The organism is Idiomarina sp. D18, from assembly GCF_057748155.1.
Genome location: NZ_CM173240.1, coordinates 173,015 through 230,685, shown reverse-complemented (window position 1 = coordinate 230,685; position 57,671 = coordinate 173,015). Strand labels below are relative to the sequence as shown.

The 57,671-nt window shown below is 48.9% G+C and carries 51 protein-coding genes and 1 other RNA gene (2 of these 52 running past the window's edge); 21 read left to right on the top strand and 31 right to left on the bottom strand.

From position 1 onward, the window contains the following. The 6 genes from AC3AP5_RS01030 to argC all read right to left on the bottom strand — a co-directional run. Positions 1-256: the start of a hypothetical protein gene (locus tag AC3AP5_RS01030; protein WP_006956272.1), read on the bottom strand. 2,501 nt of this gene lie to the left of the window's left edge; 256 of the gene's 2,757 nt are visible here — the first part of the coding sequence; its start codon is at positions 254-256; its stop codon lies beyond the left edge, outside the window. Positions 257-412: 156 nt separating this feature from the next. Next, complete coding sequence (argH, locus tag AC3AP5_RS01025) at positions 413-2,242, bottom strand: argininosuccinate lyase (RefSeq protein WP_487326913.1); 1,830 nt, start codon at positions 2,240-2,242, stop codon at positions 413-415. A 9-nt stretch (positions 2,243-2,251) separates the two neighbouring features. Continuing rightward, positions 2,252-3,454: an argininosuccinate synthase gene (locus AC3AP5_RS01020; RefSeq protein WP_487326912.1), complete on the bottom strand. Its 1,203-nt coding sequence runs from the start codon at positions 3,452-3,454 to the stop codon at positions 2,252-2,254. 10 nt (positions 3,455-3,464) lie between these two features. After that, entirely contained in the window at positions 3,465-4,397 is a 933-nt protein-coding gene (locus AC3AP5_RS01015; protein WP_272978046.1) for an ornithine carbamoyltransferase, read from the bottom strand. A gap of 22 nt (positions 4,398-4,419) precedes the next feature. After that, the gene (gene argB, locus AC3AP5_RS01010; RefSeq protein ID WP_487326911.1) at positions 4,420-5,163 is read right to left on the bottom strand and encodes an acetylglutamate kinase; all 744 of its coding nucleotides are present in this window, start codon (positions 5,161-5,163) and stop codon (positions 4,420-4,422) included. Beyond that, the gene (gene argC / locus AC3AP5_RS01005; RefSeq protein WP_272978045.1) at positions 5,160-6,197 is read right to left on the bottom strand and encodes an N-acetyl-gamma-glutamyl-phosphate reductase; all 1,038 of its coding nucleotides are present in this window, start codon (positions 6,195-6,197) and stop codon (positions 5,160-5,162) included. The genes argB and argC overlap by 4 nt, the downstream gene beginning before the upstream one ends. Before the next feature lie 92 nt (positions 6,198-6,289). On the opposite strand from argC, the gene argE reads away from it, so the two are divergent. The 4 genes from argE to aceA all read left to right on the top strand — a co-directional run bounded on the left by argE (position 6,290) and on the right by aceA (position 12,228). Then, positions 6,290-7,435 (top strand): acetylornithine deacetylase, encoded by a 1,146-nt coding sequence (gene argE, locus AC3AP5_RS01000; RefSeq protein ID WP_487326910.1) that lies wholly within the window; start codon positions 6,290-6,292, stop codon positions 7,433-7,435. 56 nt (positions 7,436-7,491) lie between these two features. Continuing rightward, positions 7,492-9,117 (top strand): methyl-accepting chemotaxis protein, encoded by a 1,626-nt coding sequence (locus tag AC3AP5_RS00995; protein WP_348660732.1) that lies wholly within the window; start codon positions 7,492-7,494, stop codon positions 9,115-9,117. A gap of 168 nt (positions 9,118-9,285) precedes the next feature. Continuing rightward, positions 9,286-10,869: a malate synthase A gene (gene aceB, locus AC3AP5_RS00990; RefSeq protein WP_290615139.1), complete on the top strand. Its 1,584-nt coding sequence runs from the start codon at positions 9,286-9,288 to the stop codon at positions 10,867-10,869. 24 nt (positions 10,870-10,893) lie between these two features. Beyond that, entirely contained in the window at positions 10,894-12,228 is a 1,335-nt protein-coding gene (gene aceA, locus AC3AP5_RS00985; protein ID WP_487326909.1) for an isocitrate lyase, read from the top strand. Here aceA and aceK read toward each other — a convergent pair. Further along, on the bottom strand, positions 12,212-13,912 hold the full coding sequence (gene aceK, locus AC3AP5_RS00980; RefSeq protein WP_487326908.1) for a bifunctional isocitrate dehydrogenase kinase/phosphatase: 1,701 nt from the start codon (positions 13,910-13,912) through the stop codon (positions 12,212-12,214). The two genes, aceA and aceK, sit on opposite strands and share 17 nt — an antisense overlap. Before the next feature lie 111 nt (positions 13,913-14,023). Here aceK and AC3AP5_RS00975 point away from each other — a divergent pair, with 111 nt between their 5' ends. The 8 genes from AC3AP5_RS00975 to AC3AP5_RS00940 all read left to right on the top strand — a co-directional run bounded on the left by AC3AP5_RS00975 (position 14,024) and on the right by AC3AP5_RS00940 (position 22,232). Beyond that, positions 14,024-15,295 carry an efflux RND transporter periplasmic adaptor subunit gene (locus AC3AP5_RS00975; protein WP_290486020.1) on the top strand — a complete coding sequence of 424 codons (1,272 nt, stop codon included), beginning with the start codon at positions 14,024-14,026 and terminating at the stop codon, positions 15,293-15,295. 10 nt (positions 15,296-15,305) lie between these two features. Then, positions 15,306-16,007, top strand: a complete 702-nt coding sequence (locus tag AC3AP5_RS00970; protein ID WP_006956284.1) for an ABC transporter ATP-binding protein — start codon at positions 15,306-15,308, stop codon at positions 16,005-16,007. Positions 16,008-16,016: 9 nt separating this feature from the next. Continuing rightward, positions 16,017-17,330, top strand: coding sequence for an ABC transporter permease (locus tag AC3AP5_RS00965; protein WP_272978040.1), 1,314 nt, complete (start codon positions 16,017-16,019; stop codon positions 17,328-17,330). A gap of 14 nt (positions 17,331-17,344) precedes the next feature. Next, positions 17,345-18,568, top strand: coding sequence for an ABC transporter permease (locus AC3AP5_RS00960; protein ID WP_272978039.1), 1,224 nt, complete (start codon positions 17,345-17,347; stop codon positions 18,566-18,568). 62 nt (positions 18,569-18,630) lie between these two features. After that, positions 18,631-19,572 (top strand): LysR family transcriptional regulator, encoded by a 942-nt coding sequence (locus tag AC3AP5_RS00955; RefSeq protein ID WP_071464094.1) that lies wholly within the window; start codon positions 18,631-18,633, stop codon positions 19,570-19,572. A 65-nt stretch (positions 19,573-19,637) separates the two neighbouring features. Next, positions 19,638-21,002, top strand: coding sequence for a GAF domain-containing sensor histidine kinase (locus AC3AP5_RS00950; protein WP_272978038.1), 1,365 nt, complete (start codon positions 19,638-19,640; stop codon positions 21,000-21,002). Positions 21,003-21,024: 22 nt separating this feature from the next. Continuing rightward, on the top strand, positions 21,025-21,486 hold the full coding sequence (locus AC3AP5_RS00945) for a tellurite resistance TerB family protein (RefSeq protein ID WP_006956289.1): 462 nt from the start codon (positions 21,025-21,027) through the stop codon (positions 21,484-21,486). After that, positions 21,483-22,232, top strand: coding sequence for a substrate-binding periplasmic protein (locus AC3AP5_RS00940; protein ID WP_487326907.1), 750 nt, complete (start codon positions 21,483-21,485; stop codon positions 22,230-22,232). The genes AC3AP5_RS00945 and AC3AP5_RS00940 overlap by 4 nt, the downstream gene beginning before the upstream one ends. On the opposite strand, the gene AC3AP5_RS00935 is transcribed toward AC3AP5_RS00940, so the two are convergent. From AC3AP5_RS00935 to azu, 3 genes are all read right to left on the bottom strand, one after another. Continuing rightward, positions 22,213-25,326: an efflux RND transporter permease subunit gene (locus AC3AP5_RS00935; protein WP_487326906.1), complete on the bottom strand. Its 3,114-nt coding sequence runs from the start codon at positions 25,324-25,326 to the stop codon at positions 22,213-22,215. The two genes, AC3AP5_RS00940 and AC3AP5_RS00935, sit on opposite strands and share 20 nt — an antisense overlap. Then, positions 25,326-26,387: an efflux RND transporter periplasmic adaptor subunit gene (locus AC3AP5_RS00930; protein WP_006956292.1), complete on the bottom strand. Its 1,062-nt coding sequence runs from the start codon at positions 26,385-26,387 to the stop codon at positions 25,326-25,328. The genes AC3AP5_RS00935 and AC3AP5_RS00930 overlap by 1 nt, the downstream gene beginning before the upstream one ends. A 65-nt stretch (positions 26,388-26,452) precedes the next feature. Then, positions 26,453-26,902 (bottom strand): azurin, encoded by a 450-nt coding sequence (azu, locus tag AC3AP5_RS00925; protein ID WP_006956293.1) that lies wholly within the window; start codon positions 26,900-26,902, stop codon positions 26,453-26,455. An 82-nt stretch (positions 26,903-26,984) separates the two neighbouring features. Here azu and AC3AP5_RS00920 point away from each other — a divergent pair, with 82 nt between their 5' ends. Continuing rightward, a complete protein-coding gene (locus AC3AP5_RS00920) occupies positions 26,985-28,136 on the top strand; it encodes a trans-sulfuration enzyme family protein (protein WP_006956296.1) in 1,152 nt (383 codons plus the stop codon). Here AC3AP5_RS00920 and AC3AP5_RS00915 read toward each other — a convergent pair. Then, positions 28,133-29,824, bottom strand: a complete 1,692-nt coding sequence (locus tag AC3AP5_RS00915) for an NAD-dependent malic enzyme (protein ID WP_287831374.1) — start codon at positions 29,822-29,824, stop codon at positions 28,133-28,135. The two genes, AC3AP5_RS00920 and AC3AP5_RS00915, sit on opposite strands and share 4 nt — an antisense overlap. A 198-nt stretch (positions 29,825-30,022) precedes the next feature. Between AC3AP5_RS00915 and AC3AP5_RS00910 the strand changes: the two genes are divergently transcribed. Continuing rightward, positions 30,023-30,430, top strand: coding sequence for a hypothetical protein (locus AC3AP5_RS00910; RefSeq protein WP_487326905.1), 408 nt, complete (start codon positions 30,023-30,025; stop codon positions 30,428-30,430). Between the two features lie 2 nt (positions 30,431-30,432). Here AC3AP5_RS00910 and AC3AP5_RS00905 read toward each other — a convergent pair whose 3' ends face one another. From AC3AP5_RS00905 to AC3AP5_RS00885, 5 genes are read right to left on the bottom strand one after another with little or no spacing between them, the layout of a single operon-like run. Continuing rightward, positions 30,433-30,855, bottom strand: a complete 423-nt coding sequence (locus AC3AP5_RS00905) for an MAPEG family protein (RefSeq protein WP_006956302.1) — start codon at positions 30,853-30,855, stop codon at positions 30,433-30,435. 9 nt (positions 30,856-30,864) lie between these two features. Beyond that, positions 30,865-31,611 carry a glutamate racemase gene (gene murI, locus AC3AP5_RS00900; RefSeq protein WP_006956304.1) on the bottom strand — a complete coding sequence of 249 codons (747 nt, stop codon included), beginning with the start codon at positions 31,609-31,611 and terminating at the stop codon, positions 30,865-30,867. 9 nt (positions 31,612-31,620) lie between these two features. Then, the gene (locus tag AC3AP5_RS00895) at positions 31,621-33,861 is read right to left on the bottom strand and encodes a heavy metal translocating P-type ATPase (protein WP_272978034.1); all 2,241 of its coding nucleotides are present in this window, start codon (positions 33,859-33,861) and stop codon (positions 31,621-31,623) included. Positions 33,862-33,869: 8 nt separating this feature from the next. Further along, positions 33,870-34,505, bottom strand: coding sequence for a DUF998 domain-containing protein (locus AC3AP5_RS00890; protein ID WP_006956308.1), 636 nt, complete (start codon positions 34,503-34,505; stop codon positions 33,870-33,872). A 9-nt stretch (positions 34,506-34,514) separates the two neighbouring features. Further along, positions 34,515-34,838, bottom strand: coding sequence for a heavy metal-binding domain-containing protein (locus tag AC3AP5_RS00885; protein ID WP_006956310.1), 324 nt, complete (start codon positions 34,836-34,838; stop codon positions 34,515-34,517). A gap of 114 nt (positions 34,839-34,952) precedes the next feature. On the opposite strand from AC3AP5_RS00885, the gene AC3AP5_RS00880 reads away from it, so the two are divergent. Beyond that, entirely contained in the window at positions 34,953-35,699 is a 747-nt protein-coding gene (locus tag AC3AP5_RS00880) for a 3',5'-cyclic-nucleotide phosphodiesterase (RefSeq protein WP_272978033.1), read from the top strand. On the opposite strand, the gene AC3AP5_RS00875 is transcribed toward AC3AP5_RS00880, so the two are convergent. The 4 genes from AC3AP5_RS00875 to gcvT form a co-directional block, all read right to left on the bottom strand. Beyond that, entirely contained in the window at positions 35,700-36,080 is a 381-nt protein-coding gene (locus tag AC3AP5_RS00875; protein WP_272978032.1) for a septal ring lytic transglycosylase RlpA family protein, read from the bottom strand. A gap of 159 nt (positions 36,081-36,239) precedes the next feature. After that, on the bottom strand, positions 36,240-39,128 hold the full coding sequence (gene gcvP, locus AC3AP5_RS00870) for an aminomethyl-transferring glycine dehydrogenase (protein WP_487326904.1): 2,889 nt from the start codon (positions 39,126-39,128) through the stop codon (positions 36,240-36,242). A gap of 103 nt (positions 39,129-39,231) precedes the next feature. Beyond that, complete coding sequence (gcvH, locus tag AC3AP5_RS00865) at positions 39,232-39,621, bottom strand: glycine cleavage system protein GcvH (RefSeq protein WP_006956317.1); 390 nt, start codon at positions 39,619-39,621, stop codon at positions 39,232-39,234. 68 nt (positions 39,622-39,689) lie between these two features. Continuing rightward, positions 39,690-40,769 carry a glycine cleavage system aminomethyltransferase GcvT gene (gene gcvT, locus AC3AP5_RS00860; protein WP_487326903.1) on the bottom strand — a complete coding sequence of 360 codons (1,080 nt, stop codon included), beginning with the start codon at positions 40,767-40,769 and terminating at the stop codon, positions 39,690-39,692. A gap of 142 nt (positions 40,770-40,911) precedes the next feature. Here gcvT and AC3AP5_RS00855 point away from each other — a divergent pair, with 142 nt between their 5' ends. Further along, positions 40,912-41,754: a LysR family transcriptional regulator gene (locus AC3AP5_RS00855; protein ID WP_006956322.1), complete on the top strand. Its 843-nt coding sequence runs from the start codon at positions 40,912-40,914 to the stop codon at positions 41,752-41,754. 8 nt (positions 41,755-41,762) lie between these two features. Here AC3AP5_RS00855 and AC3AP5_RS00850 read toward each other — a convergent pair whose 3' ends face one another. From AC3AP5_RS00850 to AC3AP5_RS00835, 4 genes are read right to left on the bottom strand one after another with little or no spacing between them, the layout of a single operon-like run. Continuing rightward, the gene (locus AC3AP5_RS00850) at positions 41,763-42,929 is read right to left on the bottom strand and encodes an FAD-dependent oxidoreductase (protein WP_487326902.1); all 1,167 of its coding nucleotides are present in this window, start codon (positions 42,927-42,929) and stop codon (positions 41,763-41,765) included. Next, positions 42,926-44,092: a 2-octaprenyl-6-methoxyphenyl hydroxylase gene (ubiH, locus tag AC3AP5_RS00845; protein ID WP_487326901.1), complete on the bottom strand. Its 1,167-nt coding sequence runs from the start codon at positions 44,090-44,092 to the stop codon at positions 42,926-42,928. Before ubiH ends, AC3AP5_RS00850 begins: the two co-directional genes overlap by 4 nt. Further along, entirely contained in the window at positions 44,074-45,396 is a 1,323-nt protein-coding gene (gene pepP / locus AC3AP5_RS00840; protein ID WP_272978352.1) for a Xaa-Pro aminopeptidase, read from the bottom strand. The genes ubiH and pepP overlap by 19 nt, the downstream gene beginning before the upstream one ends. Positions 45,397-45,419: 23 nt before the next feature. Next, positions 45,420-45,989, bottom strand: a complete 570-nt coding sequence (locus AC3AP5_RS00835; protein WP_006956328.1) for a UPF0149 family protein — start codon at positions 45,987-45,989, stop codon at positions 45,420-45,422. Positions 45,990-46,141: 152 nt separating this feature from the next. Here AC3AP5_RS00835 and zapA point away from each other — a divergent pair, with 152 nt between their 5' ends. Beyond that, positions 46,142-46,459, top strand: a complete 318-nt coding sequence (zapA, locus tag AC3AP5_RS00830) for a cell division protein ZapA (protein WP_006956329.1) — start codon at positions 46,142-46,144, stop codon at positions 46,457-46,459. Positions 46,460-46,467: 8 nt separating this feature from the next. Further along, a non-coding RNA gene (gene ssrS / locus AC3AP5_RS00825) (6S RNA) lies at positions 46,468-46,653 on the top strand. Between the two features lie 21 nt (positions 46,654-46,674). Here the strand turns inward: ssrS and AC3AP5_RS00820 are convergent. Beyond that, the gene (locus AC3AP5_RS00820) at positions 46,675-48,243 is read right to left on the bottom strand and encodes an amidohydrolase family protein (protein ID WP_286681663.1); all 1,569 of its coding nucleotides are present in this window, start codon (positions 48,241-48,243) and stop codon (positions 46,675-46,677) included. A 40-nt stretch (positions 48,244-48,283) separates the two neighbouring features. Between AC3AP5_RS00820 and AC3AP5_RS00815 the strand changes: the two genes are divergently transcribed. From AC3AP5_RS00815 to serA, 3 genes are all read left to right on the top strand, one after another. Continuing rightward, positions 48,284-48,883, top strand: a complete 600-nt coding sequence (locus AC3AP5_RS00815; protein WP_286681662.1) for a 5-formyltetrahydrofolate cyclo-ligase — start codon at positions 48,284-48,286, stop codon at positions 48,881-48,883. 70 nt (positions 48,884-48,953) lie between these two features. Continuing rightward, on the top strand, positions 48,954-49,622 hold the full coding sequence (gene rpiA, locus AC3AP5_RS00810; RefSeq protein ID WP_286681661.1) for a ribose-5-phosphate isomerase RpiA: 669 nt from the start codon (positions 48,954-48,956) through the stop codon (positions 49,620-49,622). Continuing rightward, entirely contained in the window at positions 49,623-50,852 is a 1,230-nt protein-coding gene (gene serA, locus AC3AP5_RS00805) for a phosphoglycerate dehydrogenase (RefSeq protein WP_487326900.1), read from the top strand. On the opposite strand, the gene phoU is transcribed toward serA, so the two are convergent. The 6 genes from phoU to phoR form a co-directional block, all read right to left on the bottom strand. After that, positions 50,849-51,571, bottom strand: a complete 723-nt coding sequence (gene phoU, locus AC3AP5_RS00800) for a phosphate signaling complex protein PhoU (protein ID WP_006956334.1) — start codon at positions 51,569-51,571, stop codon at positions 50,849-50,851. The genes serA and phoU overlap by 4 nt on opposite strands. Before the next feature lie 11 nt (positions 51,572-51,582). Continuing rightward, the gene (gene pstB, locus AC3AP5_RS00795; protein WP_286681659.1) at positions 51,583-52,398 is read right to left on the bottom strand and encodes a phosphate ABC transporter ATP-binding protein PstB; all 816 of its coding nucleotides are present in this window, start codon (positions 52,396-52,398) and stop codon (positions 51,583-51,585) included. A gap of 27 nt (positions 52,399-52,425) precedes the next feature. Beyond that, positions 52,426-54,087 (bottom strand): phosphate ABC transporter permease PstA, encoded by a 1,662-nt coding sequence (gene pstA, locus AC3AP5_RS00790; RefSeq protein ID WP_006956336.1) that lies wholly within the window; start codon positions 54,085-54,087, stop codon positions 52,426-52,428. A gap of 22 nt (positions 54,088-54,109) precedes the next feature. Next, a complete protein-coding gene (locus AC3AP5_RS00785; RefSeq protein WP_272978361.1) occupies positions 54,110-56,383 on the bottom strand; it encodes an ABC transporter permease subunit in 2,274 nt (757 codons plus the stop codon). A gap of 63 nt (positions 56,384-56,446) precedes the next feature. Then, positions 56,447-57,430, bottom strand: coding sequence for a PstS family phosphate ABC transporter substrate-binding protein (locus AC3AP5_RS00780; protein ID WP_006956338.1), 984 nt, complete (start codon positions 57,428-57,430; stop codon positions 56,447-56,449). 106 nt (positions 57,431-57,536) lie between these two features. Next, positions 57,537-57,671, bottom strand: partial view of a phosphate regulon sensor histidine kinase PhoR gene (gene phoR / locus AC3AP5_RS00775; protein ID WP_006956339.1) — the 3' portion only. Its footprint extends 1,173 nt past the window's final position; 135 of the gene's 1,308 nt are visible here — the last part of the coding sequence; its start codon lies beyond the right edge, outside the window — the gene reads right to left on this strand; it ends in the stop codon at positions 57,537-57,539.

The window sequence follows — 57,671 nt, the reverse complement described above, 5'->3', positions numbered from 1 at the left end:
CAGCGGTAATGCGTCCTGAGATGACTTGAACTTGTACTTCTTCGCCGAGCGCTTCTGACGCTGCTAACGATAGTGAACCACTGGCTGTACCTGGCAAGTCAGCGCCCGTATCACCGCCGTTGTTACCACCATTGTCACCACCATTATCTGGCTGCTGTACTTCAGCACCCGAATTGATATTGATGTCGCCACCGCAACCAGCAAGCGCTAACGCTGCTGCGATCGCAGATGCTTTGAACAAAGAATTCAGATTCATTGGGTTCTCCCGACTTGGATGTTATCCATAGGTTAAAAGTCGAGGAGAATGGTAGGGAGCTAGCGTGACAAATTTGTGACAATTGCAAGCTGTCATCAAATCTTCATATTAGAGTAACTCAACTGCAATGTACGAAGTTAAGTTAATGGGCTGCTTTTACAGCCCATATTCCATCGCAATTTCATCGCAACAGTGTTTCTTAGGGCACAACTCACAGTCTTTCATTACCTTTTCTGGTAACTGTGCTTTATCGCACAGCGTAAAGCCTTGCTGCTTAAAAAAGTCAGGCACACGGGTCAACACAATCACGCGCTTTAATCGGATCTGACGCGCTTTCTGACACAAATGCTCAACCAACATACGACCTTGACCTCGCACCTGGCTTTGTGGATTGACTCCCAACGAACGTATCTCAGCTAAGCCCGTGGTATAGATATAGAGCGAAGCACACCCAGTGACTTTGCCATCGACTTCAGACACGGCAAATTCATTGATTGAGTGCACAATATCATCTTTGGCTCGTGGCAGGTTTTCGCCGGCACCCGCCCAATGACCGACCAAGCCGACAATCGCATCAATATCATCCAGCGTAGCATCACGAACCTTAATACGCAGACCTTGCTGAAGCTTCTTAAGCGCAGCTTGTGTCTGTTCGATGCTGGTGCCCCCGAGTGCATTACGTTTTGCCAATAACGCCTCAATGCTCAACCATTCATAAACGTCAGGCTCAATCACCGAATGCACTGCTTGCAACGTACTAAGAGGCAAATCTTCGAGCGGTTGCTGGTGCTTAAGCGCTAACTGCACGCATTCCCCTACCACTTCATGCGCGGTACGAAATGGAACGCCTTTGCTAACCAAATAATCAGCAAGCTCAGTCGCATTTGAATAGCCGCCCTTCGCTGCTTGCAGCGCCCGCGACTGATTTACAGTGAGACCGTTTACGCATTGCTGCGCAATATCGATAGAGGCGCCCCATTGAGTGTAGCTGGCAAATATGCCCTCTTTGTCTTCTTGCATATCTTTGTTGTATGCCAACGGTAGTGCTTTCAATGTCATCAGCAGGCCCACTTGCGCGCCTACCACACGTCCCGACTTACCGCGAATAAGCTCAAGCGCATCGGGGTTCTTTTTCTGCGGCATCAGTGAAGAGCCGCTACTCACATCATCGGCTAATTCAACAACCCCCGCTTCACCACTGGCATAAAAAATTAAATCTTCAGCCATGCGAGAGAGATGAATCATCGACAGCGAAGCCACCGATAGCAGTTCGACAATAAAATCGCGATCGGATACGGCATCTAAACTGTTCGCCGCCGGCGTGCTAAAACCCAAACGATGCGCCAAATCTGTTCTATCGACCGGATAAGCCGTACCGGCTAGAGCGCCCGATCCGAGTGGACACACGTTGATACGCGCTAACGCATCTTTTAACCGTGCCTGGTCGCGCTTAAACATCTCGACATAGGCTAAGCACCAGTGCGAAAATAGTACCGGTTGTGCGCGTTGCAAATGCGTATATCCAGGAATCACCGTTGTTGCCTCGCGCTCGGCTAAATTAGCCAGCGCTGCAATCAGTTGCTCAAGTCGCTGCCATTGGGTCTCGACCTGCGCTCGGCACCACAGTCGAATATCGGTGGCGACTTGGTCATTACGGCTACGACCTGTATGCAGTTTTTTACCCAGATCGCCAATGCGTTCGATCAGCTGACGTTCAATAAAGGCGTGAATGTCCTCATCACCCGCCACCGCGACATCACCTAAGCACCCACTCCAGTGTTGTAAAATGTCATGCAATGCATGCTGTATATGGCTGTACTCATCGGTCGTTAACACGCCCACCTGTTGCAGCGATTGCGCCCAGGCAATACTGCCCCGAATATCAAACTCAAGTAGTACACAGTCAAATGGCAGGGAGTCATTAAACTGCTGAAAGGCTTGGCTGGGAGGCGCACTAAACCGGCCTCCCCAAAGTCCCTTGGTCATATTCGCCTCCTACACTTTTGCCGTTTGTTTTAACGCGCGGATACGGCTCGATAATGAATAGAGGCGAATAAAGCCTGCGGCATGCTTTTGGTCATAAACATTATCGGCACCGAAGGTGGCAAACGCCTCGCTGTAAAGAGAATAAGGAGAACACTTTTGCGTGACAGTAACATTACCTTTATAGAGCTTAATCACGACTTCACCGGTTGCCACTTGGTTCAGACTTTCGGCGGCGGCTAACACCGATGCTTGGTTAGGGGTAAACCAACGCCCATCGTAAAGCAACTGCGCAAATTGCTCGCTTAACTGTGTTTTCCATGAGCGCGTCATTTTATCGAGCACCAACTCATCAATGCCACGTAAAGCGTGCATCATGATGGTCCCCCCCGGCGTTTCATAGCAGCCACGGCTTTTCATACCCACTAGACGATTCTCGACAATATCAACGCGACCAATACCATGTTTCGCACCCAGTTTGTTCAGTTGTTCAAGGCATTTCAGAGGCGACAACGCTTCACCATTAACACTCACCACAGCGCCTTGCTCAATCGCTAGACTGATATACTCAGGTTCATCGGGTGCTTGTTCAGGTGAGCAAGTCAATGTCCAGACTTCATCACTCGGTTCACACCAAGGATCTTCAAGCTCACCTCCCTCATGTGAGATATGCCACGCGTTGGCATCGCGACTATAGATTTTCTTGAGTGACGCAGAGCAGGGAATATTACGCTCTGCAAGATAAGCAAGTAAGCTCTCCCGACTACTTAAGTCCCACTCTCGCCAAGGCGCAATCACCGTCAGTTCAGGCGCCAGCGCGGCGTAGCAAGACTCAAAGCGGATCTGGTCATTACCTTTGCCAGTACAACCATGCGCTAAGGCATCCGCATTGACTTTACGTGCCAATTCTACTTGCGCTTTGGCGATTACCGGACGAGCCATCGCCGTGCCAAGTAAATAGCTCTGCTCGTAGACGGCACCGGTTTTCAGGCTTGGATAAATGTAATCGGCTGCAAACTCATCTTTAAGATCAACAATATGACACTCGCTAGCGCCGGAGGCTTTTGCTTTTGCTTCCACGCCTTCGAGTTCTTCTGCCCCCTGCCCTACGTCTGCGACAAACGCCACCACCTCACAGCCGTAGTTTTCACGCAACCAAGGCACAATGACAGATGTATCTAAACCACCAGAATAAGCCAATACTACTTTGTTCATTGTTTGCTCCTTAGCTCGCGTGTTGCAGGGTCAGTGTGTTTTTAGGGTTAAGTAAAAGATGAAGCAGCGCATTTTGTGCAAATAGCCGATTTTCTGCCTGCTTAAGACACAGTGAATCGTCGCTATCCATCACTTCAGAAGTGATTTCGTAATCACGATGGGCGGGTTGGCAATGCATCACGGCATTCGCTCCGAGCCGTTTAATGAGGGCGGCGTTCACCTGATAAGGCATAAAGGTGGCTTTAACCTCATCAAGGCTTTGCTGTTGTCCCATCGAAACCCACGTATCGGTATAAACAACATCGCTCTGCGCGCAGGCCTCAGGATCATGAATTTGTTTGACCGAGCCAACCCCTGCTTGGTTGAGTTGGTCGATATCGGCCGCACTGAGACCATGTTCAACAGGGGTTACTAACGTGACATGCATGCCGAGTAGACAACCATAAAGTGCCAGCGAACGCGCCACGTTGTTACCGTCTCCCCAGTAACTCAGCGCTTTACCACTCACATCGCCATAGTGCTCAACCAATGTAAGACAGTCAGCCAAGGCTTGGCACGGATGAAACTGGTCGCATAGGCTATTAATCACAGGCACAGAGGCATGCTTAGCCAACTCTTGTAAAGTTGCATGGTGATTCACGCGTGCCACAATAGCATCGCACCAACATGAGAGGTTTTTTGCGTAATCCGCGATGGTTTCGCGTTGCCCGAGTTGGCCGTTTTGCTCGTCGAGGTAAACGCAATGGCCACCTAAGCGTTGGATACCCACATCAAGCGATAGTCGTGTGCGCAAACTAGGCTTCTCAAACAACGTCACGATGCTTTTTCCAGCTAGACTCTGAGTAAATTTTTGCGGCTGTGACTTTTGCTCAATAGCCGTATCTATCAACTGTATTAGTTGGCTTTGGGTAAGCTCATTACCCGTTAAAAAATGTGTGTTCATACGAATCTCAAATATTAAAAAACTAAGGATTAATCAATGTGCCGGAGTGATGACGGGTGTCGCACGAACACCCGCAGATTCGCACTTGTTTTTGTAGGAATTGAGCAACGTTTAGCGCCTGCTCAACTTTGAGTCGCATGCCACCCATGAGAGTGCCCGACTGGATAAGCTGTTCGATACTGTCACTATCGAGTTGCGCGATAGGTTGTTGTTGGTCGTCAAGCACCGCAGGTACATCGCTGACAAAGGTAAGGGTCGCGGAAAGCGCTTTAGCGAGTCCCGCTGCCGCCTCATCAGCGTTTACATTAAGCCACTGGCCTCGGCTATCAAATCCGACACAGCTCACGATAGGTAGGTGCTTCTGCTCTAATAACGTCAGTAATAACTCACTCACGTCAAAGGGCTCAATACAATGACCCGTCATACCCAATTCGGGCTGCCCTTGTTGGACGCGCAAACCCGTTTCAAATAACGTTAGCCCGACCGGCTTGAGTGTTTGTTTAATTGCCATGCCCAGTAGCTGCTTATTAACGGTGCCGGCGAGTGCCCCCACAATCAGCGGCATTTGCTCTGCCATACTCACACGTAAACCGTGATACTTAACAACTGACAGATTCAACTTGGCAAACAAGTCGTCAACCTGCTGGCCACCGCCATGAACGATAAGCGTGGGCTCTAAGTTTTGTTGCTGAGCAATATGTTGAAACAGCGTCGTTAAACCTTGCGGATCATCAAGTACACGCCCACCGAGTTTGATGACATTCATAGCGGTACGCCCTCCTCACTCGGTAAACCCAACTTTAAGTTGAAGCATTGCAGAGCCTGACTAGCAGCGCCTTTGAGTAAGTTATCAATGGCACTGAAGATCACCAACGCGTTGCCATTCAAATGCCAGCCGATATGACACCGGCCGCTATTAACCACATCGTTCAGTGCCGGGTATTCACCCTCGGCTATGTGAACGAGGGCGCTGGCTTGATACACGTCGAAAACTGATTTTAATTGCGCCTGAGAAGGCGCCTCATTGAAGTAGATAGTAATAGTCGCAAGTATGCCCCGCTTAAAGTCACCTAAGTGAGGCAAAAACAGCGTATTCAGTCCACTGTAGTAATCAATTTCTGGCTGATGACGGTGAACACCGGCCTTGTAGCCTTGTAGCGATAGCTCCGCGGCTTGGGTTTTGAGGCTTACGGAACGACCCGCGCCGGTCACGCCTGACACCGCGTTAATGACGGTATGATTTATTTGGTGGTTAAACACTGCAAGCGGTTTGAGCGCCAGCAGACTAGCGGTGGGATAGCAACCCGGCACAGCTATCCAGCGGGCATTATCAAACCCTTCATCTAGCCATTCCGCTAATCCATAGACAGCTTTAGCTAATGCCTCAGTTGCTGGGTGTTCAAAGCCATAAAAGCGCGGATATAAATCTGCAGTGGGCAACCGGAAGCCGCCTGACAAGTCAAACACTGTTGCCGTTAACTGACTCAGTTGGGCATACCATTGGCAACTCACTTCGTGCGAAGTACATAAGAACACGGCATCGGCATTTGCCAAAGCATCCGTAACCGTGCCTACGGGCAAACCGAGTAAAGGTAGATCAACACGCCCCTTAAAACGCGGGTAAAGCTGAGCAATAAACTTATCACGATCATGACTTTGCTCAGATACATATAGCGTCAGCTCACCGACAAGCGGGTGATCATTTAACAATGACACCAATTCGGCGCCCGCGTAACCACTGGCACCGATGACCACCACATTCTGGAGTGAATATTTTTTTGCTGACTGCTTTCTTTCCATCTCAAAGTCTGCTTACTTATTTGCATCTGGCTGAATTTGTATGCAGACTAACTGAATAAATATATTTATGCAACTTTTATGGATAATTATCTATGTCGATTCCATCCTTTTTTAAAATGTATCAAGCGCTGATAGCTCGCCCATCGATCAGCTCCCTCGACGCAAGCTGGGATCATTCCAATAAAGCAGTTATCGAGTTACTGGCGGATTGGTTGGAACAATTGGATTTCAATATCGAAATTCAGCCGTTAAAAAATAAGCCCAATAAGTTTAACCTCTTGGCCACTAGGGGTGTTGGCTCAGGCGGACTATTGCTCTCTGGACACACAGACACGGTGCCCTATGATCAGAAACGTTGGAATTTTGACCCTTTCAAACTGACTGAACAGGACAACCGCTGGTATGGCTTAGGTGCTATTGATATGAAAGGCTTTTTCGCCTTTATCATCGAAGCACTGCGTGACTTACCGGCTAACCAGCAAACCAAGCCGATTCAGATTCTCGCCACGGCCGACGAGGAGACAACCATGGACGGTGCGCGTCAGCTCAATCATTTTAGTCAGCTCAAGCCCGATCACTGTATCATCGGAGAACCCACTGAAATGCGCCCCATTCGAGCGCATAAAGGCCATTTAACTGAGTCAATACGAGTTACGGGTCGCTCTGGACACAGCTCAAACCCAACCTTAGGCATTAACGCAATTGAGATCATGCATCAGGTTATCAGTCAGCTATTGGAATTCCGCAATGGCATTTCGCATAAATATTCAAATAAGTTATTTGAAATTCCATACCCTACTTTGAACCTCGGAGCCATTCATGGTGGCGATAACGCTAACCGCATTTGCGGTTGTTGTGAGTTGCATATCGATATTCGTCCATTACCTGGGATGTCACTCGCCGATCTGTACAGCGAGCTCAATACTGCACTCAAGCAACTGATGCTCTCATCACCGGGAACAATAGAGCTGACTTCGATGCATCCACCTATTCCGGGATTTGAGCAAGCGGAAAACTCAAAATTTGTGCAGTTAACAGAACAAATTTCTGGTGTTCAAGCAGAAGCGGTCAATTACTGCACCGAAGCTCCATTTATTCAACAACTAGGCTGCGACACGCTGGTGCTCGGGCCCGGGTCAATTAAACAAGCGCATCAGCCCGATGAGTTCTTAGATTTAAGCACCATTAATCAAAGCCAGCAGGCCATAAATAATCTCATTCGACGCTTATGTTTTTAGCATTTGCAGCCGATACAACTGTATTAATTTTTGATTAGGTTTTGAGAGGTTATTTCATGATTCGACAATATTCGGTGGGGGTGCGTGCCGCAGGTGCGTTTGGCTTAATCGGTCTACTTCTGCTTGCACTCGGTTTATTCGCACTCGACCGCTTGTCGAGCGTCGTTGAGCAAATGGATTTCATTACTGATGAGCAAGTCCCTGCTATTGATAACGTCAATGATCTCGACCGCGAGTTCTTGCGCGTGCGCGTACATTCAGCCAACGTCGCGGCGTATATCAATGACGAACAGCGGAAGCAGGCCTATGTAGAACGGTTAGACGATGCGAACCAAAGTTTAGAACGTAACCTTGATGAATATGAGGCTTTACTCAACGATGCTGAGAGCAAAAAGCTTTTCAAGGAACTCAAAGCCAACTTAAACGAATATTGGCAACTCAACGATCAGTTTATGCAACTGGTTAATGCCAAGTTAGTCGAGCCTATTGCGTCCCTACGTGAATCGACGATTCTGCCATTGACCAATAAAATATCGACCAACTTAGATAAGCTACTTGCTCATGAAATGGAGCTCATTAATACAGCAACTGATACCGCGGGTGACGTATCAAGTGCCGCATTCACAGGTATTGTTGTCGCTTTGGTGGTGGTATTGGTATTGACTGTACTGTTCGCTTGGGTGTTGACTCAAAGTATCGTCAAACCGATACAACAAGCCGTCGATTTCTCAAAAACAATTGCCGAGCGTGACCTCACTCATAGTATTGAAATTGATGGTAAAGACGAGCCTGCGCAGCTGCTCAAACAATTGCGTAAAACCCAAGAAGAGCTGCGCCAATCCATCGGTCACATTGCTCAGTCTTCGCAACAACTCGCTTCGACTTCGGAGGAACTCAGTTCCGTTACCGAAGATTCGACACGCACAATCCAGCAACAAACCGAAGAACTCGAGCAAGCGGCGACTGCAGTCAATGAGCTCACCACAGCGGTTGAAAACGTAGCGCAAGATGCGCAAAGCGCGTCTGAAGCTTCAGAGGCAGCCGATGAGCAAGCCCAATTTGGTAACGACCGAGTGGCCAAGACGGTCACCGCTATCGAAGAGTTATCACAAGAAATTGGTGATTCATCAAGTAATGTTACAGAACTGGCTGACAAAGTTACTGGGATCACCAAAGTACTTGAAGTTATTCGAGGCATTGCCGAGCAAACTAACTTACTCGCACTCAATGCAGCTATCGAGGCTGCTCGCGCCGGTGAGTCGGGCCGTGGTTTTGCGGTAGTCGCTGATGAAGTGCGGTCATTGGCCCACAAGACTCAACAGTCAACGGTCGAAATTGAAGAAATGGTTTCAGCCATAAACGAATCCAGTGACCGTTCAGTTTCTACTATGAAGCAGAGTCTCGAACGCGCTGCCAAAACACTCGATATCGCGCGTGAGGCTGGGACTGCGTTGAAGCAAATAGCGACCGCCGTGAGCGAAATCAATACGCACAATACGTCGATTGCGAGTGCATCAGAAGAACAAGCAAACGTAGCGCGTGATGTTGATAAGAACTTAGTCAGTATTCGCGACTTATCTAATTCCACCGCCTCAGGTGCTGAGCAAACCAGCGCTTCGAGCCAAGAGCTATCGCGGTTAGCGGTTGAGTTGAATAATTTAGTCGAGCGCTTCAAAGTGTAAGACTCAATGTGCGGGGATAGATGTCCCCGCACAATTTTTAATCGCCTAGAGACCATAAGTAAAATAAGTATAGAAAATAGCCACCATCATCCGTATAAATTAGACGAATATCACACCCCACTCTAAGCTGAATCTGTGTTAACAAACTACTAACATCAGGTTCAGGTTATGACATCTCGACTTTCATTTAATGCGAAATCAGTGCCCCATCAAGCGCGCTTATTTACGCCACAATTTATGTCCTATTTTGCCGACTTGTGCGAACGCTTCATGCCACGTCATGCAGAATTGCTAGATACTCGGTCAAAAAGACAACAGCGTATCGATGCAGGCGAACTACCCGACTTTGATCCGAGCACCCAAACCATTCGCGAGGGCGATTGGCATATTCGCCCATTACCCAAAGATCTGACTCGTCGTCGCATTGAAATCACCGGTCCGGTTGATCGTAAAATGGTTATTAACGCTCTCAACGCCAATGTTGACTGCTATATGGCCGACTTCGAGGACTCCCAATCACCGACTTGGGATGGATTGCTCGACGGCCAAGTTAATTTAATTGACGCCAACCGCAACACGCTGAGTTACCAAGACCCTAAGAGCGGCAAAGCATACAACGTGAACCCCAACCCCGCGCTGTTAATTGCGCGGGTACGTGGATTACATCTGCCAGAAAAGCATTTGTGCTTTGAAGATACGCCCGTGCCGGGCGCTCTGCTTGATTTTGCATTGTATTTTTACCACAACTATCGCGTCCGATTAGATGAAGGTACGGGCGTCTATTTCTATTTGCCCAAATTAGAACACAGTAGCGAAGCACTGTGGTGGAGCGACGTGTTTCACTACTCGGAACAGCGTTTTCAGCTCAAGCCGGGTACCATTCGTGCCACTGTACTTATCGAAACACTACCAGCCGTTTTTCAGATGCATGAAATTTTGCATGCACTTCGTGACCATATCGCAGCCCTCAATTGCGGTCGTTGGGATTATATTTTTAGTTATATAAAAACCCTGAAAAACCATCCTGACCGAGTGCTCCCTGATCGCCAGCAAGTCACCATGTCTAAGCCGTTCCTTAACGCTTACTCTCGCTTACTGGTATATACCTGCCACAAACGGGGCGCGCTCGCAATGGGCGGTATGGCGGCGTTTATTCCGAGTAAAGATGCCAGTGAGAATGAACAAATTCTCGCTAAAGTCGCCAAGGACAAGCAGCTCGAGTTTGATAATGGCCATGATGGTACTTGGATTGCGCATCCTGGACTTGCCGACACCGTTAGCGCGATATTTGTAGACCAGCTCAGCGGCGATAATCAACTGCATGTCTTGCGTGAGCAAGATCACGCCATCACTGCATCACAGTTACTCACCCCATGTGACGGTGAGCGCACTGAGGCAGGCATGCGCACCAACATCCGAGTTGCATTGCAATATATCAGCGCGTGGCTCGATGGTCGCGGTTGCGTGCCTATATACGGATTGATGGAAGACGCAGCTACCGCAGAAATTTCGCGGGCATCAATTTGGCAGTGGATAAAGCACGAAAAATCCCTCAGTAACGGGACTTCTGTCACTAAGGCTCTATTCAAACAATTCCTCGCCGAAGAAGCAGCGAAAGTGAAACAAGAAGTGGGCGAATCGATGTGGCAACAGCAGCCTTTTGATAAAGCGGTCGCGTTACTCGAAGCCATTACAACCGCCGATGAGTTAGTGGAGTTTCTCACACTGCCCGGCTACCAACAACTTGATTAATTAACCAGACAACAGGACAACATCATGACTTTATCAACACAACAAGCAGAACAAGCTAAAGCGCTTGAACAAAGCTGGAAAAACGATGCCCGTTGGGCACAGGTTAAACGCCCCTATAGCGCCGAAGAAGTGGTAAAGCTTAGAGGCTCATTGCAAGTGCAACACACATACGCGCAACACGGCGCCGACAAACTATGGCGCTTGATTAACGGTGAAGCTCAGCAAAAGTTTGGCAAAGACTACGTCAATGCACTCGGCGCTTTGACCGGTGGTCAAGCGGTTCAACAAGTCAAAGCGGGATTACAGGCGATTTACCTCTCCGGCTGGCAGGTTGCAGCTGACAATAACTCGTCACGCAATATGTATCCTGATCAGTCGCTCTATCCGGTCGATTCTGTACCAACTGTCGTTGAGCGCATCAACAACTCGTTTGCTCGTGCTGACCAAATTCAATGGTCAAAAGGTATCAGCCCAGATGATGAGCAATACATTGACTATTTTGCGCCTATCGTCGCGGATGCCGAGGCAGGCTTTGGTGGGGTATTAAACGCCTATGAATTGATGAAGCGTATGATTCAATGTGGTGCGGCGGGCGTGCACTTTGAAGATCAGTTAGCGTCAGTTAAAAAGTGCGGCCATATGGGTGGTAAGGTTTTAGTACCTACCCAAGAGGCGGTGCAAAAACTCATAGCAGCGCGTTTTGCGGCCGATGTTGAGGGCGTCCCCACCTTGATCGTAGCACGCACCGACGCCAATGCCGCCGACCTGCTAACGTCGGACTTCGACGATAACGATAAACCATTCGTTACCGGTGAACGCACCGCTGAAGGTTTTTACCGTGTGAAACCCGGTATTGAGCAAGCTATTTCGCGCGGTCTTGCTTATGCGCCTTATGCGGATTTAATTTGGTGTGAAACAGCCAAGCCTGACCTCGACGAGGCACGTCAATTTGCCGAGGCGGTGCATGCTAAGTATCCGGGCAAACTCTTAGCCTACAACTGTTCACCTTCGTTTAACTGGAAGCGCAACCTCGACGATGCCACTATCGCGAAGTTCCAACGCGAACTGGCTGCCATGGGCTATAAGTTCCAGTTCATTACCTTAGCGGGTGTTCACAACATGTGGTATCACATGTTTGAGCTCGCACACGACTATGCTCGTAACGATATGTCAGCGTACGTTCGTCTGCAGCAACAAGAATTTGATGCAGCAGAAAAAGGTTATACGTTCGTGGCTCACCAACAAGAAGTCGGTACTGGCTACTTTGATTCACTCACTAATGCGATTCAAGGTGGTAGCTCATCTGTCACCGCATTAACCGGTTCAACTGAAGAAGACCAGTTTAAAACGACCGCGTAAAGCGTAAATCGGCAGCGTACGGGAAGATATCTTTAATTACCCCCTCCTTGATATCTTGCTGGCGCTGCCGCCAATACATCGGATCAACCAACTCTGGATGAGCACTTAACAGGAGTTCGCGGTAGCGTGGCTGTGGCACCGCGAATATGGCCAACTGTTCGGGAAACACATCGTCCGGCGCAAAAGACACTTCATGATCGGCTTTAGCGAGTGACTTAAAATTCATATCAGTGAGGTAACGCACCTCGTCATAGTCATAAAAAACCACGCGCTTGTGGCGTGTCACACCGAAGTTCTTCAACAGCATATCGCCGGGGAATATATTCGCCGCGATCATATCTTTAATCGCACGACCATAGTCATCGATAGCCGCTGCCTGTTCAGCCTCACTGGCATACTCTAAATACATGTTGAGCGGTATCATACGACGCTCAACAAAACACTGGCTAATCACCAGTAAATCGCCTTCGAAACGAGTACTGCCACCAACGGTCGTTAACAGCTCGTCCATTAAATCATCGGCAATACGGTGCTTAGGAATCGCTACATCAGAGAACTCGAGCGTATCTGCCATACGTCCTACACGGTCGTGCTGTTTAACCATGCGATAGCGTTCGATCACCGTATTCCGGCCGAAGCCTTTGGTATCGCCTAGCTCGTCCTTAATCACTTTAAACACGTAAGGGAACGATGGCATTGTAAATACCGTCATCACCATTCCTTTTACCCCAGGCGCTGCGCTAAGTTGCTCATTGGAGTTGGCAAGTTGCTTTAAAAAGTCACGGTAAAACTCAGTCTTAGCCTGCTTATGAAAGCCAATTGAAGAATAGAGCTCGGAAAACGTCTTGCGCGGCATGAGTTGTTTCAGAAAGCGTACTAATGCCGATGGAGCCTCGGTTTGCACCATAAAATACGAACGCGCAAAACCAAATATCGCCGCCATTCTGTCCGACTGAGTAATAAAGGCATCCACATACAACCGCCCCTCGGGATTAATCAAAATAGGTACAATAAACGGATAGCTGTGTTGTTGCGTTACTATGCGGCCAACTACGTACGCCGCTTTATTTCGATAAAAGGGCGTTTTCAGTACGTCGATACGCACTTCGTGCGGTTCAACTTCATCTTCTATAGCACGTTGCAAAAACGTAGCGCGCAACTGTTCGACATCATGTTTAAGGTTCTCGAAGGTATCCCCTAAGCCTAAATCTAAAAATAACTGTTCTAATGTTTGGGTGAAGCCTTGATAGACAGGGAAATAAGACTGATAAACGTGCTCAATAGGAACCGGGGTGCGTTCCTCTAACGTCGACTCGACAAAAATAAAAGCATTGTGAAAATACTGACGCTCAAACGCACGACAGAACACCGAATTATAAAAAGTTTCGGCTAAATCCGCTTGCGGATGAAACTGCAACAGCGACTGGTAGCGTTGCCGGACGCTCAACCATAAGGCTTCATCAAATTGCGTTTGATACTGCAACAACTCATCGCTGGTTAGCGCCACTTGTTTGTCATAGTAACTTATCCGCTCTGCCGCCGCGCCAATAACGTCCTGCCAACGTTGCGCTAAAAAGCGTTCAGCAGCGCCCTGCGTAAGCAATTGAAAGCGACTAAAGTGGCTGTGAAAGCCCGCTAAGATAAGTCGCGCAAGTTCATCGGCTCGGTTTAAATCAGTGCTCATTCAGCTTTTTCTCGCGGTTGATATATCTGCTTACATTCTTACACACATCAAAATACAACCCTTTTCTCTCTTATAGCGACTTATTAATCAAGTTAAATCAGAGGGAACCTTATGACTAAGATATCAGACACCAGCGGACAAGACGTTGTTCGCGCTCCTAAAAAAACACCTTGGATCAAATGGGGGATGGGCGGTATTGCCGCTGCGGCCCTTATCGCTGTGAGTATTCCGATGCTCACCACCTGGTCTTCAGCCGAGGCGGCTGTAGAGTCAAGTGAGCTGCGCTATGCAACCGTAGAGCAAGGCAACTTTACGCGCGATGTATCGATTCAGGGCAAAGTGGTTGCTGCCGTGAGTCCCACTTTGTATGCGCCAGCTGAAGGGGTGATTACTTATCACGTAGGAGCAGGTGATGCGGTGGAGCAAGGCCAAGCATTGGCGACCATCGAAAGTCCCGAGCTAAAAAGCAAGCTCGAGCAAGAACAGGCGAGTTTAGCCAGCTTAAAAATGGAACTGGACCGCCAGCGCATCAACTCCAAAAAAGCGGCTTTAGAAAATCAAAAGTTGGTTGATTTAGCACACGTCACCCTAACGGCCGCGGATCGCGAAAAGCGCCGTGCTGACAGAGCTTGGGAAAAGCAAGCCATCAGCGAAATCGACTATGAAAAAGCGCAAGACGAATTGGATAACGCCCAAGTCGTATACAAGCACGCGGTGCAGGATGCCAAACTCAATAGCGAGAGCTTGGCTTTCGATATTCAGTCGCTGCAACTTAAAGTGGACCGCCAACAATTACTCGTGAACGAATTGCAACGTCAAGTCGATGGTTTGACTATCGCTTCGCCAGTTAACGGTATTGTGGGTAACTTAGAAGTCGATCAAAAGAATCAAGTCGCCAAAAACCAAGCCGTGTTGGGTGTTGTCGACTTATCCGAGTTTGAGGTAGAGCTCGGTATTCCAGAAAGCTACGCCGATGACCTCGCCATTGGTATGGCGGCTGAAATCAACTACAACGGCCAACTCCATAAAGCCACTCTCGTCGCGGTTTCGCCTGAAATTCGCAATAACGAAGTCATCGGCACATTGCGTTTCAGCGAAGACACACCCGCGGGGCTGCGCCAAAACCAACGTTTAACGAGCCGCATTATTCTCGACCAAAAAGACGACGTGATGACTCTGCAGCGGGGACCTTTCCTGCAGAATCAAGGTGGTCGCGTTGCTTACGTGGTTAGCGACGGTATCGCACTAAAAACGCCTATTCAAACAGGCGCTAGTAGCCTATCAAAAGTGGAAATCATTTCGGGTCTGAAGGTCGGCGATCGCGTCATCATTTCTGATACTCAATCATTCAACGGTGCCGAAAGCGTCGTTATCAATCAATAAGGAATACACCATGCTTGTAATGAACAACATCACTAAAGTATTTCGCACAGAGACTGTCGAAACCCACGCACTTAAACAGTTTAGCCTTACCGTTAATGAGGGCGATTTCGTTGCGGTCACCGGTCCTTCAGGCTCTGGCAAAACCACCTTTTTAAATATCGCGGGTTTACTCGAGTCGTTTGATGACGGCGAGTACACGCTTGACGGACGCTCAGTTAAGAACCTTAACGACAAGCAACTCTCGCAACTGCGGAACGAAAAAATTGGCTTTATCTTTCAAAGCTTCAATCTCATTCCAGATCTCAATTTATTTGATAACGTCGACGTACCACTGCGCTATCGCAAACTGAGTAAAGCTGAGCGCAAAGAACGTATCGAACATAGCTTGGATGTCGTGGGTCTCGCCAACCGTATGCGTCACCTACCATCACAACTCTCGGGCGGACAGCAACAGCGCGTTGCGATCGCTCGCGCGTTAGCGGGTAACCCGTTGTTTCTACTCGCCGATGAACCCACCGGTAACCTCGATAGCAAAATGGCCGACAGTGTCATGAGTTTGCTCGAGGAAATTAATCAGTCCGGAACGACGATTGTCATGGTCACCCATGACTTGTCACAGGCTGAACGAGCCCATCGCCACATTCAAGTGTTAGATGGGCAAGTCACCGAGCAAAAGCGCGGTGCGCCTGAACTCGCCACAGTGAACGCATAGGAGGCGCTTATGTGGTTATATTATACTCGACTTGCTTGGCTCAGCTTAAAACGTCATCCGCTGTTATCACTACTCATGAGCGGTGCTATTGCCTTGGGCATTGGCGCTGCAATGACGACGATTACTATCAATTACTTAATGTCGGCGGATCCTATCCCTGAAAAAAGCGACCGCTTGTTTTATGTACAGTTAGATAATTGGTCACCTAATGAACCCTATGACGAGCCCAATGAGCCACCCGATCAGTTAACGTACACCGACGCGACCGCACTAAAAGCGCAAGCGCCTGCTCAACTGCAAACCGCTTTAGCGCAGTCGGGTGGTGTTATTGAACCACAAGGCTTAGGTAAAGAACCGTTCTTGGCACGCTTGCGCCTCACCCACAACGACTTTTTTACCATGTTCAATGCACCCTTTTTATATGGTCAAGGCTGGAGCGATAGCGCAGATGAGACGGGCGACAGAAGCATCGTGCTGAGCAAAAGCGCCAATGAGGAGATCTTTGCTGGCGAAAATTCAGTGGGTCGCACGGTCAGGTTAGAGGGTAAAGAATTTCGTGTGGTCGGCGTGCTCGATGAATGGGTACTTAAACCTCGTTTTTACGATGTCACGACCGGTGCGTTTAACGAAATGGAAGATGCTTACTTACCGTTTAAGCTAAAAGAAACGATGGAGCTTCCTAACAGCGGCAATACGAACTGCTGGAAGATGCCCGAGGGAGAAGGCTTTAAATCATTTTTGACCTCTGAATGCGTGAACTTTCAGTTCTGGGTACAGCTCGACAGCGCGCAAGAAAAACAAGAGTACATGAGTTTTCTCAACGCGTATGTCGAAGAACAAAAGAAACTTGGTCGTTTCCCGCGTCCTCTGAACAATCGGCTTACCGATGTCATGGGTTGGATGGAGCATGAGAATGTGGTTGATGACGATGCTGAAGTGATGATGTATCTGTCGCTTATGTTCTTAGCCGTATGCTTACTGAATACTATCGGGCTATTACTGACCAAGTTTAGCTTTAAAACCGGCGAAATCGCACTGCGACGTGCGGTAGGCGCAACCCGCATGCAGCTCTATCAGCAACAGTTGGTAGAAACCGTATTCATTGGCGTTGCCGGCGGTATCGGTGGCCTTATTTTGGCCGCATTAGGTCTGCTGGGTATTGAATACTTATACGGTGATCAGGTCAAAGACCTTGCCTCACTCAATCTGCCGCTGCTGGGTATCGGTATTTTGCTCGCCATCATAAGCAGTGTATTGGCCGGTGCCTACCCAACCTGGCGCACTTGTCGTATTCCGCCTGCTTCACAACTTAAATCAGAGTAATTAAGGAGATAATTATGAGTCAGATAGGACCCATTTTCAGAGCTCTGATGCGCAATAAAGTCGGTGCCCTGCTCATCGCGCTACAAGTGGCTGTGACCATGACTATTATCGTCAATGCGATACACCTTATTAATGCCCGCGGCGATCTCATGGGTCGTTCATCAGGCCTTGATGAAGCCAATCAGTTTTACGTGACCAGTGTCGGTTATGCCAATGATTTTGATGCGCCGTACGTGATCGATACCGACTTGGACGGCATCCGCCAACTCCCGAGTGTGGATGATGCGGTACAGATTAATGCGATCCCGATGAGCAACGGTGGCTGGTCGATGGGCTTACAAACCAAAGCCGGTGAAGGCGAAAACTCGGTGCCAACGGCACTCTACATGACCGATGAGCATGGACTGAATACGCTCGATGTTGAGTTGATTGCTGGCGAGAACTTTAAAGCCACCGAAATCAGTTATCGCGACCGCAACACTCGGGATTGGCCGCAGTCAGTAATACTGACCGAAGCGTTAGCAAAGAGTTTATTTCCTGACTTGAGCCCAACAGAAATCGTTGGCCAAACCGTTTACATTCAAAGTAATGAGCCGTTGACCATTATCGGTATTATGGATCATTTACAGGCTCCATGGACGGGCTGGACAACGGTCAATCACTCGATGCTTGTACCGAACAAATTCGACTCGCCGTACTCGCGTTATCTAGTGCGAGCTAAGCCAGGACAACGTGAACAAGCCATCGAGCAAGTTGAACAGTTTATGAAACAGCGCGAAGTGGGGCGTATGGTCAGAGAAACTGAAACCATGACACAGGTGCGTATGGATAGCTATCGCGGTGACTCTGCGTTACAAGCCATTCTGTGGACCATCATTGTAGTGCTCTGCATCATCACAGCTTTGGGTATTGTCGGCTTAGTCAGCTTTTCCATTAACCGTCGCCGCCGCCAAATTGGTACACGTCGGGCACTTGGCGCACAAAAAGCTGACATCATGAGTTATTTCCTCACCGAGAACGTGATGATTACCAGTGTTGGCGTGCTACTGGGCATCGCTGGCAGTATTGCGCTCAACATGTGGCTTGTTTCGAGTTTTAACTTACCAAGACTGAGCTATATCTACTTACCTATCGCCATGATAGCCATGTGGGCAATAGGCTTGTTCGCAGTATGGGGACCTGCCTTGCGTGCTGCGCAAATATCGCCCGCTATCGCAACCCGTAACGTATACCACTAGCGTTACACATTCATAACATTTATAATCCCGATACATGCTTTGTATCGGGATTATTGCGTTTTATGAACACCATCAAGGACATCGACCTTAACCTCTTAGTTTATCTAGACGTGCTGTTGCGAGAACGCAACGTCACCCGCGCAGCAGCACAATTAAATATTACTCAACCCGCCATGAGTAATGGGCTAAAACGTCTACGCAACCTCCTCAACGATCCGATTTTAGTTCGAACATCCGATGGCATGACACCCACTCAAAGGGCTTTAGACATGCAGGAGTCCTTGCGTACAGTGCTTTACTCTGTGGAAGAAATGATCCAGCCCGTACGCGAATTTGATGCGCCAACTAGCAAGCGCGTTTTTCGCATCATGGCATCGGACTACGCGGCGTCAACACTGATGCCGCGATTACTAAGTCAGCTTGAAGAGCAGGCACCTCATGTATCCTTAGATATCATGACACCCAGCGATATCAGTTTTCACGACGTTGAAAATGGTAAAGTCGACTTAGCCATTAATCGCTTTGAAAAACTACCGCAGTCGTTTCATCAAAAAGTACTGTGGCAGGATGAATTCTCTTGTCTCATCCATCGTGAGCATCCGCTACTAAATAGCTACACGTTAGACGAGTATTTAAAAGCCCAGCACGTATGGGTATCAAAAACAGGCTTTGGCGTGGGCGTCGGTATGGACCCTCAAGACGTACAGAAGCTGGGTTGGGTTGACGAAGCTTTAGCAGAGCTGGGTAAACGTCGACAAATTAAAGTATTTACCCGCAACTACCACGTCGCTATGTACCTGGCTCGACAAGGACTGATTGCCACGCTGCCGACCCGAGCAGCCGCTTTATACAAAGATGACGATCACTTGGTCACGAAAGAACCACCGTTTCGCATTCCCGGGCTGACCTTGACCATGATCTGGAGCCCTTTACTCCAGCATGATGCTGGGCATCGTTGGTTCCGCCAACTGGTCGCCGATACAGCAGCAAACGAAGCCTTTTGATGAAGGGTTCGACAATAATTCCCACTATTGTATAGTGGGATTATAAGCAATCGGTAAATAAAGTCATGGTTGAAACACTTGAGAATATACTCTTGCAGGTTTCTAAGTCGCCCATTATCGACGAAGGAAAACTCGAACAAGCAACCCAACTGATTATTAAGTCAGTGATTCAAGGTTTAGCTATTAATCGTGTTGGCATCTGGTTATACGATGATGAAAGCGCCTGCATTACCAGTACTTACTTATTGGATGCAGATGATGGCGAACAATCACCTTCGACTATTTGCGCGAATAATTTCCCCCATTACTTTGCTGCGCTCAAACGCGAGCGAACTATCATCGCTAATCGTGCATCAGATCACCCTGCCACCAATGAGCTTACTGATTACCTGAATAAATTCGGTATTGTCGCGATGCTCGATGTGCCGCTAAGGCATCGAGGTAAAATGATCGGGGTCTTATGTTGCGAGAGCTCTCGCGCTAATCGTTCCTGGACCGAAGACGAAGTGGCTTTTGTCGGCATTCTTGCTGATATCTACGGTCGCGCCGTCAGTGCGGCAGAGCGTGTAAAATACGAACAACTGCTGATTAAACACAACGAGGATCTCGAGCAGCGTGTTGCCGAACGTACACAGTCCTTAGAGGACGCGCTTAATAATTTTAAACAAGCCCAAGATCGTCTCATTGAAACCGAAAAAATGGCGGCTTTAGGTAAGCTTGTCGCGGGGGTTGCACACGAGGTCAATACGCCATTGGGCATTGCCGTAACTGCCACAACACATTGCGAACATCGCCTTAAAAAGCTTAAGCAAAGCTTTGAAGATGGTAAAATATCCCGCAACGCGCTCACGCAGTATATCAACGACACGCTTGATGCATATACATTAATGAACAGTAACCTAGAACGCGCGGCTAGCTTAATTCAAAACTTTAAACGTACCGCTGTAGATCAGTCGAGCTTCGAGCTGGTTGAGTGTTCGTTGGGTGACTACATTAGTTCACTTGTGATCAGCCTACGACCCATGGTGAAGAAGAAGAAAGTCACTATCCAAACGCACTGCCAAGAGGAGCTAACCATAAAAACATACCGCGGTGCACTCGCTCAAGTGATCACTAACTTGATCAGTAACTGTGCTGAGCATGCGTTTAAGACCCCCGATGAAAACCACCACATTGATATTTTCGTAGAAAAACAAAATACCGATGCGGTGGTGCGGATTATCGATAATGGAGCAGGAATCGAGCCCGATATTCAGCATAAAATATTTGAGCCGTTTTATACCACAGCTCGGGACGATGGCGGTTCAGGTTTAGGCTTATCGATTGTCTATAACCTAGTGCAACGTAAGTTAAATGGAACCATTGATGTGCAATCGCAACTAAATAAGGGAACCACCTTTACTGTGCGTTTACCTAATATCATCGACTGAACATAAGAGTGAAAGAAGTATCATGCTACAGAAACTAAAAACTTGGTTAAGTACCCGCGTTGCCGATGACAGCGACACCCGTCCGCACTTTGGCAGCTTAGATGCAAACGAAACGCTGAGTGTTATTTTAATGATGGAAATAGCATTGGCTGATGGCAAGTTTGAACAGAGTGAACACGACTACTTAATCCATGAACTGAAGCGTGATTTTGACCAAGCGCCTGAAGCAGCGGAAGAAGTCATCAACCACGCCAAAATACATGTCCGCGACGCGGCTTCACTACAAGAGTCAACCGCACCGCTGAAAGCACTTGCTTACGCAGACAAGGTTGTACTGCTTGAGTCTCTATGGGAAGTTGCTTATGCCGATGGTGAGCTCGATCCGCTAGAGGAAAGTATGCTACGTAAACTCGCCGACTTGCTGTATATAGACCACTCAGACTATATCCGTTGTAAATTGGCAGCTGAAGAGTCGGTTGGATGAAAAAACCTCACTGGCTCTTACTCATCGGTTTAACGTCCTTTGCATTATCCGCGGCGGATACAAAGGATGCGTTAACCGTCGGGTTGGCCAAGGGCTATGAACCCTATCAGTTTGTTAATGGCAAAGGGGTAGCGAGCGGTTTTGATATTGATGTGGCAAAAGCCGTTTTTGACCAACTAAAAGTCAGTTACCAATTTAATGCGTACAGTTGGGATGATGTGATGAGTCTGCTACGCCACAATGCCTTAGCCATCGCAGTGGGTGCCGAAGTAAGTGCAGCACGAAAACCCTATTTTTTGTTCACCGACGCGTATTATACCCGTCAACCCGCACTACTGACCCTGGCTGAGAATAGACAGATCAGGCGTGTTAAGGATTTAATCGGTCAACATATCACCGGCGACCGCCACTCATCCTTGGAGGCATATCTCAGTCAACTGGGCGTAAAAAGTCAATTTCGCATTGAACAGATGGCGTCGAAGGAAGAGGCAATAAATGCCTTAGCCAAGGGTCATGTGAAAGCTGTGATTATGCCCAAGCGCGTTGCGCTTTACCTTGCCGATAAGGTCGGGATCAAGCTAAAAGTGCTGTGGCAGTCTCCACAACCTACGCAAGTGGCTTTTGGTGTTTCGAACAATAACCCCGAATTGGTCAACCAAATTAATGACGCCCTTGATGCACTGCGTGCCGATGGCACTTTGCAACGCATCAAGGACCACTGGTCGATTAATGACCCTGTTGATTAGCCGCTTCTAACTCATCGTGCAATCGTTGAGCTTCGTCTGCACGCGGCTTAGTAAAGCGCGCTAGCCAAAGGTATAGAACGGGCGTCAGATATAGCGTAAACACCGTCGCCAAACCTAAACCGCCGAAAACGACCCAACCAATTGAGTTGCGCGCTTCCGCACCCGCTCCGGTTGAGAGAATCAACGGCAGCCCACCTAAAATAGTGGAGACCAAGGTCATCATGATAGGACGTAAGCGAATAGATGCCGCTTGCTCTACCGCATCGCGCACCGACAGTCCGCGGTCACGTAATTGGTCCGCGAACTCGACCAACAATACCGAGTTTTTCGCCAGAAGACCTATCAACATCACTAAGCCGATTTGCGAGTAGATATTAAGTGAAATGCCTGTCAGCGCGAGCGCATAAATGGCCGCCGCGATACCGAAGGGCACCGTCAGCATCACTACAAAGGCACTATTTACACTCTCAAACTGAGCAGCAAGTACTAATAACACAATCAAAAATGCCAAAATGTAAGTCATTGCCACTTCGCGATTGGTGTCTTCGAATGTTTGTGCCTCGCCCAAGAAAATAAGTCCCATACTATCGGGCAACACGTCCTGAGCGATGGCACGTAATTCGTCAGTCGCCTCAGATAACGGATATTCTGGCGGAATTTCAACTTCGACCTCAATGGCGCGACGTTGAGCATGTCGCTCGAGCTCTGCTGAGACCCCCTCCTCGACAATTTCTGCGACACTCGAGATAGGCACTAACTCACCGGACGTCGATGACACGTAAAGGTTCTGCATATCTTGTGGCGACTTAATCGAGCTTAAACGGGTCTGTAAAATCACCGGGATCTGTTGGTCACCGACGTTCAAATCCGCCACATCATCGCCGTTGATAGCCGCACGTAACGTCGACGAAACATCATTTAATGATACGCCGAGCTCAGCGGCTCGACGACGATCGATTTTAAAGCGCAGCTGCGGCTGCGTTGGCTGATACGAAATATTTGGGTTGGTGTATGTTTCAGAACGTTCCTGAATCGCCGCGGTGAACTTACGCGCAGCTTGGAAAATATCACCATAACTTTCACCGGTAATCGCCATCTGCACTGCACCGCCACCTTGACCACCGCGGACGTTTAGTGAGTTGCTACCAAACGCACGACCGGGCGCGCCAGGATTTTGTCCAAGCGGTCCACGTATTTCGTTGATCACTTCCTGCTGAGTAATATCGCGTTCTTCCCACGGATACATGTTGGCGGTAATAAACACAATATTCGGGTCCCATTGACCTACCACTGTATACAATGTCTCAAACGCGCCGTTTTGTTGATAAGGAATCAGTACTTCCTCTAACGCGCGTGCTTGGCGATCCATAAAATTAAGACCAACACCGTCGGGACCTCGTGCGAAAATACGGACGACACCTCGGTCCTCATTCGGTAACAGTTCACTCGCTACATTATCGTAAACAAATACCGCCCCAGTTGCCGCAACTATTGAGAATGCCACGATCAGCCAAGAGGTATTGAGCGCCCACTTGAGCGTGCGCTCGTAGCCGGTTTTAAACCAATCGCCGATGGGACCAAAAATATTCTTCTTACCGGCATTTTTGGGGAGTCTTGCGGTAAATGCTGGAACGAGAGATAACGCCACGAATGACGAAATAATCACAGCCGCCGCAAGGACACCACCAAACTCTCGGAATAATCGACCCGCAGTCGAAGGAAGAAACGCGATAGGTACGAAAACGGCTGCTAATACGGCAGTGGTAGCAACAACAGCGAAAAACACTTCGCGTGTCGCCAATACCGCTGCCGCTCTGCTTCCCAAGCCCATTGAACGACGTCGTTGAATATTTTCAGCAACCACGATGGCATCATCAACAATCAGTCCAGTGGCGAGTACGAGAGCAAGCAGGGTCAGTATATTTATCGAGAAACCCATCAACCAAATAGCCGCAATCGCGCCAAATAAGGCAACAGGTATCGACAGCGCCGGCACGATGGTTGCACGAAATGAACCAATAAAGACCCACAACGTTGCGACAACCAACGCGATGGTTATTGCCAAAGTCGTTACCACTTCAGCAACCGACTTGCGAATAAATAATGCGTCGTCGTTAGTGACGGTCATTTCCATATCCGGGAAACGATCACGTAAACGTTCGAGCATCGCCAGCGCTTGATCAGAGATTTCAATCGTATTTGAACCCGCTTGGCGAATAACCCCCACGCCGACCACTGGCTTGCCATTTAGGCGTACAAAACTGTTCGCATCCGCAGGACTAAAATAAGCTTGAGCGACATCGCCAATGCGCGTATCGCCCGAAATTATAATGTTTTCGACTTGCTCGGCATTAATTGAAGTAGCATCGGCACGAATAATAATACGTTGATCCGTTGAGCGTAAGCTCCCTGCAGGCACATCAAAAGGAGCCTGACGCAATGCATCGGCGACATCCGTTACCGATAGCCCGAAACTCGTCAAACGTAGCGGATCAAGTGCAACGCGTAGCACGCGCTCACGGGCACCGTTAAGCCGAACATCCGCTACGCCCTCGATAGACAAAAACTCGGGCGCGAAATCTGTTTCTAACCGGCGTGTTAACTCTTCTAAACTCAACTTATCACTGGAGACGGCAATATCTAGGACTGCGCGCGCATCATCGTCTGCTTTTACAACGTTTACTTGTTCAACATCTTCGGGTAGTTCTCGTCGGACTTGGTTCACTGCTTCACGAACTTCGGCAGCCACAACATCAAGGTCGACACTCGGCTGGAACTCAACCACGGTACGAGCGGAGTTTTCTTCTGACTGCGAACGAATCGATTTAACACCAGAAACACGAGCAGCGGCACCCTCTAAAATACTCGTCACTTCAGCGTCGACAGTCTCGGGAGCACCACCGGGCAATGTTGCGCGAACAGTGACTACGGGTTGGTCGACATCCGGCAATTCACGCACTTCAACACCCATCAGAGCCGCGATGCCTGCAAGCGCAATTAAAATATTAAGTACAACAATGAGGACAGGTCGACGAATCGAGACCGAAGGTAAATCATTACCTTCGTGCGCGGGCAAATTTTGCTTGTCAGACATTACTCGACCACCTCTTCAGTGCTCGCATCTAGTTCGCTCATCTCATACTTAATCGGTTGGCCATCACGTAAGCTCTGCACACCCTCAACAATGAGCGTGTCGTCACGATTAATATTGCCTGATACTAATACGCGTCCCTCGAGTCGCTGTTCAATCTGTACTTCGATGCGTTTCGCTTTACTGTTTTCAGCAATCCAAATGTAGGGATTATCTGCACCCCATGACAGCGCGACTTCGGGAATCGACGCAAACTCCTCGCCTGCGAGTTCTATCGCTGTGCGAAAACTAGTGCCCGGCAGGAAGTCATCATTTTTGTTATCAACTTTCGCACGCGCTCTAAACATCCGCGTCGTAGGATTAATACGGGAATCGAGTTCTACTATTTCAGCATTGACAGGCTGTCCTGAATAACGCCATGGCTCCACCTCTAGAGTGACACCGGGCTTAAGCAAATAAACTGCCGCTTCAGGAATTTGGAAATTGATGAGCAACGTATCGCGGTCATCAATCGTCGCGATTTGCGTCTGCTCATTGATACGATCACCCTCTTCAACATCAGTAATGCCTACAATGCCATCAAAGGGTGCAATAATTTTTCGATCAGCTATCTCGGTTTCTACGCGATCGACTTCCACTTCCGCCAAATCACGCAACAAAATAGCATTATCAAGCTCGGACTGTGGCACCGCTCCTTGTTCGAAGCTTTGCTTCAAACGTTCTACTGTGCGCTCGGCATCTTTTAAACTGATTTGCGCCTGTCGCAAAGCGACTTGCTCACGTCGGTCGTCCAGTTGCACGAGTAAGTCGCCTGCTTGCACACGGTCACCCGGTTCAAAATTAACCTGAGTAACACGCTCACTGACCGGTGAAAACAACGTGACAGCGCGCTGTGCTTCGGCGGTACCTACAGCTTCGACACGGTTCTTTTCATTTTCAAATTGAACCGGCGCAACATTAACAAGCGCTTCACGCGCACCATAGCTCTGAGCCGTTGCTCCAGCCGATGCAACCAATAATGAGACTAACGCAGTAACCTGCAAACACCATGTAAAACGTTTCATAATTCCCTATAAAAACCCGCGGGTGCAAAGCAGCCGCGGGCTTTTTTAACTCGCTTGGATTCAGTTTATTGAGTCAGTTTGAACTGACCTTTCATGATCGCCGAGTGACCTGGGAATGTGCAATAGAACATATAGTCACCGTCTGCACTCATTCCTTCAGTAGAAAAAGTCACACTCGTGGATTCACCACCACCGATAACATCAGTTGCAGCAATCACTTTATCCGAGTCAGGCACATAGTTGTTATCTAAGCCTGCCGACATGCCTTGTTGCACCACTGACTGCATATCGCTTGATTGACTCAAAACCCAGTTGTGGCCCATTACTTTCTTACCCATCTTACCTGAGTGCTTCAAAGTAAGGGTTACTTCAGAACAGCTAGCAGGTACAGAAAGTTCACTTTTATCATAACGCATGTTATCTGAACCAGTGATTGTAAGTTCACATTCGTTAGCAAGTGCAGAGTTTGCGACTAACAACACTGAACCCGCGATTAAAGCTTTTAACAAACGCATTGCAATACCTCTCATTTTGAGACCAAAATACACTCAGATCATACGCAATAGAGCTAAATTAGATTACTGAGTAAACGATTTTATGACAAAAAAGATAAATGACAGTTTCCAGACGTCTCTTGCACAAGGCGGAGAGAACACTACACAACCTTTCAAGCCGATTATCCCGGGTATTTTTACATCAACGACCTATCAAAGAGATGAGGATAATCAATATCGTAGCGGAAGAGTCTATTCTCGCGCCGATAATCCAACTTACGATGCGCCAGAAAAGTTAATCGCTCAACTTGAGCACGCCGTCGACGCGAAACTATTTGCCTCGGGCATGGCAGCCGCGACCGCTGTATTTCAAGCACTCAAGCCCGGCGATGTCGTGTTGGCACCTGACATCATGTATTGGGCGTTACGCAACTGGCTGAAAGGTCTAGCGACCGATGCCGGATTGCACGTTCACTTTGTCGATATGACACAACTCGATCAGGTGGAAAATAAAATCACGCAGCTACAGCCCAAATTGATTTGGCTCGAAACGCCCGGCAACCCGATGTGGACCGTGAGCGACATTCGCGCCATTGCCGATATTGCCAAACATCAAGGCGCGCGCGTTGCAGTCGATTCAACCGTAGCCACACCGATACTAACACGTCCACTCGAGTTGGGTGCCGATATTGTTATGCACTCTGCCACTAAGTACTTGAACGGTCACTCTGACGTTATCGCCGGTGCGCTTGCCACACGAGAAAACGATGATTTCTGGAAACGTATTCTTGCAATACGCGCTCAAGGAGGTGCGGTACCGTCCCCAATGGATGCAGCTCAGCTATTACGCGGCATGCGTACTTTATTTTTGCGCGTGCGCGAAAGCTGTGACTCGGCCATGTTTCTCGCCCAACAACTGGAGCAACACCCCATGGTCAGTGAAGTGCTCTACCCAGGACTCCCCTCTTTTGCCGGTTATGAAATCGCCTGCAAACAAATGGAAGGCGGCTTTGGTGGCATGCTATCAATTAGACTCGTCGGAGGCGAGCAACAAGCCGTCGGCACCGCAGCCAAAACACGTCTATGGCACCGCGCGACTTCGCTCGGTGGTGTTGAGAGCCTCATTGAGCATCGTGCCAGTATTGAAGGAGCGGGCACGCCTGTACCCGACGACTTACTAAGATTGTCCGTCGGCATTGAGCGTAAAGAAGATCTACTCGCCGATTTAGTTCATGCTATCGAGGCGTCAGCTTAAATGCTGACGCGCTTGTAATGACGGTACTCAGGAGACCAGAAGTTTTTCTCAATACGTTGCTTGAGTACCTCATCATCGATTTCGAGCGCAACGCCCTCTTCTTGTGCCACTTTCGCAACGGCAAAGGCAATGTCTTTACTCAATTGAGCCAGCTCGGTGAAACCGGGTAATAAGTTCTTATTCTTACCGTTGGCACTCGGCGAGGCTTTCGCCAGCGTCTTACTTGCCACTCGGAACATCTCGTCACTGACACGCGTCGCCTTCACCGCGATAACACCTAAACCAATGCCCGGAAAGATATAGCTATTATTACATTGCGCTATCGGATACGTGGTCCCTTCCCACTCAACTTCGCCGAATGGGCTGCCTGTTGCGACAATCGCTTTGCCCTGTGTCCACTTAATAACGTCGTGAGGATGCGCTTCGACATGCTTCGACGGGTTCGATAATGGGAAAATAATCGGTTGATCAACGTAGCGTGCCATCGTGGTAATCACTTGTTCAGTGAATAACCCCGCCTGACCCGAAACACCAATCAATACGTCTGGTTCAGCACAATGAATCACATCCAACAGCGACGGATAGTCGCCACTGTATTGCCAGTCTTTTAGGTTATCAATCGGTTGCGCTAACGCCTGTTGAAAGTCACGTAAGTCGCTCATGCTATCAACCACTAAGCCATAGCGATCGACCATGAAAATCTGCTTTTTAGCTTGTTCTTCGCTCAGCCCTTCAGCAACCATCTGAATCATCACTTGTTCAGCGATACCACAACCGGCCGACCCTGCGCCAACAAACACGACTTTCTGCTCACTCAGCTTTTTGCCCTTCTGACGACACGCAGCGAGCAACGTGCCGACTGTGACGGACGCCGTGCCTTGAATATCGTCGTTGAAACAACACACCTCATCACGATAGCGGCGAAGCAACGGCATTGCATTGGGCTGTGCGAAATCCTCAAACTGCAGCATCACACCCGGCCAACGCCGTGTTACCGCTTTGATGAATTTCTCTAAAAACTCATCATACTGCTCTTGATTAATGCGTTTGTGACGCGCGCCCATATACATTGGGTCATTCAGCAGTTTTTCATTATTCGTGCCGACATCAAGCATCACTGGTAGCGTATAGGCTGGACTGATACCGCCGCAGGCCGTGTAAAGCGACAGCTTACCAATGGGGATCCCCATTCCGCCAATGCCTTGGTCACCCAAACCAAGAATACGTTCACCGTCGGTGACGACGATAACTTTAACTTTTTGCTTGGTGGCATTGCGTAAAATGTCATCGAGCTGATCGCGCTCGGAATAGGAGATAAATAAGCCACGTGAACTGCGATAGATATCAGAGAATTTTTCGCACGCATCGCCCACTGTAGGGGTATAAATGATCGGCATCATTTCTTCTAAATGATCGGTCAGCAAGCGATAAAATAAGGTTTCGTTGTTATCTTGAATGGCGCGCAAATAGATATGCTTATTAAGTGGAGTCTCAAAGCTTTTATACTGCATATAGGCACGTTCGGCCTGTTCTTCAATCGATTCATAACGGGGCGGTAGCAAGCCCGTTAGATTAAATGCCGCTCGCTCTTCTTTACTAAACGCGCTGCCTTTATTCAGCAACGGAGTTTCTAACAACGATGGTCCCGCATAGGGAATATACAAAGGACGTTTTTGTTCGTCAGACATGCGCTCGGACTCCTAAACCAAGATAAATTGACTGCCGAGATGATAGCAGAAAATCAAGCGGTTAGGTTGAACGAAACGCACGCTCTAAAAACAGGACTGACCAGATGCGGCTAATCCCCTATAAAAATAGATGAACTTATTCGACAATAAACCAGTATCTGGTGCACAATAGATTAAATTTTTTAGAACTTAAGAGTTATGGATAACCGTACGCTATCAGACGAGGCGTTTCTTAACGCAATTAAACAAGGCGAGTTTTCTCGAGATAGTACCGATCACAGTTGGCACTTGCGTTTGGCATGGATACATTTAAAACGTGCACCCTGGCCGATCGCACTTGCCGAAGTGGTCGCCACGTTGCGTGCCAACCAACATATCATGTCATTGAACGAACGCTATCATCATACCTTAACGGTCGCGACACTACGTATTATGAGCCAACGTTTAAGCGAGAAACCCTGCTCTGACTTCACAGAGTTTAAACAACAGAACGCTGACTTAGTCAACGACTTAAAAGCCGTACTCGCACAGCACTATAAGCCAGAGACACTGGACTCACCAACAGCCAGACGTACGTTCGTGAGCCCGGATAAGAAACCGCTTTAGCCTTACTTCGTCACTAAGTGAACAAGCGTAAACACTAATAGAGCCACGTTAGCTAACCAACCCAACATAAAAAAGTAGCTACGCGGACTCGGATTTTTGTTTGTCGCTATCACATAATAAAGAATCATGTGAAGAATACGCGCGACCGCAAAAAAGCCCGTCAGTAAAGCGGTCCAAAACGGGTTGGCGCCACTTAGTACGGCTAAAAATACCGTGCCTAACATGACACTTAAGTTTTCGATACTGTTTTGGTGCGTGCGCCACGCTCTAAAGGTAAAACTTTCATGGCCTTGTTGCTGAGGCGGCTTACCTGGAATAGCACCGTCTTCTTTTGCTTTTCTACCACTGGCAATCAACCATTGTAGTAGGACCGTTGCCAATATCACTGCAAGGGCAATAAAGGTTCCATTGTACGCTTCAAACATGGCTCTTCCTTATAAGTTAAGTTGCCACCGTTTTGCCACCCGACGCACCGCTTCGACATTTTCTGAAGCGTGGATGGTTATCGGTGTTTCGTCAAACTGACGTTTTAAATCTAAATGCTGACTTAACCACTGTACCATTGCTTCGCCCGAATGGATCGTTTTTGCGCCACTGAAATATTCACTAATCGCATCGCTAATCAGTGGGAAGTGAGTACATCCTAACAGCACAACGTCTGGCCGCTCTAGCGCGCTAAAGTAATGGTCAAAGGTGGCATGTAAAATCGCGCCCTCGTAAAGTTCCTCCTCGACAATCGGCACAAACAACGGCGTCGCCATCGCCGTGGCATGCTCAAAACCAAGCTGCTTTATACGCCGTTGGTATTCCCCGGATTGAATCGTCGAGCGTGTTGCAATCACCAATACCTGGCTGTCATGGTTTACTTCGGTTGCTTGTTCAAGCGCCATCACGCCCGGCTCTAACACGCCATACACGGGTTTATTAGAAAACTTCTGCATGGTTTCCAGCGCCACTACACTAACCGTATTACAGGCAACGATTAAGGCATCGACATCGGTACCGTTAAAAAACTCGACCGCTTCGAGTGCGTAGCGAGTTACCGTATTACTGTCCTTACTGCCGTATGGTACGCGCGCCGTGTCACCAAAATAGAGCAACTCGGAAAAATAACGGCTCCGTTGCAGTGAGCGGGCGACAGTCAGACCGCCCACCCCGCTATCAAAAACGCCTAACTTCACTGAGGCTCCTTACAAAGTAATACGTTTAAGACGTAACGCATTAGAAATAACAAAGACACTTGAGAGCGCCATAGCGCCTGCGGCTAGCATCGGTGACAGAGTAATGCCCCAAAACGGATACAATAAGCCCGCAGCCACGGGAATCAACGCCGTATTGTAGGCGAACGCCCAAAATAAATTTTGGCGGATATTGCGCATGGTCTGACGCGATAGACTGAATGCATTACGCACTCCGTTCAAATCATCAGACATCATCACTACATCGGCACTTTCGATCGCCACGTCTGTACCTGTTCCAACGGCAATACCAATGTCGGCGGCCGCCAGTGCGGGCGCATCATTAATACCGTCGCCAACGAAAATTAACTTACCATACTGAGCTTGCAGCTTTTCTACCGCAGCCACTTTGCCATCGGGCTTAACTCCCGCCACCACGTCACTGATACCGAGTTCTTTTGCCACTTTTTGTGCAGTCGCCTCGGCATCGCCCGTAACCATCGCGGTGCGTATGTTCTGTTCCGCTAAATGCTCAATCAAAGCCTTGGCCGAAGGTCGAATAGGATCAGCGACCGAGAACACCGCGGCTAACTGACCATCAATAGCTACATATAGGGGCGTTTGCCCATTGCGTTCAATGGTTTGAGTTTGTTGCTGGGTACTGTCGAGTGCAACCGATTGCTCATCCATTAAGGTACGTGAGCCGACCAATAACGTACGACCATCAACCTTACCCTCAACGCCAAGCCCCGCTAGAGCATTAAAACTCTCCGGTTGGGTCAACTGCTTGCTTTGTGCTTCAGCGTAATTAACTAACGCCTGAGCCGTTGGGTGCTCTGAGCGTTGCTCTAGACTCGCCGCTAGCATTAACGCATCACTATCGGCTTGTACTGCCTCCCAGCTCACCACCTCGGGGTGACCCGCGGTCAGCGTTCCAGTCTTATCGAATACTACAATACGCGCGTTCTCAATTTGCTGTAACGCACTGCCTTGTCGAAACAATACGCCCTCATCGGCTCCTCGCCCTGTGCCAACCATGATCGAAGTCGGTGTGGCAAGTCCCATGGCACAAGGGCAGGCAATGATGAGTACCGCGACCGCGTTAATTAAGGCAAACGTGAGCGCATTGACGTCTTTAGCAAAGAACCACACCAAAAAGGTTAATGCCGCCGCCGCCATAACCGCTGGGACAAACCACAGCGTGATGCGGTTAACGGTATCTTGAATAGGTAGCTTCGCGCCTTGTGCTTGTTCAACCATGCGGATAATTTGCGCCAGCACCGTGGTTTCACCTATCGCAGTCGCCTTAAAGCGAAAACTTCCCTGCTGATTAATGGTTCCGCCAACCACCTTATCGCCCGTTTCTTTTGCCACCGGCTCGGCCTCGCCGGTAATCATCGACTCATTCACATAACTGTCGCCACTCACGATGGTGCCATCGACAGGCACCTGCTCGCCCGGACGTACTTCGATAATATCGCCTTTACTCAGCGACTTAATATCAACAGTCTCGCTACTGTCGTCGTCACGAACACGACGCGCCGTTTTGCTTTGTAAGTTCAATAAGCGTTTAATCGCATCGGACGTGTGACTTTTCGCTCGCGCTTCTAAAAAGCGCCCAGCCAAAATCAACGTCACTATCACTGCGGAGGCTTCAAAATAGACATTCACCGCATGCGCAGGAAGCCACTGCGGCATTAGCGTGGCAACGACGGAGTAACCCCAGGCAGCCGTCGCACCCAGCACGACAAGTGAATTCATATCAGGGGCTCGACGCAATAGCGCTGGAATACCTATTTGATAAAAGCGACGACCGGGCCATGCCAACACCACCGTTGTCAGCAACATTTGTATCCAAAAATTGGTGGTTTGGCCTAAGCTGGAATCAACCCACTCACCAAATGCTGGGATCAAATGGCTACCCATCGCAATAACAAAAACGGGCAAGGTAAACAGCACAGCAATGATCAGATCGCGTTTTAGTTGTTTAAATTCGTTCGCCTTTTGCTGCTCTTGTCGCGCCATTTCCGCCTCACGATCGACAATCGCATGAGCGTCATAGCCTGCGTCCCTTATCGCCTGAATCGCATCCTCTTGCGACGCTGTGACTAGCGTCATTTCCGCGGCATCAGAGGCTAAGTTAACACTGACATCCTCAATGCCTTTGACACCATTTAACGCCTTATCAACGCGACTCGCACAGGAGCCGCAGTTCATTCCTTCGACCGATAAACGTATTTGTTTGCGTGTCATACTGCCCTCTATTCGTTTGAGGAGTGTTTACGGGTGATTCCAAGTAGTAGCCAGAATACAGCTAACTGGGCAATTTCGAGGTACCGTTGAATTGCGCCTCGAACGGGTTCGAGGTTTTCGGTTGGCATGATGAAAAAGCCTAACCCGATAATGATCGCCAATAACACAAAAACAATTCGCAACGCCCAATGCGCGCGAGGGGTAAAGGCGAGCAACAACGTACCGGCGGCAAAGCCCAAGTAACTTAGAATACCGATCCAATTGTGAATCGTTTGCGATGCCGAACCGTCAATCGGACAACCGGCATCGCAAGGCGCAAGCGCTGCGCCCAAATAAGCAAAGGGGTAAAAGAACAGTAATGCGTAGCCGAGTGCACTGATACCCTCAACACGTACTCGGCTACGCGCAGACACCAAGAAACTTAACACCACAATCGCAAAGGGTACAAAGCCGACCCAGCCCAGCACGCCAGCTGCCGTTGTGCCGGTAGCATTAATTTCGCTGATGTACTGGCTCATGTGGCTGTAATCGGGCTTAACCCAGCTTGCCACCAACAGTAAACCCAGCCAAAAAATCGATACCACCACCAGTTGTGGCGTCATCGCTTGTTTTGCGGACGTGTGATCGGGTGTTGATGTCTGCACTGTTGCTCCTTATTTTTTAAGTTTAACGGCGGTACCGCTGACGCTGACCATCATCATAGCACCTTTTTGACCAACCACTTCATAGTCGATATCAATGCCAATCACCGCATCAGCGCCTAATAACTTGGCTTTTTCTTCAACCTCTGCAAACGCAATTTCGCGCGCCCGAGTCATCTCACGTTCATAAGCGCCAGCGCGGCCGCCGACGATATCGCGTACCGCACCAAAAATATCTTTGAATACATTGGCACCTAAGATCGCCTCACCTACCACAATATCGAGATACTGTTCTACTTCATGACCTTGGATAGTTGCGGTTGTTGTTTTTATCATGTCATTCTCCTTCGAGTTGTCTGGAATAATCCTAACGAATCCTATTTCGAACTGACAATTAAATCGATACTATAGTTGTAACGATAAGTGTCCTCTTTTTATAACAGGTGTGCAATGTTTCGAGTGCTAGGCAGTAGCGGTGGGCTCAGCGGTAACCCGCAAAAAGGCTCAACCTGCATCCAATTAAACGGTGAAACGCTCATCGATGCCGGAACTGGCTTATCGTCGTTACAACTCAGCGAGATGAAAGCCATTCGCCATATCTTTTTGACCCATGCCCACATGGATCATATAGCGGCGCTACCCACCTTCGTCAGTAACCTGTTTGACCAAAGTCGTTTACCGCTCAAAGTGTATGGCCTCGCCCACAGCTTAGAGCGCCTTAAACAGCATATTTTTAATAATGATATTTGGCCCGACTTTACTCAGGTGCAAGATAACGGAACGCCCATGCTCGAGTTAGTTGAGATTAATCCAGGCCAAGTCATTGAGCATCAAGGCATGACGCTCACCGCGTTCGAAGTGCCACACGCCATACCCACCATTGGTTACGCAGTGCAACAACCCAAAGTCAGTGAACACTCACATTTTGTGTTTTGTGCCGATTGCATCGTGACCGACGCCCTTGTCTCAAAGCTCAACGAATTACCCCCCATTAGCACACTGATGGTGGAATGTTCGTTCCCTGACAGGCTCGAAGAAGTAGCGATCAAAACCCAGCACATGACGCCGTCATTAGTTAGCCGCCTATTAGAGCAACTCGAAAAGCCGCCACATAGCATCTGGATAACACATCTTAAACCGAGCTACGAGGAAGAGCTCCGCGACGTTTTGCGCGCAGAGCCCTGGCATGTGCTTTAGTTAGTCAGTAATCACTTGCATTTTTACATCAATGATACCGACATCGAGGTCAGCGATTTCGCCAAAAGCGGAACGTGAAAGATCAATAATACGTCCTTTGATAAAGGGGCCCCGGTCATTGATCTTCACCACCACTGACTCACCACTGGCGAGATTGGTCACACGCACCAAGGTGCCGAACGGCAAGGTTTTATGCGCCGCGGTATCGTCAAAATGGCTGTAACGCTCGCCACTGGCGGTGGTGCGAAATTGATACTTCATCGCATAATAAGACGCCTTACCAGTCTCTACCTGACCCACCAAATGCGCTGGGCTATGCTTTGGAATAGAACTACACGCCGACATCAATAGCGAAACCATACCAAGCCATACGTATTTCATTATTATCTCCACTTAATTGAACCGCGCGTAGCATACGCGATTCGATCAACGGCTTCTGTAAAGACCCGGTAAGATTTATGCAAAGCTCTGCGTCAGGCATAAAAAAAGCGAACCCGGAAGTTCGCTTTTTTGGTTGATTGGAACAAAATTTATTCCAACTTACCGATACTCTTCAATACTCGGGCATGAGCACATCAGGTTACGGTCGCCATATACGTCATCGATACGGTTAACGGTTGGCCAGAACTTGTCATAGCTTACCGCTTCAACCGGATAAGTTGCGGTGTGACGGTCGTAAGGACGGTCCCACTCAGCATCGGTGATATCGGCTAGCGTGTGTGGTGCGTTAACCAACGGGTTGTTGTCTTGCGGCCACTCACCTGCTGCGATTTTGTCAGCTTCTTGCTTGATGCAAACCAACGCTTCAATAAAGCGATCGAGTTCTGCTTTAGATTCAGATTCGGTTGGCTCAACCATGATGGTACCCGCAACTGGGAAGCTCATCGTTGGTGAGTGGAAGCCGTAATCCTGCAAGCGTTTCGCCACGTCAATCTCGGCGATACCGGCGTCTTCTTTCATTTGGCGCAAGTCGATAATACACTCGTGCGCGACACGGTTGTTACGACCACGGTACAAGATCTTGAAGTGCTTGCTGAGTTTTTCAGCAACGTAGTTAGCATTCAGAATCGCAGTTTCTGACGCTTCACGTAAGCCACGACCGCCCATCATCGCGATGTACATCCAAGAAATAGGCAAAATGCTTGCGCTACCATAAGGGGCTGCTGATACTGCGCCATTGCCCAACTCAGTGGTCTTCAAGTTAATGATGCTGTGGTTTGGCAAGAACGGCTTTAAGTGCTCTTTCACGCCAATCGGGCCCATACCTGGACCACCACCACCGTGTGGGATGCAGAAGGTCTTATGTAGGTTTAAGTGCGATACATCCGAGCCAATGTAGCCTGGAGAAGTAACACCCACCTGCGCGTTCATATTGGCACCGTCCATGTAAACTTGGCCACCAAACTCGTGTACCAGCTCGCAAATTTCACGGATGCCTTCTTCATACACACCGTGTGTCGATGGGTAGGTCACCATGATGCATGACAGGTGGTCGCCCGCCTCTTCGGCTTTAGCTTTCAGATCTGCCATGTCCACGTTACCGTTTTTATCGCAATCAACCACGACCACTTTCATGTTCATCATCTGTGCTGAAGCCGGGTTAGTACCGTGCGCTGAGCTTGGGATCAAGCAGATATTACGGTGACCTTCGCCGCGGCTTTCGTGGTATTTCTGGATTGCCAATAAGCCGGCATATTCACCCTGCGCACCTGAGTTCGGTTGCATTGAAAGCGCATCGTAACCGGTGATATCAACCAACCACTCAGACAACGACGAAATCATTTCTGCGTAGCCTTGCGCTTGCTCGACAGGGCAGAATGGGTGCAACTGAGCAAACTCAGGCCAAGTCACTGGAATCATTTCAGCGGTGGCGTTCAGCTTCATGGTGCATGAACCCAATGAGATCATTGAGTGGTTCAATGCTAAATCTTTGTTTTCCAGCTTTTTGATGTAACGCAGCATCTCGGTTTCTGAGTGATACTCGTTAAATACTGGGTGCGTTAGGTAGTCCGATTCGCGTACCAATTGCGCTGGAATTGATTCGACTTCTTTGCTCGCTACGCGGCTATCGAGGACTTCAACATCCAGTCCATGGTCATCACCGAACAAGACGTTAAATAATACTTCAACGTCTGCACGTGTTTTGGCTTCATCCATGCTGATACCAAACACGGCTTCACCGTCATTACGCAGGTTAATGCCAGCCGCTTTAGCGCGCGCCAACACGTCGGTCGCGTTCTCTTTCATCTCAAAAGTCAGCGTATCAAACCAATGCGCGTTGCTGATTTGAACGCCTTTATCCTGCATACCCAAGGCTACGATGTCAGTTAATCGATGGATACGGTTAGCAATGCGACGCAAACCTTGTGGCCCATGGTACACCGCATAAAACGACGCCATGTTGGCCAGTAATACCTGCGCGGTACAGATGTTCGAGTTAGCCTTCTCGCGACGGATGTGCTGTTCGCGGGTTTGCATTGCCATACGCAACGCAGGGCGACCACGTGAGTCTTTAGACACACCAATGATACGACCGGGCAATGAACGTTTGAACTTATCACGAGTTGCAAAGAATGCGGCGTGTGGACCGCCATAGCCCATTGGTACACCAAAGCGTTGTGCGTTACCAAATACGATATCCGCACCCATTTCGCCCGGAGATTTCAGCATCAACAAGCTCATCAGATCGGAAGCCACCGAAACAATCGCCTTCCTCTCTTGCAGCTCGCCAATCAACTGTTCAATGTTGTGCAGTTCGCCGGTTTTGTCGGGGTACTGTAATAGCGCACCAAACACATCGTGGTCAGATGCTTCACGCGCCGGGCCGACAATAATGTCAAAGCCGAAGTATTCAGCACGTGTTTTAACCACGTCGATGGTTTGCGTGTACACGTTGTCCGCAATGTAAAACGCGTTTGATTTTTTGTTTTTCGATACCCGCTTCGCCATCGCCATTGCTTCGGCAGCTGCCGTTGCTTCATCAAGCAATGAGGCACTCGCAAGATCCAAACCGGTTAGATCCATGGTCATTTGTTGGAAGTTCAATAAGGCTTCCAAACGACCTTGTGCGATTTCGGGCTGGTAAGGCGTGTATGCGGTATACCAACCTGGGTTTTCTAATACGTTACGCAAAATAACGTTGGGCGTTACCGTATCGTAGTAACCCATACCAATGTACGAGGTAAAGATCTGGTTCTTTTTCGCAATGGCTTTGAGTTCAGCCAATGCTTCACGCTCAGTTTTAGGCTCGCCGACTTTTAAAAAGGGGTCGCGTAAAATAGAGCCTGGAACCGTATCTTTGGTCAACGCTTCTAAAGTATCTACGCCAAGCTCTTTGAGCATGGCTTGCTGCTCATCATGACTAGGACCGATGTGACGGCCAATAAATTCATCGTGATGTTCTAACTGCGTAAGGGTAGTACTGGTCATTTACCTCGGCCTCGTACAAATTGGGAATCGAACAGTGCAAAAAAACACGGAACCCCGGAGCATGCCGGGGTCCTTCACTTTCCTTGTGGCGTTACATTAACGCTTAATCTTCGTCGATAGACGCTTCATACGCGTCGGCGTCGAGCAAGTTACCTAGCTCACCGCTGTCTTCCGCTTTAATGCGGAACAACCAACCGTCGCCATACGGGTCGTTGTTGACGTTTTCTGGCGCGTCTTCAAGGTCTTCATTAATCGCGATAACTTCACCGCTAATCGGTGCGTAGATGTCTGAAGCTGCTTTAACAGACTCCGCAACCGCTACGTCATCGCCGACTGACACTTTGTCACCCACTTCAGGTAACTCAACAAACACCATGTCGCCCAAAAGGTCTTGCGCGTGCTCGGTGATACCGATAGTGAAAGTGCCATCGCCTTCATCACGTACCCACTCGTGAGTTGACGCATATTTAAGATCCGCTGGAATGTTGCTCATAACTCTATCCTTCTCAATCCAACTGCCGCTGGCAGGTTGTCTGACTATTTAACTAAATTCTGACGCTATTATAAAACAGATTGACCGTTTCGCACGAATGCAGGTTTAACAACCTTCACAGTGACCTGTTTTTTGCGCATCTCAACTTGTGCGGTATCACCCACGTTCGCAGGCACGCGTGCCATTGCGATTGAAAAACCAAGTGATGGTGAGAATGTACCAGAAGTGATGACACCCTCGCCACCATCAACGATCACTTTCAGACCGTGGCGCAAGACGCCTTTGTCTTCCATCACCAAGCCAACCAGTTTGTGGTGACCGGCTTGTTTTTGTTGTTCAAGCGCTTGGCGGCCAATAAAGTCGCGGTCAGTCGGTTCAAATGCAACACTCCAGCCCATATTTGACTCAAGTGGGGTGACCGACTCATCCATGTCTTGTCCGTAAAGGTTCATACCGGCTTCTAAACGCAATGTATCGCGCGCACCTAAACCACAGGGGGCTACGTCAGCAGCGAGTAGTTGCTTCCACAAATCATTAACTTGCTCGGCTGGCACAATAATTTCGTAACCTTTTTCGCCCGTGTAGCCAGTGGTAGCGATAAATAAATCGCCCACTTGCTTACCTAAGAAAGGCTTCATGCCTTCGATGGTTGCGAAGTCTTCGTTGCTCAACACGGCGTTTAACTTAGCTTCTGACTCGGGGCCTTGCACAGCGAGCATCGCCATGTCGTCACGCTCGTTAATGGTGACATCAAAATCAGCCGCGACTTTTTCGATCCAACCGAGGTCACGTTCGCGGGTGGCTGAGTTAACCACCAAACGGTATGAGGTGTCGCTAAAATGATAAACGATGAGGTCATCAATGACGCCGCCCTGCTCGTTGAGCATGCTGGTGTACTGCGCCTTGCCTTCGGTTTTTAATTTAGCAACGTCGTTGACTAACAAGTAGCGTAAGAACGCTTGAGCTTGCTGCCCCGCTACATCAACAATGGTCATGTGCGATACGTCGAACATGCCGCAAGAGCGGCGAACGGCGTGGTGCTCTTCAATTTGTGAGCCATAGTTCAACGGCATATCCCAACCGTGAAAATCGACCATTTTTGCGCCGGCTTCGACGTGCGCATCATAGAGCGGAGTTCTGCTGCCCATAAGACATCCTTTTGCTTTAAATTTAGCCAGTAATATGGGCGCAAATTATAGGCGTCTTGCACTTAAGTTTAAAATCAATAATGCTTATAATTGCATTTATTTTTTAAATACCCGAAACGTTAACTATTTAACCATTTAATTTATGAAACATTTATCTACGGATGCCCTGCGAAGTTTCGTTGCAGTGATTGAGTTTGGCGGTATTACCGCTGCCGGCGAACGTTTAGGTCGCTCACAACCGGCCATCTCGATCCAAATCAAAAAACTGGAGCAACAATTAGGGGCTGAATTATTGCAGCGCCAAGGACAACGGTTATCGCTCACCCCCGATGGCGAGCGCGTTTACGATTATGCGCAACGTATTATTAGTTTACATGAGCAACTACTCGCGCAGTTTCAGCCGCAGGCGGTATCCGGTGATATCCGACTGGGAATTACCAGCGAATTCGCTTCGAGCTTGTTACCCAACGTGCTGGGTCAGTTCGCGCAGGTTTATCCACAAATCGCATTGCAGGTCACCTCGGCATTGAGCAAGGATCTCTTCGCGGGCTTAGGTGAACGTTTTGATATGATTTTGGCGCTCAGGGAACAACGTAACCCCAATGACATGCTGCTACAAAATGATGCCTTAGTCTGGGTGGGCACACCCGCTGCATTTGAGCAACGCCCGCTACCATTGGTTGTTGCACCGGAGGGCTGTATCTATCGTAAACGGGCTGAACAAGCGTTGCAGCGTGCACGTATTGATTATCGCATTAGCTATACCAACTCAGACTACTCCGGCTTAACCGCCGCCCTAAATAGTAACTTAGGTGTTACGGTGCTCGCCAAAAGTACCATTCCGGATAGCCAAAGCTTAATCAGTAGTCCACAGTTGAAGGAACGCTTACCTTCGCCAGGCGATATTAATATCGTATTACGCTTAGATAGTCGTGCGTCATCCGCAGCAAAACAGCTTGCCGAATACCTAAGCGCACGTATTTAACCGCGCGCTTAGCGACCGAGCGCAACTTCTGCCAATTTTTGTTTAATTGGCGTAATACGCTCTGCGGCAAGGAATCCCAGCGAACGAACCGCCTTTATCCACGGATTAGACGTGCCGAAGCCTCGTTTGAACAGCTCCATCGCTGCAATCATCGTTTGCGTATCGGCTTTACGTTCGCGTTGATAACGCCCTAGGCTACGAGTCAGGCTACTCAGATCCGCTAACTCACGCTGCTGTAGGTTCTCCAATAGGCAAACGCAATCCGCAAACCCTAAATTAGCACCTTGTCCCGCCAGGGGATGAATGGTGTGCGCGGCATCGCCTACCAATACAACGCGTTGCGCGTGCCACTGTTGTGCATATTGCATACGCAGAGGAAAGCCTTTTACATCGGAAATCAGCTCAGCTTCACCTAAGCAACGTCCACTTTCGGCCGTTACAAACGGCGCCAGCTGGGACTTATTGGCTAAGCGAGCCTGCGCCAGTGAGCTATCCATACTCCAAACGATAGATACGACATCAGTGTCCGGGGTTGGCAATAAGGCCAAAGGCCCGGTGGGTAAGAACACTTGGCGCGCAACACCGTTGTGCGGTTTCTCCATCCGCAGGTTCGCGACCACACCCACTTGCTCGTAATCCCAAAACCGTACCGTTAAACCGGCTTGTTGGCGCAGTCGCGAGCGCCCGCCGTCGGCGCCAATAATCAATTGGGCTTGCGCGCGTTGTTGCTCTCCGTACTCAATTTCTGCCGCCTGCTGTGCACTGCCGCAATCACGCAAGCGCCATTGTGCGGTTTTCGTAATCACAACACCGGCGGCTTCTGCGCGTTGCCACAAAAAATGTTCGAGTACACGGTTTTCAGTAATCGCGCCTAAGTCATCTGCATTGGCTTCGGTCGCGGAAAAATGAATGTCGGCCGGGCTGTCTTTATCCCATACATGCATATCGGTGTAGGGGCCGATACGAAAGTCACTGACCAACGGCCAGACACCTAACTCATCGAGCAAGGCTCGGCTGCGATGATTAAGTGCGCTAACACGCAATTCTAACTCATTGGGTAATGCCGGCTGTTCATGCTGTTCAATCACCATCACCGAGCGACCTTGTTGCTTTAGGCCGAGTGCCATAGTGAGGCCGATCATGCCGCCGCCAATCACAATAACATCGTAATTCATGACTTCATTCCCATGGTCAGTCGTGCAAAGCGACTACGCAGCGGTGCGCAGTGCTGTAACGTCATTAAGGCTAAATTGCGTGGCACCACCATTAAACGGTTAGTATTTGAAAACCCCCGCACTAGGCCGTCCGTCAAGTTAATGATAGCGTCATAATCCCTTGTGCGTGACTGCTGATAAGCATCAAGCACGGCAAATGTTCCCGGGTCTAGCACTGCTGAAAGTTCCTGTACAAGGCACTCCACGTCGCGTAAGCCAAGATTAAAGCCCTGACCGGCGATCGGGTGCAGCGCGTGCGATGCATTGCCGATAATCACCGTTCGATGATAGGTCGAGCGCAAGGCCTTTTTAAGCTGAAGCGGATAGAACACCGGCTCTGAACGGGCTGTCAGGCGCCCTGCCCGATAGCCAAACGCACGCTGACAGCGTGTCAAAAACTCCGCGCTACTCCATTGTTTCGCGGTTTCGGCCTGTTCCGGATTGAAGGTCCACACAAGTGATGCCTGTTGGTTTGCCATGGGCAGGAGAGCCATGGGACCAAACTCGGTAAAGCGTTCGTAAGCCCAACCTTGCAAATCACGATCGAGTTTAACGGTGCTGATACAGCCAATTTGTTGGTAATCCTCAACTTGCCAGGGCAATCGACAGAGCGAGCGGATCTTTGAGTTTTGCCCGTCCGCACCAATCACGAGCTGAGTATCGATGAGTACGCCGCTTGCGGTCTCAACCTGCACTTTATCCGTCTCATGATGCAACTGCTCAACTGACTCCCCCGCTAACCAGGTGACGTTATCCAGTTGCTGACAGGCTAAATAAAAGCGATTAACCAGCTCTGCGGCGGATACCACATAGCCTAATGCGTCCACCTGCTCTTGCTCTGCATGGATTTCTGTCGCGCCTAAGTAGCCTTTATCACTGATATGAATATGTCGAATAGGCGTCGCATCGGTCAGCTCGCCCAATACGCCAAGCCGCTGTAATCGCGCAGCCGAAGCAGCCGCCAAAGCAATAATACGCTTATCGTTCGGTGGCCCTTCTAAGCGCGGTTCGCATACCACGACCTGCCAATCTGGACGTTGTCGCGCCAGCATCACGCCAGTTAGAGCGCCGACCAAACTACCGCCGGCAATGACAACGTCAGCTGTTATTTGTTTTGCATCCAAGACTCTATCTCTTCAATAGTTTTTGGTACGGCCTGAGTCATGTTTTCAAAGCCGTCCTCTGTCACAATTAAATCGTCTTCGATTCGCACGCCGATGCCGCGCCAGCGTTCATCGACGCCTGATTCACGTGAAATATAAATGCCCGGTTCGACCGTTAGCACCATACCGGGTTGGAATGTAAGCGGCTCGCCATCGGTCGACTTATAGCGACCCACATCATGAACGTCTAACCCGAGCCAGTGGCCTAGCCCATGAATAAAGAATTTCTTCCAACGATTGTTGGCGAAGTTCTCGTCGGCATCACCCGACAATATTTCCAATAAAGTCAGCTCATCATTGATCACTTTTGCCGCCGCTTCGGTGGCCGCCTTGAGTGTGTCACCAGGCTTAATGTGTGCAAATGCCGCTTGTTGTGCTTTTAACACGATGTTGTAAATCATCGCTTGTTCTTCAGAGAAGCGGCCGTTAACCGGAAACGTACGCGTAATGTCCGCAGCATAGCCCTGATACTCTGCCCCCGCATCGACCAGTACTAAATCTCCGTCATGTAGAACATCGCGGTTGTCGGTGTAGTGCAGAATGCATGCGTTGGCACCGCCACCACAGATAATGCCATAGGCAGGCGCGGGCGCGCCTTGCATCGCGAACTCATGCTGCAATTCCGCTTCAAGTTGGTATTCCATGGCACCGGGTTTGCAGAACTTCATGATGCGCTTAAACGCATCACTACTAATACGCGCTGCTTCACGCATCACTGCAAGCTCCTGAGTCGACTTAAATTGCCGCATAGCATCCAATGTCGAACGTAAATCCTCAATACGGTGCGGAGCAACGTACCCTTTGCGCTCATTGGCACGAAGAAAATCAATGGCATCGCGCACTTGTGCTTCAAGCACACTGTCTTCACCCATTAACACAAGCACACTGCTCGCACCATTGAGCAGTTCGCTGACATCATCCTCGAAACTATCAATATCTCGACCCTCGTCGACCGCCAACGCATGCATCGCATTGTGGAAACCTAACCGAAGGCCATGCCAGACCTCGGCCTCTGGATCTTTATTTTGACAAAAAAGAAGACTTCTTGGCTGTCCCTCAATTTTACTCAGTACCAACACGGCATCCGGCTCGTTAAACCCAGTCAGATAATGAAAGTAGCTGTTCTGCCGAAACGGGTACTCTGTATCGTTGCTACGCGTCAGCTCACTGTGTCCCGATACAATTGCGACGGTATTTTGAGGCATACGAGATAATACTCGTTCACGACGCTGTAAAAACTCATCTTGAGGAATAACCGGTTGCATAGCCGCTCCTATGAAGTCTGTACTTAATGTAACGTTTTTGAATCGGGTTTAGATTGAGCTAGCTCACGTGCACCGAGTTCTGTAAAACACATCATCGCTGATACACGTAAATATTCGACGATTTCAAAGTAAGCGCGCTCGGACTCTTCTGAGTCATCAACTTCAAACTCCAGCTTGGCGATCTCGATCATGTCATCGAGCGCCTCACGCAAGTCACCGCTGGTGGCCGCGATATTCGCTTGGTTAACCCCAAAGCCCACTAAAAATGATTGCACCCAGCCCGCTAACGCATTTAAGCGCTCTTGCAAGGGGGCATTGTCTTCCGGCAACAACAGTTGAAAGCCGAGGTCACGGTCAGCCAAAGCATGTTGAATTTCCGTTGCCTGCTGCTTTAATAACTTGGCAAGTTCCGCAGGTAGTTGTTGACCGTCGTAAATCAGGTCACTGAGCAACCCGTCAAGATCGGGGGAATCGGGCTGTGTACCTGTTGCCACGAGGCCAACCAGTATCCCTTGTACTTCGGCAGGCTGCGGCGTCACATCATGTTGCGCATACAGTGATGAGATGCGATCATAGTTAAATCGAGCTGTCATAGATATCGTTCTATTTAAAATCTGGTGTTGTCATCCTAACACTCGGCTTTGCAATTCGCTAGCTGACAAACATTGCCAAGGCATGCCATAATAAGCAGTAGAACGCATGCAGAGCATGCACTTAACGCAATGTGTAGCAGGGAGTCGGCATCATGACGAGTCGCACAATGGACATCACTTTATTGGACCGAAGCTATCGGGTAAACTGTCCGGTAGGTCAAGAAAGTGCTTTGCAAGAAGCGGCTGATGCGTTAAACGAACGGCTCAATGACACAAAAGAACGCACGAATTTGCACAATGTTGAGCAAATTGCCGTCATGACAGCGCTAAACTTGTGTCATGAGTGGATGAACGATCAGAAAGAGCAAGCCGCGAAAACGGCGAAGCTTGAAGAAAAGATTCAATTGCTGCAGGCAACGATTGAACAAGCCATGAGCGAACAACGCGCTCAACGCGGCCCGCAGCGCTAACAGTTTAGGGTTTCCTGGGTCGTACGCTAATAGACGTATGTCCCTGAGCCGATGCTTTTACTTAAGGGGATCACTGGCCCGTCATGAGCAAGCCCGGCACGCACCGGGAAGCCTACGATGGATCCCACTTGCTCCCCGCCTTGAACCAATGGGTTCAAGGGCTACCGTCAGATGGCGGCGTCACCGGGAAACCACCCTTTTGTTTGCTTAAAGCCTCACGATTCTCGTGAGGCTTTTTCTTTGGCGACTATCTCACGCACATCCTTGAGCAGTTGTTGCGCATCAAAAACAATGCCGTCCTTAATGGTGTAACGAATGCCCTGCGTACGGATCGGCTGATTATCCTCATTAAGCTTAAAGTGGCCTGTACCATACAGCACTTTAAAGTTCGCTAACGGATTCTCTTTTACAATAACCATGTCCGCTTTTTTACCAATCGCGACACTGCCGATATCATCATCCATATTGAGCGCTTCAGCACCGCCCATAGAAGCCGCATAAATAACTTCAAGCGGATTGAGCCCCGCCTCTTGCAGCAACTCCATTTCTCGGATGTAGCCAAAGCCGTAAATCTTGTAAATGTAACCCGCATCAGAACCCAGCGTGAGTCGACCACCATGGTTGTGAAAATCATTTAAGAAGGTCATCCATTTTTGGTAATTATGCTTCCAGGCAATTTCATCTTCCGTCGTCCAATCAAACCAATAGGAACCGTGTGCATAGCGGCTTGGCTCAAAGAAATCCCATAAGCGCGGTAAGGTGTAATCTTCGTGCCATACTGCTTGACGCTCACGCATTAAGTCTCGTGATGCCTCGTAAATGGTTAACGTCGGATCGATAGTGAAATCGAGTTCAATTAACTCATCACGCACCGCATTCCACTTTTCAGACCCCGGTTCCGCTGCTTGTTTCCAGAGGCGCCCGGCCTCTTCAAAACGATTCTGTTCGTCGTTGTAGTTATAATCAGCCGGATAGTTCTGAATCGTTTGGTCTTCAAATAATGCTTCGGGTAAGCCATACCAGTGCTCCATCGACGTCAGGCCCAGTCGCGCTGAATCCAGTGCATTCATCGATTTCACGTTCAGTTGTGCGTGATGCATCATGGTACCTAAACCTTGCTTATTAGCCTCGTCGAGTGCTGCCTCCATGACACGCCGCGAAGCGCCAAAGAACTTAATCCCTGCTGCGCCCTGTGATTTAATATAACGCACCCAATCGCGGGCTTGCTCAGCCGTATAAATGGGCGCTTCACGTCCCATGCCAAAACCCACATACGGTACAATTCGTGGTGCAGTAATACGGTTATCTGCTGCACGTTGCTGATGCCATTTCACCCAGTCTAAGCCATTAAAGCTACCGGGCTCACGGATGGTGGTAATGCCATGCGCCAGCCATAATTTGAGTACATATTCAGCCGGAATTCCCTCCGCTGAACCTCCAATATGCGCGTGCATATCAACAAATCCGGGTAAGATGTAATGACCACTAACGTCCATCTCTTTATCACCCGATCTCGCCTCGGGGCGCCCATCGGATTTAATGGGCACACCGGGATGTCCGACACTGACGATATTTACGATCCGATCATTCTCGATCACGATATCGACAGGTCCCCGAGGAGGTGCACCCTCGCCGGTGACTAAAGTCGCTCCGCGCAAGATCAAGCGCTCATAAGGACCTTCGCCGCGATCACGCTCAGGTGCTTTCGGTGGTCCTTGTTGCGCCAGTGCACTGGACGCGATGATAAAACCACACAAAAGGCATATCGTTTTTATCATTTTCATAAGGTATGCTCTGTTTCATGTTAAAAAGATGGGAGTAAGCATGACCCGAGATGAATGGCGACGCAAGTTAAAAGCACGTCGAGCCGCTATTTCTGAACCGATGCAACGGCAAGCTAGCCACGATGTTGCCGCTCGTGTTGCAGAGCGCGCACAACAATCATCGGGATACGCTGCCATTTTTTTAAGTTTTGCCAACGAGCTCAATACGACACCGGCTATCGAGGCATTGTGGCAAGCCAACATGGCTACCGTGGTGCCAGTCTTACATCCATTTAGCCCTGGCCATTTACTATTTTTAAAGTTAACCCCCGATACGCGACTGACTAAAAACCGATATGGTATAGAAGAGCCACAGCTGCGTGTCGACAACGTGGTTCCACTTAGCAAGATCGGTTGTATGTTTATGCCGTTGGTTGGGTTCGATTCGTATGGTAACCGATTAGGTATGGGCGGTGGGTACTATGACCGCACACTCGCCGCTTGGCGCGCCGGTCAACTACCTCAACTGCAACCGATTGGTATCGCCTACGATGAGCAATATGTTGAACAATTACCAATACAAGCGTGGGATGTGGCGATACCTGAAGTGATCACACCGACACGACATTGGTCCTTTAAACACGAGCCTAAGTTTTCTTAGCGATGAGTCATCAAAATCGATATACTGATGTGCCATCAACTATCACAACAATTTGTATGGGAACCCCGCTATGTCCGCTTCTGATAAGCTAAAACAACAAGCCGCGCAAGCTGCCATTAAGTATGTCGAGAAAGGCGCTATCGTGGGCGTCGGTACCGGCTCCACCGTCAACTTCTTTATCGACGAATTGGCTAAGATCAAAGACGATATCGAAGGCGCCGTCTCAAGCTCCGACGCCTCAACCGAACGGCTCAAACAACATGGCATTGAAGTTTTCGAACTGAACAACGCCCCCGAGGTTCCTGTTTATATTGATGGCGCTGACGAAATTGACGAACACGGTCAAATGATTAAAGGCGGTGGTGCCGCACTTACACGTGAGAAAATCGTCGCTGCGGTTGCCAAAAAGTTCGTCTGCATCGCTGATGAAAGCAAATTAGTCGGTCGACTGGGTACATTTCCGTTGCCCGTTGAGGTGATTCCCATGGCACGTTCCTATGTTGCGCGTGAAATAGTCAAGCTCGGCGGCGATCCTGTTTGGCGTCAAGGCGTGACCACCGACAACGGTAACTGGATACTTGATGTGCACAACCTCGATATCCTAAATGCCGTTGAACTCGAAGAACAACTGAACAATGTAGTCGGTGTTGTCACCAACGGACTATTTGCAGCCCGTTCTGCCGATGTTGCCTTACTGGCAACCTCAGAGGGTGTTAAAGAGCTGACGTGGGGAAACTAAATGGCCGTTACATCACTCGCAAAAGACAAAATTAAAGTACTATTACTCGAAGGTGTCCATGACAGCGCCATCGAGTTACTTAAGCAACAAGGCTACGACCAGCTCGAAATCCTCAAAGGCTCACTCGATGAGGATGAGTTGTGCGAGAAAATCAAAGACGTACACATGATTGGTATCCGCTCGCGCACGCAGTTAACTGAGAAAGTGTTCGCTGCGGCTGAAAAGCTTATCGCGGTTGGATGCTTTTGTATTGGTACTAATCAAGTCGACTTAAAAGCCGCACAAAAGCACGGTGTAGTCGTATTCAATGCACCGTTTTCAAATACACGCAGCGTCGCTGAATTGGTGCTAGCCGAAACCATTATGTTGTTGCGTGGCATTCCGCAAAAAAACGCGCAAGCGCATAAGGGAGGCTGGCTGAAGTCGGCCAACCATGCGTACGAGGTGCGAGGCAAAATACTCGGTATCGTTGGCTACGGTCATATCGGTAGCCAACTGAGCGTATTAGCGGAGCAGCTCGGTATGCAAGTTATCTATTACGATGTCGAGACCAAGCTACCGATGGGTAATGCGCGTTCTATTAAACGCCTCGATGATCTACTCGCAAAAGCCGATGTGGTGACTTTGCACGTGCCAGAAACACCTTCAACCCGCTGGATGATAGGCTCTGCCCAGCTGGCTAAAATGAAACCAAATAGTTTGCTGATTAATGCTTCTCGCGGCACCGTCGTCGATATCGAAGCACTTGCTGAGGCGTTAACCAGCGGTCATTTAGCCGGAGCCGCTATCGACGTATTCCCAGTGGAGCCTCAAAGCAACCAAGACCTCTTTGAATCTCCGTTATGTGGTATCGAAAACTGCTTACTAACGCCGCATATTGGCGGCTCGACCGTTGAGGCACAAGAAAATATTGGTATCGAAGTCGCCGGTAAGCTGGTGCACTACTCTGATAACGGCTCAACACTGTCGGCGGTAAATTTCCCAGAAGTTTCTTTACCACAGCACGCAACCGCTCGCCGTTTACTGCATATCCACAAAAACCAACCCGGTATGATGAACGCGATCAACAGTATCTTGAGTGATTTTGAGATTAACGTAGCGGGCCAGTACCTACAAACAGATGAAAACGTTGGTTATGTCGTGATGGATATTGATACCGACAGTGGCACCGAATTGCTTGATAAAATGAAGGCAATTCCGGGCACGATCCGCGCCCGGCAGCTGTTCTAAGGGGCTCTGTCACCTTTGACTGTGCGCTCAATGCTCTCGGGCGAGACATGGCGCACATCTTTTCCTTTGACGAAAAAGATGATGTATTCGGCAATATTTTGGCAACGGTCGCCCATGCGCTCGAGCGAACGCGCGGACCACAACACATTCATGATTTTAGGAATCGAGCGCGAGTCTTCCATCATGTAAGTCATCAATTGACGTGTCAGTGCCTCATACTGACGGTCTGCCTGCTCATCTTGGCGGTGTACCTCATAAGCAGCATCAAGATCCATCCGGGCAAATGCGTCGAGTACTTTACGTAGCATGGTCAAAATTTGATGACCTAAATTCTCTAAGCTGACCAGCAACTGCTGTTGATCATTACTGAAGCTTTCCTTCGCCACTTTAGCGATGCGCTCTGCTTCGTCACCAATTCGTTCTAAATCAGCAATCGTCTTAATAATGGCAATAACTAACCGTAAGTCACTGGCCGCAGGCTGACGTTTTGCAATAATGTGCACGCACTCTTCGTCAATTTGGACTTCGAGTTTATTGACCTTGTGGTCATTACTCAGGACCTTTTCCGCTAATTCAACATCAGCGGTTTGAATCGCCGTAATGGCGTCGCTTAATTGTTGCTCGACCAAACCACCCATACTCAATACGCGGTTACGCACGGCTTCCAATTCCTCGTTAAACTTATTGGAAATGTGCTTACCCATGTTTAATTTATCCATGCCTGTACTCCTTAACCGTACCGTCCAGTGATGTAATCTTCCGTACGTTTTTCCATGGGCGTGGTAAACAACGTGTCGGTGTTGGCATATTCAATGAGCTCACCCATATACAAAAATGCGGTCTGGTCAGACACACGCGCCGCTTGCTGCATGTTGTGCGTAACAATCACAACGGTATATTTTTGCTTTAAATCGGTAATGAGCTCTTCAATCGTCAACGTCGAAATAGGGTCCAACGCAGAGGTCGGCTCATCTAACAGTAAAATTTCCGGCTCAATCGCGATCGACCGAGCAATGACCAAGCGCTGCTGCTGACCACCCGATAAACTGAAGGCACTCGCATTCAGTCGGTCTTTTACCTCATCCCATAATGCCGCCCCTCTGAGTGAGCGCTCGACGGCTTCGTCCAGTACACGGCGATCTTTAATGCCTTGCAAACGCAAACCATAGACCACGTTCTCGTATACCGATTTAGGGAAGGGGTTTGGTCGCTGGAACACCATACCAATACGGCGACGTAATGCAGCAACATCCACGCCCTTGTCATAGATGTTTTTACCGTGCAGTAAAATATCGCCTTTAACTTTGCAGCTCTCAACCAGATCGTTCATGCGGTTGATGCAGCGCAGTAAGGTCGATTTACCACAGCCAGATGGACCAATGAATGCAGTGACACCGTGTTTAGGGACACTCATCGAGATATCGTGCAACGCACGATCTTCTCCATAGTATAGACTCAAATTTTTAATTTCGAGTGCGCGCTGATCGTCTGTTAAATTCGCCAAGTCTAATTTTTCGCTGGCATTATTTGGACTAACCGAAATCATCAATGCTGCCCTTCTATTGCTAAGTGATTATTGCTCAAGTGCACGGTATTTCTCACGTAAGTGATTGCGCACACCGATGGCCGTGAGGTTGAGTCCAACAATCACAGTAATCAGTAAAAACGATGTCGCATAAACTAACGGGCGCGAAGCCTCTACATTAGGACTTTGGAAGCCGACATCGTAAATATGGAACCCTAAGTGCATAAATTTGCGATCTAGATGGAAGTAAGGAAAGTTGCCATCAACCGGAAGCATTGGCGCAGATTTAACCACCCCAACCAACATCAACGGTGCCACTTCGCCTGCCGCGCGAGCCACCGCAAGAATAAGGCCGGTCATTATTGCCGGAGACGCCATAGGTACGATAATTCGCCAGATGGTTTCCCATTTAGTCGCACCTAGTGCCAACGAGCCCTCACGTAAGCTACTTGGAATACGCGCAAGCCCTTCTTCCGTCGAAACAATCACCACTGGCAAGGTTAAGATCGCTAAAGTAATCGCAGACCACAGCACGCCTGGCGTACCAAAGGTTGGATTGGGTAGTGCTTCTGGGTAAAACACTTGATCAATGCTACCTCCGACCATGTAGACGAAAAAGCCGAGACCAAAAACACCATAAACAATCGACGGAACACCCGCGAGATTAATCACGGCAATCCGAATCAGCTTGGTCACTGGATTTTTGCCTGCATATTCGTGCAAATAGACTGCCGCGACGACGCCAAAAGGCGTAACAATCACCGACATCAACAGCACCATGAATACGGTACCAAAAATTGCCGGAAAAACACCGCCTTCGGTGTTCGCTTCACGAGGTGGCTCGGAGACAAACTTACCAATTTGTTGGAAAAAATGACCGATCTTTGCAAGTAAATGCATGTCGTTCGGGAAGTTAACATCCAACACGCGGTACAACGGCACAGCAACCGCTTCGCCCCGAAAATCTTCGACAATAAGCGTATCCCGTGCGGCTCGATCACGAATCTCAAACAACGCTTTTTCTAACGTTTGGTATTCCGCTTGTAACCGCTCTCGCTCCGCTTCAAGGCGTGCCAAGGCCTGCTCAGTTAATTGTCCTTCAAGTTTTAAGCGGCGTTCCTCCAAGCCTAATTCGCTCAACTGATAGTTGATCCGGCCAATTTCATCTTCCTGTAGCGCTTGTCCCTCATCGTGCAGTTCGACTGCGCGCTCAACACGATCGAATAACACCTCGCGGAAATCAGCTTCTTCATACCCAGCGATTCGCTCACCTTGTTGCTCAATCGCAATGATACGGCCATAGAAATTTCCGTCTTTTGTACGTTCAATGATCGCCATATCAGTGGGTGTTTTATCTTCAACAATAGTTGGCTCGACCACCCAAGTGAAGTCCAACGGCACATACTCGCGGTTACCGATTTTCATCAAGTAACGTGTAATCAGTTCACCTTCGCTCGCATCGACCTCAACACCTGATTGCCGGACACGGTCAATAGGTACTTCTTCGCTATCATAGATTTCGCCGATAAGCGTGCGTGTCTCGCCCGATGCTGTTTCGATGGTCATTTGATGAATCGCTGTCGGCCAAAAAAATGATAATCCACGCCAACCAATCATTAACACTAAGCCTATAACCGCCACCAAGCTCACACTCACCGCGCCAGCCGTCAACCAAATCCAAGGCTTTCCAGTTCTAAACCATTGCTTCATGAGTAACCTCTAACTGTCAGCCCTACATCGAACTGTATTTGTCACGTAACCGTTGACGGACAAACTCGGCGATGGTGTTAAAGAAAAACGTGAAGATGAACAACACGAATGCGGCTAGGAAAAGAATGCGATAATGCGAACTTCCCACTTCGGATTCGGGCATCTCGACCGCGATGTTGGCTGATAAGGTGCGCATACCCTCGAAAATATTCCAATCCATAATCGGTGTGTTACCTGTCGCCATAAGTACGATCATAGTCTCACCGACAGCGCGTCCGAGCCCCATCATTATCGCTGAGAAGATTCCGGGGCTTGCTGTCAGTAATACGACTTTAGTCAGCGTTTGCCACGGTGTCGCACCGAGCGCTAATGAACCATTAGACAAGTGCTTAGGAACACTAAATACGGCGTCCTCTGCGATAGAAAAAATGGTCGGTATCACCGCAAATCCCATGGCTATCCCTACCACCAACGAGTTTCGCTGATCAAAGGTGACGCCTAACTCATTGGTCAAATAGCCGCGTACATTGCCGTCGAATAATACGGCCTCAACCCACGGACTCATTGAAAAGGATAACCAGCCAACGAATAACACAAGCGGCACGAGAATTAACGATGCACGCCCCTCACCTAACGTATTACGCAATTGGGACGGCAATAACTGCCAAAGTGCAGCGAAGCCAATAATAGACAACGGTGTTAAGATAATCACCGCCAGCACACCGGGCAAATAAGCTTCAATAATCGGTGCTAACCAAAGTCCCGCCAAGAAGCCTAGAATAACCGTCGGTAGTGCCTCCATAATCTCAACAGTCGGTTTAACCACTTTACGCACTGAGGGCGACATAAAGTAAGCCGTGTAAACTGCAGCCGCTAAACCAATGGGTACGGCAAACAACATGGCATAGAGTGCAGCTTTGATCGTACCAAACGAGATCGGCACTAAACTAAATTTAGGCTCAAAGTCGTCCGAACCCGAAGTTGACTGCCAGGTATACGAAGGCTCTGGATAACCTTCATACCAAACCTGTTCCCATAATCCGCTCCACGTCACTTCCGGGTGTTCATTACTCAATTTGAATAATGTTAGCTCATTACCGGCTTCAGCTAAGAGATGGTTAGCACGCGGATCGATCGTGATCATTTGTGTTTCTCGGTTAGGCAAAGCCTCATGATAGAGGTCCGCCTCAGACGTCGTATGAAATACATTCAGCTTGCCATCGTGGGTCACCGCATAAAATGTACGACGATAGTCCTCGACTTCTAAGTCAACAATTTGTCCGCCGGCATCAAACTGGCGAATGTACTTAAACGTTCGTCCTTCGTCAGTGGGCACTTCAAACCATTGTGAGATAACACCACTTTCATGGGTGACCAATACGGTGGCGGCACCGGGCATCAAGTGTAATGATTGCGCCTGGCCAAACTGCCGCCCGTTAAGCGTGATCACTTGGCTTTCACTCACTGCACCGGACATGCTGACTGAGTAAACCACAATTCGGTTATTAATCAGTGCAAAAACTTTATTTAAATCGGGCGTAACCGCAATATCTCGTATCGAAGCGGTCATTTTACGTTGTTCATATTTAGGTGTGAGTGATATCTCACCTGTCAAAAAGTTTTGTTCTGCTGCAAACTTTGTAATCAGTAACGTATCAGCACCAGTGACTGCCGCCATCAGCATACCTTCGCCATCCGTCGCATAAGCCAACTGCTCAAGTGGACGTCCCTGCTCATCGACTTGCAACGGTTGTTCATTATTGAGTACCTCAAAGCGCGGCATAATCAGTCGTTCGACTTGACGAGTACCCTGTGTACGAGCCGTCTCTGGAAAAGTGACGCTGAATTTGGGCTGCACAATAAGGGCTTTCCCATTATCTAACCCATAGACAAACTGCTGATTAACCGGTAAAGAGCGCGCGAAACTAGTAATTTTGCCTTGCGGCACTAACATACGTTGTTCAATCACATCGCCGATTTTACGTTCTGAAAAGGTATTATCTTGTAAGGCAAAAAACTCACCTTTGCCGGATGCGCCAAAGCGATAACCAATTTCAGCCTGTTCTTCCATTCCCAGAGCCAAAGTTTGGTCATTGGCTTTAATGTCAAAGCTATGCATCGGCTTGACCGAAGCGGATTCAAAAATCGGTTGCACGACATAAAGCAAATAGAAAAATATAAGCAACAGCGCAACCAGCACCAAAACACCACCGGTGGTAACACCGACACGTGCCAGCCTATCTTTTAATAAGCGCGCCTGACTCGCTTTTAGTTGCTGCTCTGTTTGCCTGTCCATACCTTTCCTATTAACGTGTTAAGCCAGCGCATGGGCGCTGGCTATTTAACTGAATAACACTGTTTATTCTGCGTTATGCAAACCTAATTTTTTAAGCTCAGCATCCACGATAGCGCGGGGCAATGCAATATAACCGTCCTTGTCGACAATAGCTTGTCCCTGCTGAGACAAAATCATCTTTACGAACTCAGCTTCAGCTTTACTTAACGGTTGGTTCGGGTGCTTATTCACATAAACATATAAGAAACGAGCTAAAGGATATTTACCCGCCAAAGCATTTTCACGGGTTGCTGAGACAAACTCGTGACTGTCGCCACGGGCAATCGGTACCGCGCGAACGCCTGAGGTGACGTACCCGATACCCGAGTAGCCTACTGCATTCAGCGACGTTGAAACCGATTGTACAACGGAAGCAGAGCCAGGTTGTTCGTTTACATTGGCCTTAAAGTCACCGTCACACAGCCCCGCTTCTTTAAAGTAGCCATAAGTACCTGACACCGAGTTGCGGCCGTACAACTGCAAATCTTTACTCGCCCAATCGCCTGTTAAGCCGAGTTGACCCCAGCGAGTGATAGGCTCTGGAAAACCACATTTTCGTGTCGAAGAAAAAATACCATCGACTTCCGCAATCGACAGACCTTTAACCGGATTATCCTTATGAACGAACACCGCCAGCGCATCGATCGCGACACGAATGGGTGTCGGCTTATAACCGTGGCGCTTCTCAAATGCTTCTATTTCTTTGGACTTCATGGCACGGCTCATCGGTCCAAAGCTCGCTGTACCTTCAGTCAGTGCCGGTGGTGCAGTCGAAGAGCCCGCAGCCTGAATTTGAATGTTTACGCTAGGGTACATGCGTTTAAACTCTTCACCCCAGAATGTCATCATGTTGGCTAAGGTATCAGAGCCTACCGAAGATAGATTGCCGGACAAGCCCGACACTTTCTCGTATTTTGGTAAGTCATCCGTCGCGTGTGCAGGACTCATCAGTGCCATCATCACACTGAGGCCTAAAAGCTGTTTGACTGCCTTGTTGAACTTGTTCATGCTGTTTGTCCTCACGTGACTTTCACAAAACCAGTTGACCGTATTTTCAGCAGTTTATGAGATTTGTGTGACAGTTTAATGACATTTATGACAAAAAAAAGTCACTTTAATGACGTTTGCCGGTGACTCTGAGTCCAGCAGGTAAACGGAACCAAAAGCGCGACCCCTTGCCCAAGGCACTATTCACCTGTAGCTCACAGTTATGATGTTGCAACGCTTGTTTAACAATAGAAAGACCTAA

Coding starts and splice junctions, on each gene's coding strand:
- aceB (WP_290615139.1), top strand. CDS start 9,286: ATGACATCTCGACTTTCATTTAATGCGAAATCAGTGCCCCATCAAGCG.
- AC3AP5_RS00935 (WP_487326906.1), bottom strand. CDS start 25,326: ATGTCTGACAAGCAAAATTTGCCCGCGCACGAAGGTAATGATTTACCT.
- AC3AP5_RS00905 (WP_006956302.1), bottom strand. CDS start 30,855: ATGTTTGAAGCGTACAATGGAACCTTTATTGCCCTTGCAGTGATATTG.
- AC3AP5_RS00915 (WP_287831374.1), bottom strand. CDS start 29,824: ATGTCTGACGAACAAAAACGTCCTTTGTATATTCCCTATGCGGGACCA.
- AC3AP5_RS00835 (WP_006956328.1), bottom strand. CDS start 45,989: ATGACAGCTCGATTTAACTATGATCGCATCTCATCACTGTATGCGCAA.
- AC3AP5_RS00785 (WP_272978361.1), bottom strand. CDS start 56,383: ATGGACAGGCAAACAGAGCAGCAACTAAAAGCGAGTCAGGCGCGCTTA.
- pstB (WP_286681659.1), bottom strand. CDS start 52,398: ATGATTTCGGTTAGTCCAAATAATGCCAGCGAAAAATTAGACTTGGCG.
- AC3AP5_RS00940 (WP_487326907.1), top strand. CDS start 21,483: ATGAAAAAACCTCACTGGCTCTTACTCATCGGTTTAACGTCCTTTGCA.
- AC3AP5_RS00780 (WP_006956338.1), bottom strand. CDS start 57,430: ATGAACAAGTTCAACAAGGCAGTCAAACAGCTTTTAGGCCTCAGTGTG.
- AC3AP5_RS00920 (WP_006956296.1), top strand. CDS start 26,985: ATGACAAAAAAGATAAATGACAGTTTCCAGACGTCTCTTGCACAAGGC.
- serA (WP_487326900.1), top strand. CDS start 49,623: ATGGCCGTTACATCACTCGCAAAAGACAAAATTAAAGTACTATTACTC.
- AC3AP5_RS00995 (WP_348660732.1), top strand. CDS start 7,492: ATGATTCGACAATATTCGGTGGGGGTGCGTGCCGCAGGTGCGTTTGGC.
- AC3AP5_RS00960 (WP_272978039.1), top strand. CDS start 17,345: ATGAGTCAGATAGGACCCATTTTCAGAGCTCTGATGCGCAATAAAGTC.
- AC3AP5_RS00945 (WP_006956289.1), top strand. CDS start 21,025: ATGCTACAGAAACTAAAAACTTGGTTAAGTACCCGCGTTGCCGATGAC.
- aceK (WP_487326908.1), bottom strand. CDS start 13,912: ATGAGCACTGATTTAAACCGAGCCGATGAACTTGCGCGACTTATCTTA.
- gcvT (WP_487326903.1), bottom strand. CDS start 40,769: ATGGGCAGCAGAACTCCGCTCTATGATGCGCACGTCGAAGCCGGCGCA.
- AC3AP5_RS00955 (WP_071464094.1), top strand. CDS start 18,631: ATGAACACCATCAAGGACATCGACCTTAACCTCTTAGTTTATCTAGAC.
- rpiA (WP_286681661.1), top strand. CDS start 48,954: ATGTCCGCTTCTGATAAGCTAAAACAACAAGCCGCGCAAGCTGCCATT.
- pstA (WP_006956336.1), bottom strand. CDS start 54,087: ATGAAGCAATGGTTTAGAACTGGAAAGCCTTGGATTTGGTTGACGGCT.
- AC3AP5_RS00815 (WP_286681662.1), top strand. CDS start 48,284: ATGACCCGAGATGAATGGCGACGCAAGTTAAAAGCACGTCGAGCCGCT.
- gcvH (WP_006956317.1), bottom strand. CDS start 39,621: ATGAGCAACATTCCAGCGGATCTTAAATATGCGTCAACTCACGAGTGG.
- argH (WP_487326913.1), bottom strand. CDS start 2,242: ATGACCAAGGGACTTTGGGGAGGCCGGTTTAGTGCGCCTCCCAGCCAA.
- AC3AP5_RS00880 (WP_272978033.1), top strand. CDS start 34,953: ATGTTTCGAGTGCTAGGCAGTAGCGGTGGGCTCAGCGGTAACCCGCAA.
- argE (WP_487326910.1), top strand. CDS start 6,290: ATGTCGATTCCATCCTTTTTTAAAATGTATCAAGCGCTGATAGCTCGC.
- pepP (WP_272978352.1), bottom strand. CDS start 45,396: ATGCAACCGGTTATTCCTCAAGATGAGTTTTTACAGCGTCGTGAACGA.
- AC3AP5_RS00910 (WP_487326905.1), top strand. CDS start 30,023: ATGGATAACCGTACGCTATCAGACGAGGCGTTTCTTAACGCAATTAAA.
- AC3AP5_RS01020 (WP_487326912.1), bottom strand. CDS start 3,454: ATGAACAAAGTAGTATTGGCTTATTCTGGTGGTTTAGATACATCTGTC.
- AC3AP5_RS00850 (WP_487326902.1), bottom strand. CDS start 42,929: ATGAATTACGATGTTATTGTGATTGGCGGCGGCATGATCGGCCTCACT.
- azu (WP_006956293.1), bottom strand. CDS start 26,902: ATGCGTTTGTTAAAAGCTTTAATCGCGGGTTCAGTGTTGTTAGTCGCA.
- zapA (WP_006956329.1), top strand. CDS start 46,142: ATGACGAGTCGCACAATGGACATCACTTTATTGGACCGAAGCTATCGG.
- aceA (WP_487326909.1), top strand. CDS start 10,894: ATGACTTTATCAACACAACAAGCAGAACAAGCTAAAGCGCTTGAACAA.
- phoU (WP_006956334.1), bottom strand. CDS start 51,571: ATGGATAAATTAAACATGGGTAAGCACATTTCCAATAAGTTTAACGAG.
- AC3AP5_RS00965 (WP_272978040.1), top strand. CDS start 16,017: ATGTGGTTATATTATACTCGACTTGCTTGGCTCAGCTTAAAACGTCAT.
- AC3AP5_RS00875 (WP_272978032.1), bottom strand. CDS start 36,080: ATGAAATACGTATGGCTTGGTATGGTTTCGCTATTGATGTCGGCGTGT.
- AC3AP5_RS00855 (WP_006956322.1), top strand. CDS start 40,912: ATGAAACATTTATCTACGGATGCCCTGCGAAGTTTCGTTGCAGTGATT.
- AC3AP5_RS00930 (WP_006956292.1), bottom strand. CDS start 26,387: ATGAAACGTTTTACATGGTGTTTGCAGGTTACTGCGTTAGTCTCATTA.
- argC (WP_272978045.1), bottom strand. CDS start 6,197: ATGGAAAGAAAGCAGTCAGCAAAAAAATATTCACTCCAGAATGTGGTG.
- gcvP (WP_487326904.1), bottom strand. CDS start 39,128: ATGACCAGTACTACCCTTACGCAGTTAGAACATCACGATGAATTTATT.
- AC3AP5_RS00975 (WP_290486020.1), top strand. CDS start 14,024: ATGACTAAGATATCAGACACCAGCGGACAAGACGTTGTTCGCGCTCCT.
- AC3AP5_RS00895 (WP_272978034.1), bottom strand. CDS start 33,861: ATGACACGCAAACAAATACGTTTATCGGTCGAAGGAATGAACTGCGGC.
- AC3AP5_RS00950 (WP_272978038.1), top strand. CDS start 19,638: ATGGTTGAAACACTTGAGAATATACTCTTGCAGGTTTCTAAGTCGCCC.
- argB (WP_487326911.1), bottom strand. CDS start 5,163: ATGAATGTCATCAAACTCGGTGGGCGTGTACTTGATGATCCGCAAGGT.
- AC3AP5_RS00970 (WP_006956284.1), top strand. CDS start 15,306: ATGCTTGTAATGAACAACATCACTAAAGTATTTCGCACAGAGACTGTC.
- AC3AP5_RS01015 (WP_272978046.1), bottom strand. CDS start 4,397: ATGAACACACATTTTTTAACGGGTAATGAGCTTACCCAAAGCCAACTA.
- AC3AP5_RS00885 (WP_006956310.1), bottom strand. CDS start 34,838: ATGATAAAAACAACAACCGCAACTATCCAAGGTCATGAAGTAGAACAG.
- AC3AP5_RS00820 (WP_286681663.1), bottom strand. CDS start 48,243: ATGAAAATGATAAAAACGATATGCCTTTTGTGTGGTTTTATCATCGCG.